Below are 40703 nucleotides of genomic sequence, written 5' to 3' on the forward strand. Positions count from 1 at the left end.
ACAAGAATACATATGATGATGAATACAACACCGATGGCATTACCATATCCATACCGGAATGACTTAAATGCCTGCTGATACAGATAGTTAGCTGCAAACTGCGTAGAATCGCCAGGTCCGCCGTTTGTCAATAGATAAACCGTCTCCATCTGTTTTAATGCGGAAATGATCGCCATTGTCACATTGATCTGGATGACCGGTTTCATGAGCGGCAGTGTGATCTTGAAAAATGTTGTTTTCCAGTCTGCACCATCGATGGATGCTGCCTCGTAGAGCACCGGATCGATATTTTTAATTCCAGTGTAATAAATGAGCATGCCCCATCCAAATCCATGCCAGATCAGTACGATCAGCACTGACCATATCGCGTTTTCCTGAGAAAACCAATTGACTTTTCCCTGATAGCCAAAAATTTTTAAAATATTGTTGAGCAGTCCGAAATCCGGATTGTATATAAATTTCCAAAGATAGGCAATGACTGCCACGGAAATAACGTTCGGTATAAAATATACGCAGCGGAAAAATCCTTCTGCTTTTCCCTGCAGTTTATCAAGTACTGCTGCTACCACGATTGCGATCGGGTGCTGGATGCAGATAAATCCGATTGCAAGCAGCAATGAGTTAAGTAATGACCTGCCAAATGATTTGTCGTGCATCAGGTCTATGTAATTTTTCATCCCAATGAATTTTGCTGTCCCCATACCGGAATAATCCGTAAAACCATAATAAACACTTAAACAGATCGGTGCTAAAATTGCGAATAAAAATACAAGGATACCCGGCAGGATCAGACTGAAAATCACCATTTTATTACTGTACAAATTTTTCATATTGGCTCCTTTTTATAAAAAGGCTGCTGCAGTTACCACTTTCAGCTCACATTGCAGCAGCCCCTTTTTCATTGATTATTCACAAGCTTTTTCCAATGTTGCAAGAAAATCGCTGACGCTTTGTGTTCCGTTTGACAGGCTCTGGATATCTGTCTCGATCATTGTCTTAAATGTGGAGGAACCACAGTCGTTGATCGGTGTTCCGGAAATATTGGTTGCGTTCTTTAACAGATCCATGATCTGAAGCTGAAGTTCTGTCTCGCTGCCTGTTAAATAAGCACTCTGATCCTGTGCTGAAAGTCCGACACCATCTTCCCAGCCGTATTTGGATAATTTATCCGGCTGATACATATAATTTAAGAATTTAACAGCCTCTTCTTTCTGCTCTGATTCAGAAGAAATTGCATATCCACCGCCGTTCCATGCTGCTAAGTCTGTCTGTGTTCCTTTTCCACCGTCTACGGATGGCATTACAAATGCTCTGATATTTTCACGGACATCCTCTGGAATATCCTCATTTAATGCCATAGATGTTTCCCAGCTTCCCATGTAAAACATTGCTGCCTGACCGTTTGTAAACAGGTTCTGTGCCGTACCATAATCCTGGGAATCAAATCCTGTCTGGAATAATCCGGAAGCTGCAGTATCCTGCAATAACTGTGCTGCATTGGTGAACAGTTCATCCTGGAAGTTTGCATTTGCGATCGCATCGGAAACTTTTGCTGCCGGTGTCTGCTCTAAACGTACCATCAGATCCTGCATGTAACATGCAAGTACCCAGCCGTCACCACCATCCATTGCTACCGGAACGATTCCTGCTGCATTGATCTTATTACCAAGGTCAAGCAGTTCATCATAAGTGGTCGGTACTTCCCAGCCATTGTCCTCAAACATTTTCTGGTTGTAATAGAAAACCATGATGTCTGTATTTCTTGGAAGTCCGTATAATTTTCCGTCCTTCTTAAATCCATCCAGTGAACCGGATACAAATCCATAATCAGAATAGTCACTCTCATTTAACTCAGCAAGAACACCGGAATCAAGGACTTCATCTAAGAAAGATGGCTGTCCCCAGATGCTTACAACGTCCGGCATGCCGTTCATCGCATATGCTTTAAATTTTGTCTTGTAAGACTCTTCATCAAGTGCCTCAACCTCAATCGTTACATTTGGATTTTCAGCCATGTACTCATCAATGATCGTCTGCTCTACAAGTCCCTGTCCGTTCTTTCGATCCGGCAGATTGGAGAATAATCTTAAAGTAACTGCTTCTCCGGAATCGGCTGTATCTGCTGCATCTGATTTGTTTTCCGTTCCCGCTGCCTGACTCTCTGTCTTTGTTCCTGCGGAATTATCTGTACCTGTACTGGTGTCTGCTGTGTTGTTTCCACATCCGGCTGCCATGGAAACTAACATTGCTGCTGCAAGAATTGATGTAACAATTTTTTTCTTCATGATTAAAACCCTCCCATTTGGTTCGTTTCTTAAGATGCTTTTATGTTACCATCCGCATAGGGTATAAAACAGATACCTGATTTTTAAAATGGTGCACTATTTTTAGCATTTACAAAAAAATACCCCTTATGGATCTTTGATACGTATCCAGGCTTCCGGATACCTGCCAATTCCAAGGGGTATTTCTGACCTCACAATATTCTGTCAGGACTGTTATATCTGTCTGCTACTGATTCTGTTGCTGCTGTTCCTGTGGCCGCTGTTCCTGTGACTGCTGATTTGGTTGCTCCTGCTGTTGTTGTTGCTGCTGTTGATTCTGCGGTTGCTGTTCCTGTGACTGCTGGTCTTGTTGTTGCTGTTGTTCCTGTTGCTGCTCCTGTTGCTGCTGGTCTTGTTGTTGCTGCTGTTCCTGTTGCTGCTGTTGATCCTGTGGTTGCTGCTCCTGTGGCTGTTGGTCTTGTGGCTGCTGGTCATCCGCCTGCTGCTCCTGCCCGGCATTTTCATCCACGTTCTGATCCGGATTTTCTTCCGTATCTTCCTGACGGAATACATGAACCTCATCCGACACCTGCGCATATGGCAGAAACTCCATCGGAGAAAGCCCTTCATGCGCCTTTAACATAAACTTCTGCCAGATCGTACCCGGATAAGTTGATCCCATGAGTTTGTCAAGTTTTTTGGGCATATCATACCCCACCCACACGCTGGTTGTATAATATCTCGTATAGCCTACGAACCATCCATCTTTCTGATCGTTGGATGTACCTGTTTTTCCAGCTGATGGCATACTGCCAAGTCCGAGTCCATGTGCCGTTCCGCTTGTGATAACACCTTTTAAAACATCTGTCATCATGCGCGCTGCGTTCTGTTTATACACAGCCTCCTCCGTCTGTTCAGATGCATAAACTTCATTGCCATCCGCGTCTAATATCTTAACGATACAGGTCGGTGTCCGGTAATTTCCATCATTTTCAATCGCTGCGTAACCGGATGCCATCTCTAGCGCAGACACACCATTTGTAAAACCGCCAAGCGCCGTTGCCGGTCTGTAATCATTGGCATCAAGTTTTGCAAAATTCATGTTTTCAAGATAAGAAAGACCTACTTCCGGTGTCAGCTCCTCATATAATTTCCATGCGATCGTATTGACAGACTTTTCCACTGCAGTCCGTACTGTGATCTGTCCTAAATAAGATCCGTTTGCATTTCTTGGACCGTCCTCGATCGGCTCATCTTTAACTACCGAATCCGGCGTATAACCGCGTTCAAAAGAAGGTGTATAGACCGTGAGCGGCTTAATGGCACTCCCCGGCTGTCTGTAACTCTGAAATGCACGATTTAACGTATACCCGGAAAAATCCTGGCTTCTTCCACCCACGATCGCCCTGACATAACCATTGTCATTGTCAATGCAGACCGCTGCAGACTGCAACGCATATACACCCTCATCATTGACCTCCGTAAAACCAGCAAGCGCATCATTTACAGAATCCTGCAGTTCCTGCTGTAAATTCAGGTCAAATGATGTGTAGATCCGGTATCCGGCAGTATACAATTTTTTCTGGCATTCATTATAAAGCGTCTCATATACTTCATCATATTTTGCTTTTTCATCTTCCGAAGAAAACTGATATTGAAAATGGAAATCTTCATTTTCCATTAGTGCTCTTGCTGCACAGTAATAAGTGTAAGTCTCTACATAATCATTTTTTGCCAGTGCCTCCGGGCGGTCTAATGCGATTACCTGACCTAACGCCTTATCATATGAAGTCTGGGATATTTTTCCATCATCAAGCATATTTTTTAAAATACGGTTTCTTCTTTTGTAGGTGTTTGTGATATTCGTAACAGGATCATAAAGCGTCGGATTATTGGGAATAGCACATAAAAATACCTGCTCTGACAGATCAAGATCCTGCACATCCCGGTTAAAATACCCGCGGCTTGCTGACTGAATCCCATAATATCCGTTTCCAAAGTAAATATTATTAAGATAAAATTCGAGAATTTCGTCCTTTGTATATTTCTTTTCAAGTTCTCTTGCAATATACATTTCCTCAACTTTTCTCTGCCATGTTTTTTCCTGGCTTAAGAAAATATTTCTTGCAAGCTGCATTGTGATCGTACTGCCGCCCTGCGTCGCCTCTCCATTTTCGATCATCGCCTTTACCGCACGTACAAGCGCCCGGTAATCAATTCCATTATGCCGGAAAAATTTTTTATCCTCTATGCTGACAATTGCACATATCACATTACTTGGAATATCTGTGATCGAAAGATAATAAGAATCTTTTCCACCTTTTAGTGTAGAGATCACGCTTTCATCGGAAGCATAAACAATACTGGTCTGGTTAGCTTTAAATGTTTCTTTATTGGAATAACGCACCAATTCCACCGCCTGCGTCTTTAAGTCCTTTACTTCTTCTGCGTAACCGCCAAAATAATACCAGCATGCTCCCGCGATCACTGCAAAAAGCAGAACAAGCTGCATCTTTGCCAAAAACCAGAACATACGGTATTTCTTCTTTTTCCTTTTTCTGGCTGTCATAACTGCATCACCTCTATTTCAAAACAATTTTATGATATGTAATCCCTGCCCGTTCCATTAATTCCATCTCACGTTTCTGACAGGTAAAAATCAAAATCTGTCTCCCCTGCTCTCTCCTGACAATCCCATCAAGTGCACAAAGTGTCTGCATCAGACGTTTCTCGTCATACATTCCAAATGCTTCATCAAAAATGACAGGCATAGGCTCCTCTTTTGTCACGATTTCTCCGACAGCAAGACGAAATGCCAGATAAATCTGTTCTAACGTTCCATGGCTTAACGCCTCCGGCATGACTTCTTTTCCATCTGCTAAAATAAAAAGTTTTCCATCTTCTTTTACAATGGCATGATCATATTTTCCCGCTGTAAGCTGTGACATCCATTTTGAGACGGCACTGCCAAGTTCATCGAGGCTTTCCTCATAGTATTCGCTTGAAAGGCGGTCAATTTCTGCCGCTGCAAGTTCTAATGCGCGGATATCTTCTAACAACTCCCGTTCCTGCTCTCCCGGCTGCTTCGTCTCTTCCATATCCTGCATGATATTATAACGTCTTGTCTCTTTTTCAGACAAAGACTCTTTGAGACTGAGGAGCATACGCTCTGCCTGCCTTAGCCCGGCATCTGCATATGTTTCCTGCGTCACACCCTCTATATCGCTCTTTTGTGCTGACATATATGCCTCTTTTTTTGCCTGTTCCACCGCATAACGGATTCCCACATAAAGTCCGCAAAGAATCATACCTGCAAAAAAGACTGCCTGCAAAATAAAAAAAAGACGAGACGGATATGAAGTAACATAATGTACTGCTATATTGACAAGCAGTGCCGAAGCACAGATTCCGATCCCTGCCATACGGTCCGGATGCTCTTTTTCCGGTTGCATTGCCCCATCAATTTCTCTTTTGTGCGGTGCATTTTCCTGTCTCTCTCTGCGGTCTGCCTGCTGCCTTTTCTGCTCAGATAATCTCTTTCGCTTTTCACCAATTTCTTCTACGCGCACACGTTTCAACTGATTGATCTCTCTCTCTGCATCCGCAATATTGGCATGTAATCCACGTGCATCCCGTTCTAAAAGATCTTTTTCCACAATGAGCTGCCTGATATCCTCATTTTTCTGTTCATGAATTATTCTTACTTTCTGCGCCAGTTCTTTTTTCCGCGCTGTAAGTGCTGCTTTAGCCTTCTGAACCTGAATATTGGCACCACCGCCCTCAGCAGCATTCGATAGATACTCAGACAAAATATCTGCCAGTTCCTTTCCTGTCACTGCACCTGTCTGCGGTATATCATAAGTGTTTCCAAACGTTTCCTTATCTATTCCACCAAGCAGCATTGACAGATCCCCGTAAACTACCGACAGTTCTTCTCCATCTGCCTCATTTTTCAAAATATCTTTTTTATCCTTATAATAAAAATTACGCTCTAAATAAAATGGTTTTTCATCCACAAGAAATCGCAGGGCACCACTATAGTACGAAGGGGCATGCCAGGGTTCGTGCTTTTTATAAATGCTGTTTAATGTATTTCTTCCACGCCCTTTTTCCATTCCAAAAAACATTGCAAGCAAAAAATCATGCAGTGTCGTTTTTCCCGCCTCATTTTCTCCATAGATCACATTGATCCCTGGTTCAAATGAGATCTGCCTGTTCTGCAATTTTCCAAACTGACCAATGATCGCTTCTTTTATCTGCATATCTTATATCCCAATAATGCATTGACTCCATATTCCAACGCTTTTTTTGTGACCACATCCTGTGGTCTTTTTTCCATTTCTTTTATGTAATTCCCCAAAAGGGTACCTTTATAGTTTTCTTTTAATTTATCATAATCATAATCCGGCAAAAGCTGCTCTGTCACATCAACAACCCGGTCAAACGTTTCAAGTTTTTCTGTATCAAATTCTATATCCGGCAAAATTTTTCCCCGCAGAAATAAACGAAAATACTGATATCCGGGTCTTTCCTCCAGCAGGTTTCTCACCCAATCCCCAAGTTCAAGATCCGTTGTTTTTGCCGTAACCGGATAAATTTCATGACAGTATTCACACTTTTTCACCGGATGAAAATGAATATCCGTATGCTCTTTGTCGATCGTCCCCAGCCAGTATCCATGCGGCCCGACATCATTTTTATCCGTCGGCTCCAGACTTCCCGCCATCACTGCCCTCCCCGGAATCTGCTGTTCTCCCTTATGGATATGCCCGGCAGCAATATAATCAAACCCATTTTCCAAGATAAGTTTGGGATTGTATGGGATATGCTGTTTGTCTCCGCCATGTACTAAAAGGAGATTGATCCTTGATCTATCCTCCGGGATGACCGAATCATAAATAGCATCCCCAATCTCTCTATGCCAGTAACTTAATCCATAAATGCTGACATTTTCCTCATCAAAATCAAAATGACCGGGTTCTTCCTGACGGAAAAAATAAACATTTTCCTCCCATTCCATTGTCAGATAATAGGATTTCGTTCGAAGATAATCGTGATTGCCCGCCATCAGAATGATTTTCGTCTGTGGTATCCTGCTAAAAAGATAATTAACTTCCCTAAGCTCTCTTTTCAAAGGCTGCGCATGGAATAAATCCCCTGATATCAGCAAAAAATCCGGCTTTAGCTCCACTGCTGCATCGATCACTTCTGCAAACGAATCCCAGATATCCTGCGCTCTTTTTTCACTCCACGGTTTTCCCACATCCGGTTTTATCCCAAGATGTACATCCGAAACATGTATGAATTTCATAAGCTGCTCCATTTCTGTCTCATTTACAGTGTCTATTGTATATGATTTTTTCTGTTTTTCCAATAGTGAAAAGAAGCAGCGGAATTTTCTTATTAGAAACCCCGCCGCCTCTTCTTATCTTTGATCTTCTTTTTTACTGTTCCATCTGTCTTCCCAAAAATGATGCTGCCGCAGCAGCCAGTTTTCCTTCGGTATCACTCATTTTCTTTTTTTCATCCTTATTACAGATGACCACTGCACCGATCGCATCTCCCTCACAGATGATCGTGCTTAATGCCTGCTCCGTATATTCCCCGGCATCATCCAGCGTCACTTTCATAAATCCTGCATCCCCTGCGGATGCCTGATAGTTCTTTCTCTCACTGATGGCTTCCTCTAGCTGTTTACTGATCGGTTTTCCTTCAAATTCCTTTTTGCCGCTTCCCGATACTGCGATCACATGGTCGCAGTCTGTCACAAGGACAAGATATCCCGTCGTCTGTGCCAGACTCTCTGCATATTCCCCGGCAAATTGTCCAAGTTCACCGATCGGCGAATATTTTTTCAGGATGATCTCTCCCTCGCGGTCTGTAAATATCTCCAGCGGATCTCCCTCACGGATTCTTAATGTCCTTCTGATCTCTTTTGGTACCACAATGCGTCCTAAGTCATCTATACGGCGAACAATTCCTGTTGCTTTCACGTTGTTATCCTCCAATGCTATATTTTGATAAAGCAGCTCTTTCTTATATATCAGCTTTGGAGTTAGTATGTGGAAAATATTGAGATTTATTCTTGTATCCTCTCATTTGCTTATGATTCCGGCAGCAGACAATATGCTATATCATAAATTTCCCGTGAAAAGTCCTGATGATTAATCAGTTATCACCTGATAGAATTTATACTTTTTTATCATTTTCTGCGCATCCAGTCTGCATACCAGAACACGATCTCTGCAATATGATGCAGATCGCCTTCTTTGCTGGTGGCTCTCCAGTTTTCTTTATAAGCCATAAACCAGCATTCTAACTTTTCTGCCAGTTCCAGACCTTTCTGCATATCAAAACTTCCCGTTTTTTCCCTGCTTTCTGTCAGGAGTCCTACGGCATTCCAAATACCGATCCCCTGCAATGTCACGGATAAAAGCTGCATCTGTTTTTTCGTTTCCGGCATCGCCCGCGTGCTCTCCAAAAGTTTTTTATATAAATCACGCAGGGCATCTGCTGCAGCATCTACGCCCGCCTGATCCACACCGCGGAACAGATCTTCGCCCTCTTCGAGTTCATGCTTTAAACACCGGTTCTCATAATACATAACAGCTTCTCTCCACTGAAATACCGACTGCCCGCAGATTTCTGCCAGATGGGAAACATAATTTCCGGTGATATCCCCGTACTCGATCCGGGAGATCATACGGTTTAACTCTGCAAATGGTATCTTCTCCCCATTCCAGGAAAATACAGCACCGTAGATCATCCCCGGAACAGAAAATGCCGGATCATTAACGTGTCCAAAATCTCCCCAGTCTGTGTTCAACACACCGATGCCATGATATTTTGCCGCATAACCGCACATTCTTGTAATATTTTTATAAGAATTTTCTATTAAGTTTGCCCACTGGTTCCAGCCGCATACACCCGGACACAGATACTGCACTGCACCCGTCTGTGCGATCGCCCTCGTCTCATCTTCCCTCTGTTCCGGTGCGTATCCCCAGTTCAGGCAGATCATGCTCTCCGGCAGTTCCTTCATCAGTTCCGGCGAATTCCAGATGATATCGCCCCAGAACATTGGGATTTTTCCATTTTCCACCAGAAATTGTGCAAGCTCTTTGACATAGTCAATATAAAGCCGATGGACGCCACGCTCTTCGGTAAGTTTTTTCGATTTATATTTGCCAAGGCAGAATGTCTCATCCGCACAGATATTAAATTTGTTGGAAGAAAACAACTGCATATATTCTGCGATCATCTTTTTGATCAGAGGAAGGGAACGCTCATCGGAGACATTGATCGTATGATACCGCATCCGGTTCCAGAAGGAAAACGGCTCCTTCCAGGAATCCTCCATCTCGCAGAGATCCCCATATGTTTTTGTGGAGAGCAGTGTGCACAGATGTCCAAAACTTGCCAGCGACGGAACCAGTTCAATATGACGTTCCCGGCAATAACTGTCAAGTTCGCGGATCTCCTCTGCCGTAAGCGGAGTCTGATCCCTCCACATTTCCGAAAAGTCACGGAACAGATAGGTATGTTCCACATAAAGCTGAAGCTGGTTTAATTTATAGCGGCACATCCTGTCTGCAATTTTTTTGAGTTCTTCCAGTTTTAACACACGTCCCCTTGTCTGGTCAAAATAATAACCACGGTTTGGCATATCCGGGGCATCCTGAATCTGTACACAGGGCAGTATCCCGCCACACTGCTGTACGATCTGGCAGAAGGTCTCCACACCATAAAGCACGCCAGCCCCGTCGCCGCCTGAAATCTGTCCGCCTTTTTCGTCGATCGTGATCTCATATGTCTGCTCTGGTAATGTTTTTGCGATCCCAAGAGAGAGATCCCCCTCCCTTACTTCCCCTACGGAAAACGGCAGGATAAGCCCCGTTTCCTGCCTGATCGCCTCCTGCAGTCTTTTTGCTGCATGCATCTCTGTCTCTGCCACCTCTTTTGTCATCACAATATGTGTGCTGTGGCAAAGCAGCATCTGTCCGTCCTGTTCTTTGATTGTTTTTGGCTTTGGTAATAAATACATAATTTTCTCCTCCTGCTGTCAGAATTTCTTCCTATTCTTCAAAAATTATTTTTCCACTATCCATTAAAAGTATTTTACTCTTATAAATCTTTGCACCACTCTCATTAAAATACCGGAATTTATCCGCATCCATAACGATTTCAAATGCCTTCTGACTTCCTTTTTCCACTTTTATTCTGGAAAATGCAACCAGTTCCCGCTCTCTTGGCACAAGCTCACCGGACAACACTTTCCGGTAGCATTGCAGCACTGCCGTATCATCTATATTTCCTTTATTCTTTACAATTCCTGAAATAATCCACACATCCTGCTGCTTTTTAAGACAGATATCCACATACTCCATGTGGGAATATCCCATTCCTTCCCCAAATGTATACAAAACTCCCTGTTCCATATCACAATAGTGCATTGCCGGATAGGACACCGTATGGTTATAGTACACCGGAAGCTGTCCGCAGTTTCGCGGAAGGGACACCGGCAGTCTGCCGGACGGTGCATATTTTCCAGACAACAACTCCGCGATTGCTTTTCCTCCCATCGGTCCCGGATAAAAAGCATATAACAGTGCATCTGAATCCTGCGCAATTTCAGGGATTGCATAAGGCCGCCCGGCAATGACTACGGAGATCACCGGTTTTTTCAGCGCACAGACAGCCGTAAACAGTTCGTTCTGGTTCCCGGGGAGCTGTAATCTGGCGGTATCCATGCCCTCCCCACAGTCCATCTCAAGTACTCCCTGTACTTTTGCCGCACCGTTTTCATCGAACAGCGCCCCTTTAAAACGACTCGATGATCCGCCTAATGCCAGCACGATAATATCCGCATTTTCCGCAAGAGAAACAGCCGTCCCGACCTCATGTCCATTATAACAGCGAACCCGGTCTGCACCAAATTCTTTTTCCATGCCGCTCTTTAACGTCTCATATCCTGCCCTGTCCATTGGAGGTGAATAATCACCGATCTGCCGGTAAATATCATCCGCATTTGGACCGATCAGAGCTATTTTTTCTGCTCTCCCAATCGGCAGTACATTTTCATTCTTCAACAACACTACCGACTCGCGCGCCAGTTTTTCCGACTCCTGATATGCCTCTGTCGGAAATGAAACAGCACCATTTTCGCTGTAAGAGGCGGTACGGTTCCCGTTTTCATCAATATAAGGTTTATCCATCAGTCCCTGCTCAAATTTCAAAGTGAGCACTCGAAGGACCGCCTGATCGAGTTCCTTTTCCGTGATAAATCCCTGTTTTAACGCCTCCTCTAACTTTGTATAACCTTCATCCCACAGACTGATATCCACACCTGCTTTCAGTGCAAGTGCTGCCGACCTGATATTATCCCCCGTCATAATGTCTAACTGGTCGATGGCGATGCCATCCGCCATCACGACCCCGTCAAACCCCAATTGTTCCCGCAGAATATCCTGCAGCAGATGTCTGTTGGCATGGCAGAATTTTCCATCGATCTCGTTGTATGCAGCCATAATGCCTTTTACGCCCGCCTCACAACATGCCTTCGCCGCCTGTAAATGGATCTCCCACAGTTCCCTCTCTCCGATCCTCGCTGCGCTGGCATTGACCCCTCCGGTCGTCTCCCCCTGTGCACAAAAGTGTTTTGCAACCACTGCAACGCCCTCTTTCTGGATTCCTGTTACGATCGCCCGCGCGAGCTCTGCCGATAAATATGGATCCTCCCCATAACACTCCTCACTGCGCCCCCATCTTGGGTCTCTTAAAATATCCAGTGCCGAAACCAGTGCAAAATCCACGCCCATCTGCTTTAACTGCCTGCCGCACACCTGCCCTGCCCGCTCATACAATGCCGGGTCAAACGATGCACCTACTGCCAGATTGACCGGGAGCAGATATCCGTCTAACGCCTGATGTCCATGTGGACATTCACTGCTCAGTAAAAATGGAATTCCAAGGCGGCTGTGTTCGATCACATATTTCTGTAACTGATTATATGCCTGCATGGAAAGTCCCCCGGCAAGCCCTGTCTCATAATTTTTTTCCGACCATGGATCTGCACGGTAAAGACCATAGATCGTGCCGATCCCGCCCCACTTTTTTACTTCATCCTTTAATTCCTGCGTAAAAATAATTTTTCCATCTTCTACATGGTAGATCCGAAAACCATATAAATGCTGGTTTAACTGTCCCACTTTTTCTGTTGCGGTCATCTGCGCAAGCAGCGCCTCTGCCCGCTTTCTGCTATCTCTCTCCATATCTGTCCTGTCATTTCTCCTTTATTTTTCGGCTGTATAATGCACTTGCAATAATTCCGAATGCAGACAAAATAAACACCATCTGTATGTTATCTACCGGAATGTTTAAAATCCTGATATCCTTTGCTAATGCCACAAATGTCGATCCGAGCATGGATGAAAAAAATCCTACAAACCCAACCATTGTTGAGCAGAAGCTGACATAGCTGACACGGTGTTCTAACGGTGCAAAGGCAAACTGCATCCGAAAAGTCGCAATATTGATGCCGCCCCAGGCAACCCCGCTCACAGCCTGTACGACCGGAAGCCAGTAGATACAGTTTTCTTTCGTCAGCAGTCCCCAGCCGATATATGCAACTCCCAGCATAAAAATGGACCCCAGCGTGACAAGCCTCCACGAATAACTGTCTGCTGCCTTCCCCCACAGATTTGCAGCCGCGATCCGCGCCACCGATGCAACCATATTCATGACGGTGATATAAAAATAGGACAGCCCCAGATTCTCTAACATATAAATAGAAAAAAACGGACTGGCAAAATTAGACGCCACACTCCACAGCAGGAAGAAAATCAATATATTGCGGTAATTCTGGTCTGTGAGCGGCATCTGTATTGCTTTCCTTATGTTCAGTGGCTCCACATGTTTCACATTTTCCGGTTCCCGGATCAGCGTGAGACAGGTAATGTCGACCACGCAGATACCGATACATAAAATGCCGATGATCCGGAATCCCAGAATCTCCTGATCCGCGAAACGGTAGGCATCTAAAATTTTACTTAAGATCAGGGAACCGCCTGTGGACGCAACTAAAGTCATTGAATCCTTCAGTCCGAGATATCTTCCCAACCGTTCTTTTTTCACCAGGCTGATCAGCCAGTTATTTGCCCCGGTGTTGATAAATGCCCCACAGAAATGTGCACAGGAATACAGCACCGCGATCACTGCCACCGAGATTCTCGCTCCTAACATCAATGTCGGAACAAACAGCATCATGAGCAGGCATAAGCGCTGGATGAGTGCAAACTCTACCGTGATCCGTTTGCTGCCTGCGCGGTTCTCATAGACGACAGAGGAAAAAATCTGGATGGTATTCATCAGCGTCGGCAGTGCAGCTATGATCCCGGTCAGTGCCGTCCCCGCACCCACAAGATAGGCAAGTCCCGATAAAAATGCGCCGGAAGTAACCGTAAAAATCTGTGTGGAAGCGCATCCATCGAGGATAAAAAGTGCCCTGCTGGTCCGATACTGTTTTTCCGTAATATGATCGGAACACTCAAAAATATGGCTTAATTTATTGGTCATAACGTAAATCTCCCTATAAAAAGAGAGGCATCCCACCGAACTCTCTTCGGAATCTGAATGCCTCTATATGATTTTAAACGAGTTTTACAGTAACAACTTCATACGGTTTCAGTTGTACACAAACCACTCCGTCTTTCAACTCTAATTCTGCTTCTTCCTCCTCGAGCAGATTGCAGACAAACGCTTTGTTGTAGTTCCCCTCAACTACAAGATTTGTCTTTGTGAGTGCATTTTCGCTCTCATACATACGGATAATGATGCCATGACCGGACTCTGCACACTTGATCGTCTCTAATACAACGTTGGACCTGTCCACAGATGCTTTTGACAACAGGCTTCCCGGCTTTCCTCCTGCCACTGCAATAGCCGGCTGGTTCAGGTCATATGCCTGCTCCACGGTCTTTGCTTCCTGCCATTTTTCCGCATGCGGATAGATTGCATAGGTAAAATAGTGCTCTTCCTGATCTGCCACCGGATTCGGTTCGATGCCGGATTTAATCAGTGTCAGTGCCATATCAGAATCCTTCACGGAATGTCCATATTTGCAGTCATTTAACATGCTGACTCCGTAGTGACCTTCCGAGAGATCGATCCATTTCTGTCCGCAGCTCTCAAAACGTGCTTTATCCCAGCTCGTATTGGTATGCACTTTGCGTGTCAGATTACCAAACTGTACATCAAATGTTGCTTCATCGGTATGTACATTGACCGGGAAATGTACCTTTAACAATGTCTGATGCTCTTTCCAGTCCACATAAGTCTCAAATTCGATCCTTCTGCTGTCTGCATAGAAATGGATCTTCTGGTGGATCACAGAATTGCTTTCTTTCCGCTCCATCTCTAACGTTGCACGCACCGGACCGCACTCTGTCCATTCCATAGAAATCACATCATTGACATCCCAGTACTTTTCGGTATAGTAAATATCCACATCCCAGTTATCAAAGCACATCGGCTTATCCTCGTACATGCGGAACTGATTGCCTTTTTTGCCATCCTGCAGTACTTCCCTGTCGTTTTCCTTATCGTAGATGCGGTCAAAACGTCCCTCCGCATCCAGATGGATCGTATAAAACGGTGTCTCAAGCGTATGGTCATCCACAAGGACAAACGGTGTTTTCTGCTCAATTTCACTGGATACAGCCGCAAATGTCTTATATCCTTTTGACGGCAGATGCTCTACATAGACCACTGCACCTTCTGCAGTCTTCTGTACCGGATAGATCACGCCCTCTGCATCCTTTAACGCTTCCGCATGGATCTCCCCAAGTTCTACGATATCACTGCGGTCGTGTCCGGTTGTATTGAAAATAGTGATGCCTTCGCCATCTCCCACGAGTGCATGGAGACGTTCCTCTTCCAGTGCTTTGATCTCTTTCTGAAGTGCAGCGTATTCTTCCTTTGTCACCTCATATACTTCATGGATCGCAGATCCAGGCAGAATATCATGGAACTGGTTGATCAGGACTTTTTTCCACATGCGGTCGAGTTCTTCTGCCGGATACGCAACCTGTGCCTGTGCTAAAACGGACAACAGTTCCAGATCCATCAGACCAAGTTCCGCCTTACGGTTGCTGCGTTTATTTCTCGCCATGGAGGTATAGGTTCCGCGATGGTACTCAAAGTAAAATTCACCTTCCCATACCGGCAGGCGTCTGTCGCCCTTCACACGCTCCTCAAGTTCTTCAAAATAGGTGCGTGAAAATTCCTGGCGTACTTTCGGAATCCCTTTGATTCCCTTTTCCATACGGATCGAGGTCTCGAGCATCTCTCTGGTCGGGCCGCCGCCGCCATCGCCGTAACCGTAGGAGACTAAGATATCGTTATTGATATCTTTATTCTGGTAACGCATCCATCCTCCCATGATCGCATCCGGGTGCAGCATGCCATTATAGGTCGTAAAGTAATCTTTGATCGGCTGGCTCACGCCAAGGGTCGTGATCAGGTGTGTCAGCACCTCTGTCCCGTCGATTCCACGCCACATCATCGTATCGTAAGGCACTTTATTGAACTGGTTCCATGCAAGCTTCGTCGTCATAAAATAATCAATTCCGCACTTTTTCATGATCTGCGGCAATGCCCCGGAGTAACCGAACACATCCGGCAGCCAGAGGATACGGTTGTCCACGCCAAATTCCTCTTTGAAAAAGCGTTTGCCATGCATAAACTGACGGACGAGGGATTCTCCCGATGTCAGGTTGCAGTCTGCCTCGACCCACATACCGCCTTCCGGCTCCCAGCGTTTCTCTTTGATGCGCTGTTTTGCTTTCTCGTACAATTCCGGATAACGCTCCTTTAAAAATGCATATAACTGCGGCTGGCTGGACATGAACTTATAATTTGGATATTCATCCATCAGCTTTAACACAGTTGCAAAGCTGCGTCCGACTTTTTCTCTTGTCTGTGCCACAGTCCACCACCACGCAACATCGATATGCGTATGTCCGATACAGGTTGCGATCACATCCTCATACCCTGCCATATCCTCATAAAGTGCTTTCTGGATATAAGCAGACGCTTCTCTCACACTCCGGTAAAAGTCTTCGGAATACGGGGTCCTTAAATCCAGCAGATTGATCGTCTCATTGAGCACATACTCAATATCCTTGCGGTTTTTATCATCTGCCTCCATGCGGGAAAACGCTGCAAGCGGAACCCACAGGTCATAATAGAGTTTTTCGATCTCTGCATCGATCTCCTCGATCTGTGTGCGGAGCGCAAATTCCTCATGCATGATCCCGGTATATGCCTGCAGATCGATGGTCAGTGTCTCTCCTGCCTTTCCGCTTCTTGTGATCAGGCACTCCCTGTGGTTCATATCGATACCCTGATAAACCTCCCCGTTCACAAACACGATAAACTGCGGATTTCTTCCGTCATCCCACTCGTCGATCTGTGAGGAAACGCGGATCCATATGCTTTTGCCATCCAGCTCCTCCGGAACGGTATAGGTCGTGCGGAACCAGTAATGACGGTCCTTTCCATACCAGTGCATGGTCTTGCAGTCAAAGTTTTCCCAGGCTGCCTCGTCTTTTAATGCATCCTCCGGGTGAATAAAGTTTCCTTCCTTGTACTCCCACTGTGTCAGTGGAAATACCTGTTTTACTTTTAATTTCTTAAGTTCGTTGCAAATTACACCGACTCTTTTGTCTAAGAAATCCATTCCGGCACCTCTCGCTCCTGTCTACTTTCTGATATAATCCAAAATTTCATCAACTGTTGTAAACGCCATTCCTGTCACCGTATCCGCGCATCCATAATAAATCGTGATTCTTCCCGTATCAGCATCTGCAAGTGCTGCACAAGGGAAAACAACATTCGGGACATCCCCGACACACTCATAATATTCATGCGGTGCTAAAATATATTCTTTTGAGCGCGCCAGCACTTTCCATGGCTGTTCTAAATCTAAAAGTGCTGCACCCATACGGTATACAAAACCATTGCAGGTTGTAATTACACCATGATAGATCAGAAGCCATCCCTCATCTGTCTTGATCGGAATCGGACCCGGTCCAACTTTGGTACACTGCCATGCAGATTCATCTCCTGGGATCGGGCTCATCACATGTCTGTGTCTGCCCCAGAACTCCATATCTTTACTGAAACTTACAAAAATATCGCCAAACGGTGTATGTCCGTTATCGCTTGGTCTGTTTAACATTGCATACATGCCATTTATTTTTTCCGGGAACAGAACACCGTTCCGGTTACACGGCACATAGGCATTTTCTAACTGCACAAACTTTTTAAAATCAAATGTATAGGCAACACCGATGGTTGGACCGTGGTATCCGTTGCACCATGTGATGTAATATCTGTCCTCGATAAAGCAGACTCTTGGATCGTAGCGGTACTCTCTTTTTAAGATCTCCTCATCCTCTCCCTCAAACTGGATTGGTGTATCCTCGATATCCCAATGGATACCATCTTTACTTCTTCCAACAAAAATATCCATGCTGATCGACCTGCTGTCACAGCGGAATACGCCTGCAAATCCGTCCTCAAACGGAACAACTGCACTATTAAACACACTGTTCGAAACTTTATTTCCATTTCTTCCAATGATTGGGTTTTCTGTGTAACGCCATACTGGCATCGTATACCCTTCCGGTTTTTCCTGCCATGGAATATTTGGCAATGACTTTCCAATTATTTTACTCATACCTGCTCCTTTGTAAAAGGGCTGATACATAAATTTCAATTCTTTTATTTTTATGTATCAGCCCTCTATCATCTCATTTTGGTTTTTTATTTCCTGCTGTATCTCTTTGCAAGATGTTAGTTTGCCGCGTCGATCTGAGCCTGTACTTTCTCAACGATATCATCAAATCCTGCTGCACGCATCTCACTCATCATTTCCGGGACAGCCGTTTCCGGATCAACTGCACCTGTGTTGATCTCACTCTTATATCTGTTGTAGATCTCTGTACAGTTTGCAAGTTCATCTTCAAACTCTGTTGTGTCAATAGAAACTGCGATAACCGGTGAAGCCTCTGCTTTTTCGTTCAACTCTTTTACTTCATCCCACTGATTCGTCTCCTGGTCAGCTAACAGACTTACATTGAAGAATGTTCCCTGGCTATAACCTGCCATCAGCCACTGCTTATCTGTTTTTTCAACTTTCTTGTCATCTGTATAGTTGAAGTTGTCGCCCTCAAGTCCATAATATAATGCATCTCTTACATAAGTATCAGAATTTACAAGGTTTAAGAATTTTAATGCTTCCTCTGGATGTTTGCTGTTTGCAGAGATACAGTTAATTGATCCCTGTACAGATCCTCTGGATACTACTGTCTTTCTCCACTGAACGGCTGTCGCATTGACACCCATGTTCGGTCCCCATGTAGTCTGTGCTGCCTGGCTCCATCCCTGTGCAATGTTAAATGCCTGATAAGTTGGAAGTTCACCTAACGTTGCAGCATCCTGATTAATGTAGCCTTTCTGGAACCATTCATGATATAACTTCAGGTCATTCATTACATCTTCCTGCTCATAGGTAGCTACAACCTTTTTGGATGAATCATCATATGCAACGCCGAGTGCCGGAAGTCCAAGTGCAAGATTATCATAAACGGTAGTAACAAACTGGCATGGCGCATCAGATGCACGGTAAGTTACCGGCTGATTGGTTTCTTTATAAATCGTATCAAATGCATCAGTCAACTGGTCGAGTTCTGTCAGATTGCTCACATCAAGTCCTAACTGGTCACACAGATCCTGATCCCATACAAAATACTGTGTTGTCGAACTGTCTTTATAAGTCGGGATACCATAAATCTTTCCATCTACACTCACTGCCTCCCAGTAGTCCTCCGGGATCAGGCTCTTGACATCCGGACAGTCTTTTTCAATCAGATCTGTGATATCATAATAAGCGCCCAGTCTCACATCACTCTCATATACCACATCATTTGAGAAAATGATATCGTAGTCCTCTCCCGTATTGATAATGGTACTTCTTCTCTTTTCCCAGTCGCCCCAGGAGATAATCTCCACATCGATATTTACACCGATCTTGTCTGCAAGATACTCATTAATGTGTTCCTGCCATGCATCATAGTTATCCGGCTGGCCTCCGCCGATCTGAATCCATTTTAATGTCACGATATCGTCAGAACTTTTTTCGTCTTTCGCGGTGCTGGAATCGGATGCACCAGATGAACTCGACGTATTGGATGTACCTGAATTTCCACATCCTGCTGCTGTTCCCACCAACATGCATCCAACAAGACCTGTTGCCATCATTCTTAAAACTCTTTTCTTCATACTTTACCCTCCATGTTTGAAATAAAATTATTTGTTCTGTTTCTTTATCTTCAGATGCTATCGCATCCGTTTCACCTGATCATCCTTTGACAGCTCCTACCGTAAGACCGGAAATAAAATATCTCTGGAAAAACGGATATACACATGCGATCGGAATAACTACAAGCACCGCGATCGCCATACGGATGGACTCTGTCGGCATTGAATTTTTATACTGCTGCAATGACAGTCCCGCACTCGGGTTATTTGCAATGTACTGGATATTCTGGATCATATTGTTCAGTAATGCCTGTAATGACGTCAGTTTCTTCTCGCTGACGTATAAGGAGGACTGGAACCAGTCATTCCAATATCCAAAACTTAAGAACAGTCCAATGGTTGCAAATACCGGTTTTGAAATTGGCACAATAATCTTCAAAAAGATCGTAAACTCGGAAGCCCCGTCAATCTTTGCTGATTCCACGATGGAATCCGGGATCGTCGATTTAAAAAACGTCTTGGCTATAATGATATTAAACGAGGACACAGCCAGCGGTAATATCAGGCACCAGACCGTATTCCTGAGGTTTAAAATATTGGCAACTACCACATAGTTTGCAACCATACCACCGTTAAAGATCATCGGTATAAATACGACCCAGGTAAAAAATCCTTTCAGTTTATACTCATTTCTCGATAAGACATATCCCATCATCGTAGTCAGTGCAAGTCCGATCAGTGTTCCTAATACCGTGACAAGAACCGATATCAGAAGGGCATTTCCAATACTTGCACGCTCATTCCACAGATAGGAATATGCGCTCAGTGAAAATGCTTTCGGGAAAAAGGAATATCCATGTGTCACAAGCTCGCTCTCTTTTGTAATGGAAATAATGAATACCAGGATCACCGGAGTGATACATGCAAGTCCAAGGATCAGGAATATCAGGTTAAAAATAATATTGGTTGCCGGTTTGATCCGGTTTAATTTGCTAACTTCTTCTTTTTGTTTTGTCATATCAACACCTCTTAAATGATCGCGCTGTCGCTGTCAATCTTTGAGACAATATAGTTTGCAAGTAAAATCGTAATGCAGCATGCGATCGACTGGAAGAATCCGGCTGCTGCTGTCTTTCCAATCGCAACATTTGTCTGCAGTGCATTGTAAATATAAGTATCAAATGTGGAAGCAACTTTATAAAGCGAGTTCGGGATGCCCTGTGTCACCTGATAGAACAAACCAAAATCGGAGTAGAAGATTTTTCCAACATTTAAAATAAACATCATGATCACGATCGGCTTAATAGACGGGATCGTAATATATCTTGCCTGCTGGAATTTTGTCGCTCCATCAATCACAGCCGCCTCGTACAGACTTCCATCAATTCCTGTAATACTTGCCAGATAAACGACCATGCTGTATCCGACTGTTTTCCAGAGATTCATGACAACTAAGATCAATGGCCAGTATTTTGGATTGGAATACCACTGGATGCTCTGCCCTCCAAAATGTGTAATGATCTGGTTTAAAATTCCTTTGTCTGGAGATAAAAATGCAAATACAAAATAACTTGCAACTACCCATGACATGAAATGTGGGAAAAACATAAGTGTCTGGTAAACTTTTGATTTAAACTTGCTGTAGATCTGGCTGATTATAATCGCAAGTGTAACCGGGATTACCAGTCCTAAAATAATAAATACGATATTATATAGAATGGTGTTCCGAAGCAGCATCGTAAATGCATTGGACTGTATAAAGAATTTGAAGTTATCAAACCCGCACCATTCACTGTGAAACAGGCTGTAAATAAATCCGTGTCCCGCTGACAGTTTGTAATTCTTAAATGCTATAATGATTCCAAACATTGGCAGGTAACTGAAGATGAGAAACCACACCGCTGTCGGCAGCGCAAGGATCGTCAGTTCTGTATCATCTTTCGTCCACCTTTTTTTCTTTATATTGGTCTTTTTCTTGCCAGCCATTTTATCATCTCCCTCGTTGTTATTGTGTTATCATTTGTTGCATTTATAAGTTATCATTTTTCACATGTATTGTCAATATAATATCCTGCTTTCTTGTTGCTTTTTCCGTTGTGCATAACATTTTATAGCTTTTTTTAGTTATTTTTTACAATATAATTGACTTTTTTGTTATCTTTTGTTAACATATTATTGTAATTATTTAGACGTTAATAATGTAAATTAAAGTTTACATTATTAGTTAACATTTTTAATATCTTTTGTTCATGCACGATATTTGTGATATGATAAGAACGATACCAGAAAAGAAAGGAATTTCTTATGTCGAAAGTAACGATGCAGGATATTGCAGACGCCCTTGGGACCTCCCGTGTTACCGTCTGGAAAACATTTAACCACCGTCCGGGTGTTTCTGATGAAATGAAGGAAAAAATCATAGCAAAAGCACACGAACTTGGATACGACAAACTTCCCTCTGAACCACATTTCACAGAGGTTCCAAAGGCAAAAACTGTTTCTTTGGTTGTTTCGCGCCCGGATTCCTCTATTTTTTGGACAAACATCATTCACCGTATGGCACAGGAACTTTCTTTATCCAACATCAATCTCATGTACACTTATGTTCCAACCTCATGCACTTCTGAATACGAACTGCCAGATGTGCTGAAAGATGATACCGTACAGGGAATCATTGTTTTAAACGTATATGATAAGCATCTTTTAACATTAATCAATGAACTTGAAATACCAAAAGTATTTTTAGATACCGTACCGGAGATCGAACTGAAAACGCTGACCGGAGATCTTTTATTAATTGAAGGGAAATACACAGAACAACAGATCGTAGATCATTTATTTGAAAAAGGCTGCAAACGTATCTCTTTCATCGGGGATATCAATTATGCGCAAACGAACACCGACCGGTATCTGGGCTTTTTGGAAAGTCTCAAAAAACATAACTTTCCGCTGATAGAAGATCTTTGTTTTACCGATTCGATCGGAATCGGGCATTATGGAGACTGTATTTTCAACTTTTTAGACAGTCTCGATCCAGATGTCGATGCGATTGTGTGTGTCAGTGATTATGTGGCACATTATGTGGAAATGTATTTAGAGGAAAACCCACATCATTTCCATAACGATATCCTGCTGACCGGCTTTGACTGCAGCAAAGAGTATACGAATGTGATCAACAGAGTTACCACCGTAAATGTAAAGAATAACCTTCTTGGGAAACGCCTTGCGATGCAGATCGAATTTCGCATGAATTACCCGGATGCCCCGCCGGAGACTTCCTATATCCGGTATGAGATCATCTATTCGGATATGTTGCTTCCATCTGGGCGCATGAATTGACAATAGATATCCGCCAGAAAAAACGTGGAGGTCGTAAAAGTGTAAAAATCGCCTTTGGTGATTCTTCATTGTGGCTATACTAAAAGCATAGCCACTTTTAATATTAGGAGATATATAAAGCAGAAACGACGGAAAATATAAGCCATCTGGATTAAATTCCAAATGGCTATTTTTTTACCCAGTTTCAGGGTAATGGATGTAGAAAAAAGGTAGCAGTCGAAGCCAACTATCCTCTCCATCCGATCGTACGTATCTCATGTTTTCCTAACACGATTTCATTCTCTTCTTTCTGTAACCGGTCTTTTTCTAACAGATCATAGGTAAAAATCTCAGGCTGTGAGACAGTCACCGTCGTCTCTTCATCTGAAAGGTTGCAGAAACGCAGAATGACATCCCCGGTAAGCATACTGTGTTTCAGTGCGGTCGGAACTGCCTGTAAATGTTTCTTTTCTACAAACCGGTATGTTTGTGGCAGGGTTCCCGTCTGTCTTTCCATTCCCGCGGTCTGCCAGTCTGTCTGGAACTGGTATGCCTCCTCGTAGGAATGATAAAGTTCCTCTCCCATGCCATGTGGGATGATCTCATATTCCGTGGTCTTTTCGCCCAGGCACTGTGCTTCCGGTGTTAAAAATACACCCCAGTCTCCCAGTTCACGTACACCACGGTGAAGTGTTACCGCAATCGTATTTTTTCCGTCACGCAAAATCTCATACTCTGCAAGACCTTTATTGGCGATAGTAAGTCCATATGCATCCTCATGCACATTGACAAAACACTGCTGATGCTGGGCATTGCACGGATTTTCCCATGTGTCTGCCGGTACGTTCGGGCGCTTTGCCACCTCAAACACAGAATCTGCGTAATGGAAATCTGTCTTTAATCCCGTCTCAAAAAGGACGCGCAGACGATGATCTTTGATCTGGTTATTGAAAGTGGTCTTTACTTTCAGTCCTTTTCCGTTCCTCTCTAAGGTATACTCTGCCACGATCTCAAATGGAACCAAATGACTGCCACGGGATGCCTTGCGATATTTAAACTCTACAAGATCCTCAATCTCTCCTGCCAGCGTTTTATCGGCTGCATCCGGGAGCATCATCGTATGTTTTACACGGATCACGGCCTGGCATGCATTATCTTCTGCCACCGTAATCTCTGCTTTCGTCCCTTTTGTAGTCACCGGTATGTCATTTACCGGGGCAAAGAAAATATATTCGTTTCCGATATCCCCGCAGTCCTCAAAGATACCAAGATCCTTGTATACATGACCTGTCTTTTTATCGGTCAGTTCCACAGAACCGTCCGGTTCAAAGTGTGCCTTTAAAAACTCATTTTCCATTGTATTCTCTGTAGTGATCAGTGAATTAGCCGTATTGATATCTTCTGCCTCTGCCAGCACATAAGTGTCCCATCCAAATGCCGGCACACCGGCTGCCTCCATGGTAATCTTTACGCGCTTTGCAATATATGGCTGGCGGAATTTATCTTTTGGCAGATCATAGTTAAAATGATTTGCAATTTCAGTGACAACCGCCGGGATCTCTCTCCCGTCTTTGTCAAGTACGCGGTATTCCGGGAGTTTCTTTTCATGCATGCGTGCTATCACTTCGGCTAACGGTGCCTCACTGAAATACATGCGATCGGTTTCTAACTCCATCTCCACAACACCTGTGCGGTCCCAGCCGGTCGTATTGACCACGACAAATGGAATGTTTCCTTCCTTCACTGCACTGGTATTGATCTTTCCTTTCAGATAGTCCATACACATGGAAATAATGTGCAGTGCCACCTGTTCTGTCTTTTCAAAACGGGTTATCATCTCACGATGTACATCATCCACGCTGCATCCGCAGATACTGTCGTGCGGATGATTCTGCATCAGAAGTTTCCATCCATAAGTAAACAGATCCTGCGGATATTCCATCCCCTCTTTTGCCGCAATCGCAGCGAGCGGTTCTGCCACTTTCTCAAACAGCATCTCACAGCGGACATTCCACTGTTTGATATAAATGCGGGAGGATGCTGTGTTCGCTAACGTATACCATCCATCCGTCTTCTGGCTGCGCAGTTCGCCCGTGATCATGTTCAGATCGTCCGGCAGTTCCTTTTTTATCTGCTCCACATAACCGGCGAAATCAGAATGTACGAAATCCACATCCGGGTACAGCGCATTTGCCGTGCGGATGGCAGCTGACAGATCCGTCTGTACCGGCTGATGATCACAGCCATTCATGAATAAAAGCTGGTCCGTACTGGCATAACGCACAGCATCTGCAAGTTTTTTATCCCAGTACACTTTTGACTTTTCTTCTTCCACCGGCACTTCTGCGCCGTTGTTGTACCAGTTTGCAAATAAAATGCCAAGCACCGCAGAACCGTCTGCTGACTGCCAGTTCATCTCAGAATAGGCAGACTCATAGGCGTCGGCCGTCTGATTATTAAATCCGGTCGGTTTTACACCTCTTCCGAATACTGCCGTGTCAATGCCCGCCTTCTTTAAAAGCTGCGGCGCCTGTCCCATATTTCCAAAGGAATCCGGGAAGTATCCGATCTTTGTCCACTTTCCGCCAAATTCCTGTGCAAGTTTATAACCCATCTGTAAGTTTCTGACATTCGACTCGCTGCTTGTCAGAAATTCATCCTGCAATACATACCATGGACCGATTGCAATCCTGCCATCCTCGATCAGCTTCTGCAGACGTGCACGGTTTTCGGGCCGTACCTGAAGATAATCTTCCAGCATGATGGTCTGTCCATCCAGATGAAAATATTTATATTCTTGATCTTTCTCCATAGTATCGATCAGTGTATCCATCATTTCAATATAAAGCATATGATGTTTTTCATATGGAAGATACCATTCTCTGTCCCAGTGTGTATGAGAAATAATATGCGCCTTTTTCATAGTGCTCTCCATTCCTGCCCATTTAGGACATTATAAAAATCTCTGCTTCTGCCTGTTTCCATTGATATCCCATATTTATGCACAGGCACAGATATCTTTTTAAATCAAAGGGTTACTTTCTGTCCGCAATAGTCCAGTACCAGTTCACAGAATACGGAATTTGCCCATGAAAACCACGGACGTGTAAATTCTTCCGGGTGATCCACATGAAATGACTCATGTACCAGATTGGTCTCCGCATCACAGTCTGCGATCATCTCAAGCATTTTTAATTTTTCCTCCTTGGAATCAGAGGTAAGTCCCTGCATTGCCAGTGCCATTGGCCAGATGAAACGCGTGTATGTGTGTGGGCTTCCGATTCCCTCCGCGCACTCTCCGCTGAAATAATATGGGTTCTGGTCACTTAAGATCACTTTTCTGGTGTTCTGGTATCTCTCATTTTTATTGTCGCAATAGCCATAGTATGGCATCGCAAGAAGGCTTGGCAGATTTGCATCATCCATTACAAGATACTGGCCGAAACCATCTACCTCATATGCGTAGTATTCCGTTTTCTGTGCCGGAAGGATAGCAAGTGTCTCGATCGCACTTCTCACTTCCTTTGAAAAAGCATCTGCCTCTTCTGCCAGTTTCTCATCATGGTAGATTTCACGGGCAATCTCTGCTATATTTCCAAGGATGACGGAAGCTAACATATTTGACGGGATCAGATATCCATATACACAGGCATCATCACTCGGACGGAACCCCGACCAGATCAGTCCGACGTTGCTTTTTACCAGAGCACCTTTTCCGTCCCTTGAGAGAGTATCGGTAAAACTGCAGTTTTCTCTTTCAAATGTATATGGGGAAGCATTTTCATGATCCTGTTCCGTTCGGAATACGCGGATCACGGCTTTTGCGGCTTCTAACCATTCTCCGGTAAACTGCTCCGTACATCCTGTATTCTTCCAGAGCAGATAGGAAAGCTGTACCGGATAGCATAAGGAATCGATCTCATATTTCCGTTCCCACAGCTCCGGTTTCATATCCGTCTTGTCATGATCCCAGCACTGTCCGTCGCCATTTTCATTAAATGCATTGGCATATGGATCTAAAAGAATGCACTGCATTTGTTTTTTGATCAGCCCGCATACCAGTTCCACAAGTTCCGGTTCTTCCTTTGCAAACAATAAAAACGGGCGGAGCTGACATGCCGAATCACGCAGCCACATAGCAGGAATATCCCCCGTGATCACAAATACTGTATCATTTTCTTTTATTTTAATCGTTGTCTGAAGCGTATTCGAAATGCACTTTTCAAACATGACCGCGATCTTGCTGTCTGCACCAAATTTTTCTTTTACAAGAGCAACCGTACGCTCGATCGCTGCATAATTCTCTTTTATTTTCATCTTAATCTCCCTTCTTGTACTGTCTTTTTCACACGAATCTCCTGCTTTATAGAATCCCCGATATCTGATAGGGAATTATAATATCCTCGTTCTGTTTCTTTCCGGTTGTAATTTCCTCCAAAAGTGTGACTGCCTGCTGTCCCATCGCAAATTCATTCTGCCGCACATGGATAAAATCATCCTGCTCATAGATCTCATCAATGCCATCAAATACAGCAATCTTTTTTGAAATCCCATGCTCTTTTAAATATTTCGAAAAAAGCACCCCGATCCGGTATTCAGCGGCAATATATGCCGTACATTCCCTGTTTTTTTCCAGGATCTCTGCAATCTGCGCATAATCAAATTCCCGGCATTCTTTTTCAATATCCTCTGGAATGTGGTTATATTTTTCAAGTTTTGCAAATGTCCCATTGGCGTCTTCATATTTGAGCATACAATGGGCAAATCCTTCGTAGCGCTCATGGATCGTTGTCGTCGTAACGGACGCATGCGTCAGAAAACAGATTTTTTTATGCCCCATTGCGATAAGTATTTTGGTAACTTCGTTCGCCGCTTCATAATTATCTGTTCTGACACACGGGATTGAAATGCCCTGCATCCTCCGGTCCATAAGCACCAGCGGATACCCGTTCAGTGCCAGTTCTAACACCTTACTGTTATAATTATCCCCCTGTGCGCAAAGAAGCAGAATACCTTTTACTCCCGCACGGATTGCTGCGTCGATCGCCTGTTTTTCCTTTTCGATACTTCCATAAGTACACTTAAACAAAAGATCTGACTGTCTCCTGTCACATTCGCTCTCAATCCCCTGCAAAAGCCGTGTGCCAAAATCGCTTCCAAACCCATCGAATATTACACCGATCCGCTGATTGGCAGTCCCCCGGCTCTCCTTTTTCATCTCCACAGCAGCAGCCGGACTGCACACAAAAGAACCTCTTCCCGGCTCTCTGCTGATCTTTTTTTCCTTTGCCAGCATATCCATCGCCTTTTTCGCTGTAATACGGCTTACCCCATAAAGCTCTGCTGACTCTTTCTCCGATGGCAGCCGGTCTCCCGGCTGGTAATCTCCATTCTGTATTTTTGCAAGCAGATCCGCATAGATCCGCTCATACATAATTGTTTTTCCCATTGCCGCCTCCGTTAATCTTTCTGTGACACTGCGCACCGCAATTTTAGTTACTGTTCACTCGTACCCCGTTCCAGTAACGGATTTTGCCGATGCTTCGCATTCCAAATCGGCAAAATCTGCTGCCACCACTGTATCATACAGCATTTTCAGTTCAGAAAATGCCTGCCTGTGAACAATAACCAATTTTACACTACCAGATTTGCTGCTCCAATGATCCCGGCATCATTTCCAAGTGCAGAGGTCACGATGTCGGCAATATATCCATGACTGCCACCGAAACACATATCTTTCACCAGATCCTTAAGCGGTGCGGTCAGATTTTCTTTCTGCGCAGCAACTCCTCCGCCAAGGATCACCTTTTCCGGCCGGAACGTATTTATCACATTTGCAATTCCGCATGCGAGGTAACCCTCATATTCTTTTATAACTTCCATGCCAGCTTCATCTCCGGCTTTTGCGGCGTCAAACGGAATCTTACCATTCATCTGTTCCAGGTCATTTTTACACATCTCATTCATGACAGATTCCGGGTGCTCTGCTGCCTTTTCCCGTGCGATCCGAAGAAGTGCAGACGCAGAGGCATATGCTTCCAGGCAGCCTTTTCTTCCACAGGTACAGCGAACGCCATCATGGCGTATAGACAAATGTCCTAACTCACAGCCTCCCGGCATCCCACCGCGAAAAATCTTTTTATCCAGGATCACTCCACTGCCCACACCCGTTCCAAGTGTCAGAAGAACTGCATTTTCTGCACCTTCTGCCGCACCGGCATATACTTCTCCCAGTGCCGCAGCGTCCGCATCATTGGCAATTTCAATTCCCACATCCAGATGTTTTTTCAGTTCTTCTACGATTGGTACATTTTCCCAGCCAAAATTATTAGAATACAGGATTACTCCCCGCTTTGCGTCGATCGTTCCCGGACTTCCAATTCCGATCCCCTCACACTGTTCCAATGTCATGCCTGCATTTTCAAGCATCTGTTGTACGGCATCTGCCATGCGTTCCACCAGCATCTGATACGGCACCGTCAGATCGGTTGGAATTGTGATTCTCCCAATAATCTCATTTTCCTCATTTACCAGCCCCATTTTGATGGACATACCGCCCATATCGATCCCCAGTTTCATTTTTTCCTCCTTTTTATATGTCATTTATATATCATTTGCATATTATTTATATTTATTAATATATCATATTCAAATCGAATATATCATTTTGTTGTGTATTTGTAAAGACAAGACTTACACGCAACGGAAAATTACTGCTCACCATGTTCCCAACGAAAAAAAAACATCTGCTTTCTCCGTTTGATGCGGAAAAAGCAGATGTTTTTCTGTCAGAAGCAGGTACTATTTCCCTGCCTCTTCCAATATCTGTTTCTGTACTTTTTTGCTGAAACCGTGCAGCACGGTATCATACGCAAAATCTATCATATTATAAAGTTCCTTCTCCGGGAAATCATCCAGATAGATCGTGTTCCAGTAAGGTTTCTGAACCTTCGAACAATGATATCCTTCCATGATCTTATCCGGGTAGACCATCCGGTAAAACTGTGCGGCATCCGCTGTGCATTTTAATGTAATTTTATAGTTTCCCTCATCCGGATATAACTGCGCAAATATTTTATCATTCAGTTTGTAGCAGACCGGCACTTTCCCAAACGGGTATGCTTCACATGCCTTATGCTTACTGAGACAATATGCTTTGATATCTTCTGCCGTCATGATTTTCGCCTCTTACTTCTGTTTTTCTCTTATCTTTCATTACTTGAGATATTCGATCAATTCCTCACAGCGTGTCATGGTAAGTTCTGCTGACTTATCATAATAAGCTGCTGTTCCAGCACTTCCATCCCCATACTCATCCGAAGCAGCCTTTGCTTTTGCTTCTTTATCTGCGATCCAGGTCCGCTGTTCTTCAAGTATTTTCTGATACGCGTTCTCATCCGTATCATTCTTTATGAGATTCCAGATATAATTCAGACACTCATCCATGACCTCATATCTTTTTTGGGAATCATCGTTTATCTCACTCTGTGACTCCGCTTTATCGATCTCATCCGTCCAGTATTCATAACTTGACGTATAACTCTCAAAAGTTGTCTGTGCATCCTCTAATGGGGACAGTTTCTTATAAGAATAGATTCCCTCTTCCTGTCCCTCATTTACAAGTGCCACCATCGTAAGCTCTGTATCACTTTTGTTTGCCATGGAAAGCCAGGAATATGCCTCTTCCGAAATTTCGCTGACCGGTGTTCCCTCCATATAGACCAGAAAAGTATCTGTACCAGTCAGTCCATATGCATCTGAATAAACATACTTTGTTCCATCTTTGATCTCTTCCCTGCCAAATTCATTTTCCTGATAGGAAATATCCGCAAGTGTCATCCGGTAACAATGGTCGTTTACCTGTGTCAGATCTTTAAAATGTCCATTGAATACGCTTGTATACATAGTTCCGTTTTCATAATCGTCCCCGGTAACTCCCATATCGGAATCATGATATTCACCACTGAAATGACCGTCGGAATCAATGGTAAAATCCGTAGCCCATCCACCCGCGCCACTGCAAAACTCGAACTGATATTCTGCAAGATCCGCAAATGTAAGCCCCTCGGTGTTTTCTGTTCCTGTGCCGTTTTGGGCACTCTCCTCTGTGTCTGTATTACTGTCTGCATTATTCTCTGTGGATGCATCTTCCGTATCTGCATTTTCCTCTGTAGCTGATGTTTTCCGGGTACTGTTTTCCGCAGCGTCAGACTGCTGTAATGCACTGTTTTCATTCGATGCCGCTGCACCTGAACTGTTTATATTTCCATTTCCACATGCTGCCACACCGATCAGGAATGCTGCAGTTATAATAGATAATGCCGCTTTTCTCTTCAACTGAATTGCCCCTTTATCTACTTTTCTTTTCTAATTCCCATTGTAATTCCTGCTTACATATTCTTTGATCGGCTCGCTATCCTCCGGCATTCTGCACCCAACGATGAATTCACCTTCATTGTTGGAGCTTCGGATCACGCAGCCGGTCAGCGGCTTATTTCCAATTACTGCAAAATCTTTCACATCCAGCTGGACATTTCTGCCTTTCTGGCTTGCAAAAACATTGTCACGCACAGAAAATGCAAAACCGTTTGCACTGATATTTACCATTTTTCCGGAATATGTTTTATCTGTTCCCTCTAAGCGGATGGTACATGCATTAGAGATCGGCATACGAGGATATTTTCTTCGGTTATATACCTTCGGATTGGATTCAATATGCAGTTTATACTGACCTTTTTCACCCTGTCTGACCGGATGGATCTCAATGTCATCCCAGTAATACAAGACATTGTCAACTACAATATGCAGTTTACATAACTCATGTTTATTCTTCTTGTCAACAAAGTCTTTCACTCCACTTTCTGCGGTTACAAAGAGATCTTTGCCACTGCAGTCCGCAACTTCGCCTGCATACTCTTTTTTACTGCTGTCATCATTTAATGCAATCGTGATCTTCATGCCAGGTTTTACATCCTGTACCCCCATGAATCCGCCGACGCCCAGCTCCTCCATAAGTTTGCCGACAACACTCTCAATATCCAGTGCACTCTTGGCACTTGCCTCGTATTTGCTCAGCATCGTCCTGGTTGTCAGTTCCGCACCATTGATGCTCTGTGTCATGACTTCCATGACTTCGCCGACCTGCTGCATATTGTCCGTCAGTGTCTGGTTGGATGTCTCCACTTCTTTGACTGCGCTGTCTACGACCTTGATGTTTTCGCCAAGGCTTGTCGCATCGTTTGTAATATTTGTCACACTCTGGTTGACATTCGATACTTTTTCAATATTGACCTGGATCAGTTCCACGGTCTCTGAGATGGACTTCATCATCTTCTCGGAAATTGCTTCGAGTCTTGACAATGCTTCCATAATACTGTTGGAGGAAGCCTGTGTTCCACTGCTCAGCTCGCGAATCTCATTGGCAACTACCGCAAATCCCTTGCCGGCTTCTCCGGCTCTCGCTGCCTCGATGGATGCATTTAAAGCAAGTAAATTTGTCTTTGAAGTGATTCCTTCAATCGTGCTGGTCTCTTCTTTTACATTCTTAAACTCAGCCTTAAAGTCTTCAAGCACCTGCTCTACCTCTTTGGAAAGTGCCGCCATCTTATTGGTGATCTCCACTACCTCAACCAGCTCTCCCGCGCTGATGTTGGCATGATCCACAGATGCGCCGATAAGCTGCACCACCTGCTCCATGAGTCCTGCAACATTTTTTACCTGCGTATCGATCACATTGGTCATCTCGACGGAGGAAAGTGTCTTATCATTAAGCACTTCGTTATTGTCTGCAAGATTTTTCATATCTTTCATTACATCATTGGCACCGGTACGGTTCTCGTCTGCAAGCTCTCTCACAACCGTTACACCGTCCACGATCTCATTGCTCGCCTCTTTGACCTGCTCCACAGTCTGTACGACGCGCGCCAGATTAGATTTGATAGAAGCCGTCAATGCACCATCCGATTGTACCAGATGGGCGATTGCCATATTGGTACAGGCATAACAGCAGATAACAATGGCAAACTGCAGGACACATTCCTCGCTTGCGACGAAATCCATCATTCCTTTTGCCAGACCTTTATACAGATTACTCGAAATCAGTACAAATAACGTGATACCCATCATTGTCCGGATAAACTTCGGATCTTTATAAAGGATCAGAATGCATACCAGTGGTAAAATAAATACATAGGAAACTTCATCTAAAGATGTCCACGCAATTACCGCATAAAATATCAGGTAGCCAAGTCCTACCACCCATTTGTAACGCAGACTGTCAGCATGCTTAAATCTCAGTAAGATCCTGCCGCCAAGATACGACAGCCAGCCTGCAACAAAAAATTCTGTAAAATACGCTTCCTTTAACTGTCCCCTGCCGACTTTTATTCCGTAAAACACGGACGCTATCAGCAAAAGTACAAACCACGTGATACTCGCCCTCTTGTTTGCTTTCGCAATAAAAAAACTCTCATCATAATCCTGCATAGCTTTTTATCCTCTCTGTAAAAAATTCACGATACGCTTTTGTTCCAGTGTATCACAAATAAATGGGAATATCTAGAAATTATGCCAGAAATCTGTCCGAACCTGATTTTAACGTGTTACTGTTCACTCGTACCTCGTTCCAGTAACGGATTTTGCCGATGCTTCGCATTCCAAATCGGCAAAATCTGCTGCCACCACTGTATCATATTAAGCGCTCCTAAATAAAAAGCACGCCTGCCACAGAATATTCATCCTGAAACAAACATGCTTTTTATTCATAATCATCAGTCCGAAATCCGGTTCAGTGTGAAATCATCCACTGTTCCCCAGCTGCCCACGTTACACTGGAACCGTACCCCGATCTTAACCGTTCCATCCGTAACCTTAATCTCCTTAATCGTCGGATTCTGCCAGTCATTGTAGGTGGTCAGCATAAACGGAGCCGTCTGCCCGCCATCTGCAGTCACTGCATACAGTTCCATGGACGCATCCGATGACATATCACCGCCCTGTGAAAATACAGACAACTGATACGTTCCATTCTCCAGACCGGTCACTTCCTGCTCAATGGAAAATTCCATATCTGAATCCCCGGACCAAAAGTGAAATGCGGTCTCACCGGAATGTGCATCATCCGCTTTTACCTGATAATCAGTCGGATCGGCTTCCCCTTCATAAGAGACTTTCCACATTGAACGGTTTTTATCTTCAAAACCTGGATTGACCGCATAATTTACCATTTCCACTTCCACATGTGCGGTAACAGTGGTTCCATCTTCCAATGCCCCTTCGATCTCATAACTGCCGGCTTTCGTGGTATCGATTGCCTTCATCTGTGTCTCATTCCAGCTTACAGATTGTTTTTTATTCTGTGAACGGTCATTGTATACAACATCAATACTCTCCGGCAGAACCAGATCTTCGCCTACATTGCAGGAGACGTAAACATCCGGGATATAGTCAACTGCAAGCGGCGCTGTTGCGCCATATTTTAAATACTTAAATACATTCAAAGAAGCCAGTGGGTGTCCGGTAAAATCAAACATTGCCTGATTGTCCCAGGAACAGCCTCCATAGTATAACCCTGCATCATCCGGGTCATACTCAGCCGAATAACTGCTTGCCCAACCGCTTCCGTATTTCTCCCACAGAGCGGAATTATCCGCATCGGCTGATCCGACAGGGATCCATGTGCCTTCCCAGTAAAAGACACCTTCCACTCCGGCCTCATTTGCGGCTGCACAGATATCACGGATCACTGTTGCCTGACTCTGTACCGTTGCACCGTAACCGTCTGTCAGGTCATCGGTTCCTTTCAGGCTGTTGCTAAAACCGTCTCCATCCTCAGATGTATAACAGTAAGAAGTCTCTGCAATATATACTTCTTTTCCGTACTTATCCTCGATCAGTTTTGCTACGTTCTGCATATTTTCATTGGTTCCGTCCCAGAACGGATAGAAGGAAAGACCAAACATATCATAGTCCACACCGGCATCTTTTAAATTTGCTGCCATCGTATCGATCTGGTCATTATCCTCAATGTTCGTATAATGTACGGCAACTTTAATGTCTTTTCCATAAGACTCTGCCACTTCTCTCACTGCCTTACTTCCGGAATTTAAAAGCTGCATCACGGCATCCACATCTGTTTCCCCGGACATACCGTTATTGATCTCATTTCCGATCTGCACCATCCCGACATCCACACCGGCATCTAACAGCTTTCCAAGGCTCTCTGTCGTATAATCATAGAGTGCATCACTCTTTTCATCGACTGTCATACCTTTCCATGCCTTCGGTGCATGCTGTCTTTTCGGATCTGCCCAGAAATCTGAATAGTGAAAATCAATGCAGACCTTCATTCCGTATCTGGTTGCACGCACACCAAGTTTCATGGCAGTCGTCAGATCATTGTTTCCGCCGCCATAGCCATTACCGTTCTCGTCATACGGATCATTCCATACACGCAGGCGGATATAATTGACTCCGGACTGTGCAAGTGTCTCAAACACATCCTGCTCTTTTCCATCGTAGCCATAATACACAGCCCCGCTGTTTTCCACAGAAAGAACTGCGGATGCATCCATTCCTCGGATAAAGTCATCCGCAATATCCGCAATCGGTTGCACAAAAATATCAGACATCTCCGGTCCGTCCGGCAGCGTGAATGTTGTAACTTCTCCCACCGGCTCAACCACATCTTCCGATGTATTGTTCTCCTGTACTTCTGTCTGTGTTTCTGATTCCTGCTGTGCCTCTGATACATCCGCTGTCCGGGCTTCATTCTGTGCTTCTGTTGTTAAAGAAACGTCTTCTGTCTTTGTCCCTGTCGTTCCGACAGAATCCCCACATCCTGCCAGAAGAACAGTTCCAAGACTTACGCTGACACATGCCGCCAGTAGTTTTCTGTAAACCTGTTTTTTCATAATGTTCACCTTTTCTGTGTGTGAAAAAATTTTTTCACACTCCCCTCCATAAGTTTGCTCTTTTTTCCACGATTTCTCTATATTTTTAAGGTACCTGCGGCTGACTGCTTCAGCAACATTCTTCCTCTACAATATAGCGCAATCGGTTGCGCTTTTTTATTTTATAACTTTGCTGTCTTAACGTCAACCTGAGCATGCATTTTTGTGACATTTTTACGACATTCATACTGTCATTTTGGTCAACATTAACATGTGCGATCCCGTGACATTTTTCCCATATTATGGTATAATTTTTGTTCGGCTAAATTACTTTTAATCTGATTACAGGGGAATGAAATTATGAATCTGCAACCCAAAATATTATCCAACGCTTTTTTGATCAACGGGTACACTCCCGCTGTAGATATGATTCTCGTGATCTTATGTATATTACTTTTACTGCTTCTCCGGGAGACATTTATCCGCCGCAGCAGACTTTTTCTGCTTTTTCGCACCTGCATCGCGCTTTTGCTGATTGCAGCCTTCAGCAATTCCTGCTTTTACTATACTGTACTGTATTTCGACAGTGATACCACTTTATGTATTCTGCGTGCAATATATCATTCAAGCCTGCTGCTCATTTTTTGTCTGTATGCGGCTTATTTAAAGATTTTGATTGGTATTCCGGGAAAAACAGGACATATCATGAATATTTTCCTATATTCCTTATATATCATTTTTGCCGTTGTGGATGCACTGTCACCTGTATTGGGTTACAGTTTCTACCGGGACAGCTCAGGTGCATGGCATGATAACCTTTATTTAAAACCGTTTACGATTGCTTACGGGATTTATATGGCGTTTATTTTTTTCCTGTTACTTTATTATCATAAACGCATTCCAACAAGTTTATTCCATATGCTCGTGATCGTACAGTTCATCTGTGTTTTTCTCGTCTGTGCAGAAAACCATTTTGGCAGCAATACCTTCCTTGCCATCACCTTTCTCCTGCCGATCATGGTAATCCTTTATATGGTACATGGAAGTTCTTACAGTATCAAGACAGGGGCCCTGAATGCTGATTCCCTAAACGAATATTTAAACCAGCAGGCGTCAATTCAAATTTCTACTTATTATATGTGTCTCCGTTTCGACACTGATTCCGAATATGTGATGCCGGATGAGCTTGGCAAACTTTTTTTCAACTTCTGGAACGGCTACTTTAAAAACGGACTCCTCTTCCACCCATCTACAGATTTTTTTGTTCTTGCAATTGATGTCAGTGACATCCGGAATGCAGATAAAATCGCACAGGATATGATCCAGAATGACTTTAAACGCCATTTTGAAACTTATAAACTGCCTTATAAGATCGTTATGTTCAATCATTTGGATTTCTGTGAAAACTTAGAGCAGTTTTACGAACTTTTTAACTTCTTTGCAGAACCGATGGAACTAAATAATTTCCGCTCCTGCGACACCGCCGATTATAAAAGTTTTCATGATATGAAATATCTCTCGGCGCAGTTAAAAGATATTGCAGAAAACGGTTCCCTTGATGACGAAAGAGTTCTTGTATACTGCCAGCCGGTCCGCAACGTAAATGCCGGCAATTATGACACCGCAGAAGCACTGATGCGTCTGAAACTAAAGGACACCGGCATGGTATATCCAAACCGGTTTATTCCGCTCGCTGAAAAGAATGGCTATATCCACAAATTAAGCATGATCATTTTAAATAAGACCTGCCGTGCGATCCGGGAATTTCAGGATGAAGGTTACCCGCTCTCCCGTGTTTCCGTAAATCTTTCCATTTCAGAGCTCTCCAATAAGAATTTTATGAAAGAGTTCTGCGAAATCGTAGAGAGAAACGGTGTTGATTTTCATACGATCGCAGTAGAACTCACCGAGAGCCGCAACGATACCGAATACGAACTCGTTCTTGACCGTGTAATGCAGTTTAAATCCCTCGGTGTATGTACTTACCTCGACGATTTTGGAACCGGATATTCTAATTTTGACCGGATTCTTAGCTTAAAACTGGATGTTGTAAAATTTGACCGCAGCCTTCTTCTGATGGCAAATAAGGATGAAAATTCCCAGTTTATCCTGAACTACTTTTCCACTGCTTTTGAAAAACTCGGATATAAAGTACTCTATGAGGGCGTGGAAACAGACGAACAGGAAGAAATTTGTGTAAACAGTCATGCAGACTATCTGCAGGGATTCAAATTTTCAAAACCGATCCCGATTGAAGAACTGAAAAACTTTCTTTCTCCGATACAGGAATAACTTCATTTCTCCTGTATAGCATGGTTGTTACCGTATTTTTTTACAAACAAAAATGTTTTCTTTGCAAATCACTTGACATCATTATCTGATAAAAGTATAATCTGTTCTAAATCATATCAGAATAGTATGAATTAAGAAGAAGATGGAGATTATGAAAAAAAGAAAGGGACAAGTTTTATGAAGGAAAAAGTGATTTCAATTTTACTGACAGCCGTTTTAGCCACAGGAATGGCAGCATGCGGTTCTGACAACAGCGCAGCAGATACTTCCGCAGATAATACAACTGGCAATGCAGAAAGTACAACAGAAGCATCTGATGATTCTGCCACAAAACCTGTACTGACCGTCGGCATGGAAGGAACTTATGCTCCATATACATACCATGATGAAAACGGTACTTTAACCGGTTTTGAAGTTGATATGGCAAATGCGATCGGTGAAAAAATGGGATATGATGTTGAATTTGTTGAAACAGAGTGGGATTCCATCACTGCTGCACTTGATGCCGGTAATTTTGATGCAGTTATGAATCAGGTAACCATTACCGACGAGCGTAAAGAAAAATATGACTTTTCTACACCGTATATTTATACAAGACCGGTTCTCATTGTTGCTGCTGACAACACCGATATCACTTCTTTTGAAGATGTGAACGGCAAAAAAGCCGCAGAAGGACTTACCTCAAACTTCAATGAAATTGCCAAAAGCTATGGTGCTGAAATCGTCGGGCAGGATAAATTCGCACTTGCCATGGAATGTGTTTTAAGTGGCGAAGCTGATTGTGCTATCAATGATGAGCTGACCTATGCTTACTGGAAACAGCAGAAGGGCGGCGACGAATCCACAAAGATTGTTGCTGAATCAGATGACGTAAATGCAAGTGCCGTAATGTTGAAAAAAGGCAATGATGAATTAGTTGAGAAAATTAACACCGCCATTGACGCATTAATCGCAGATGGAACAGTCAAAGAAATTTCTGAGAAATACTTTGGCTTAGACGTATCTCAGCCTTAATATATAGAATTTAAACATGGCAATAGAATGTACTATATCGTTCTATTGTCATGAATTACTATCGTTACAGGAGAAAACTCATGGGATCATATGCATACCTGACAGCGGGTATTATTACAGCAAGACAAGCGGAACTGATGAAAAATGCATTCTGGCCAATGCTAAGACAGGGCCTGCTTTACACGATTCCACTGACACTGGTATCCTTTGCGATCGGTGTCATCATTGCCGTGCTGTGTGCACTTTTTATTATCAACAAAATACCGGTATTAAAACAGATCGCCGGAATCTATATCTGGGTATTCCGCGGAACCCCTCTGCTGGTACAGTTATTTATCATGTACTGGGGTATCTGTAATCCCCTTGGCATCAACAAGTGGGTTGCCTGTATCTCGGCACTCTCCTTAAATGTAGGTGCCTACTCCGCAGAGACGATCCGTGCGGCAATCCTTTCCATCAATAAAGGTCAGTGGGAGGCAGGCTATTCCCTCGGAATGAGTTATCAGCAGACATTCCGCCGTATCATCATTCCGCAGGCTGCTACCGTATCCATACCACCGCTTTTTAACACCTTTATCGGTCTTGTCAAGGATACTTCCCTTGCATCTACGATCATGATCGGTGAGATGTTCCGTAAAGCACAGGAAGCCGCAGCAAGCTCACTCGAATACCTTTGGATCTATATCGAAGTTGCACTTATTTACCTTCTTTTCTGTACGCTGTTGACCGGACTGCAGAAATGGATCGAGAAAAAACTGCGTGTCGGAAAGTAGAGGTAGCATATGTATTCTTTGGATAACATTTATAAATCATTTGACAATAACCAGATCTTAAAAGGTGTCTCCTTAGAGATCCCCAAAAATAAAACCACCGTTCTGATCGGGCCATCCGGTTCCGGTAAGACAACACTGTTACGCTGTATCAATCTGCTTGAAATCCCGGACAGCGGCACCGTGAATGTAAACGGTTCCTCTATGACCTTTCATGAAGGACAGAAAGTAAAGTACAGCAGTAACGAGATTCGAAATATCCGTATGAAAACCGGTATGGTATTTCAGAATTTCCAGCTTTTTCCTCACAAAACGGTGCTGGAAAATATTATGGAAGGTCCCATCACGGTCTTAAAAAAAGACCGTGCAGAATGTGAAAAAGAGGCACTTTCCCTTTTAGAGAAAGTCGGACTCTCCGATAAGCGCGATGCTTATCCGGGGCAGCTCTCCGGCGGTCAGCAGCAGCGTATTGCCATTGCAAGGGCACTCGCGATGAAACCGGAACTTCTGCTTTTTGATGAACCTACCAGTGCGTTAGACCCGGAACTTGAAGTGGAAGTCTTAAATATCATCCGCAGATTAGTCGACGAAAAACAGACCATCGTGATCATTACACACAAGATGTCTTTCGCCAGAGAAGTCGCAGATAAAGTCGTCTTTTTTGATGAGGGAAAAATCTTAAAAGAAGGAACTTACACCGAACTTGAGCAGAGTAATATTCCAAGAATTACACAGTTTTTAAATATGTTAAACTAAACCATCCGTTAATGCTTTGTAAGTACGTAATCATCTGTACCTTGCCTTTAAAAAAAACATGCCGCCCATCAGGGCGG

Annotated in this window: 27 protein-coding genes (1 of these 27 only partly in view); 5 read left to right on the plus strand and 22 right to left on the minus strand. The window is 43.8% G+C overall.

Going from position 1 to position 40703, the window contains the following annotated elements:
* From DW650_RS12685 to DW650_RS12750, 14 genes are all read right to left on the minus strand, one after another.
* On the minus strand, positions 1-830 hold the 5' portion of the coding sequence (locus DW650_RS12685) for a carbohydrate ABC transporter permease (protein WP_117921190.1). The gene continues 46 nt to the left of window position 1, outside the view; the window shows 830 of its 876 coding nt (coding positions 1-830); the start codon lies at positions 828-830; its stop codon lies beyond the left edge, outside the window.
* A gap of 75 nt (positions 831-905) precedes the next feature.
* Positions 906-2285, minus strand: coding sequence for an ABC transporter substrate-binding protein (locus DW650_RS12690; protein ID WP_117921189.1), 1380 nt, complete (start codon positions 2283-2285; stop codon positions 906-908).
* Between the two features lie 226 nt (positions 2286-2511).
* Positions 2512-4833, minus strand: a complete 2322-nt coding sequence (locus tag DW650_RS12695; protein WP_118210117.1) for a transglycosylase domain-containing protein — start codon at positions 4831-4833, stop codon at positions 2512-2514.
* Between the two features lie 13 nt (positions 4834-4846).
* Positions 4847-6526: an ATP-binding protein gene (locus tag DW650_RS12700; RefSeq protein WP_118210118.1), complete on the minus strand. Its 1680-nt coding sequence runs from the start codon at positions 6524-6526 to the stop codon at positions 4847-4849.
* Positions 6517-7575: a metallophosphoesterase family protein gene (locus DW650_RS12705; protein WP_148399334.1), complete on the minus strand. Its 1059-nt coding sequence runs from the start codon at positions 7573-7575 to the stop codon at positions 6517-6519. The genes DW650_RS12700 and DW650_RS12705 overlap by 10 nt, the downstream gene beginning before the upstream one ends.
* Before the next feature lie 133 nt (positions 7576-7708).
* The gene (gene spoVT, locus DW650_RS12710) at positions 7709-8257 is read right to left on the minus strand and encodes a stage V sporulation protein T (RefSeq protein ID WP_118210119.1); all 549 of its coding nucleotides are present in this window, start codon (positions 8255-8257) and stop codon (positions 7709-7711) included.
* A 209-nt stretch (positions 8258-8466) separates the two neighbouring features.
* On the minus strand, positions 8467-10308 hold the full coding sequence (locus tag DW650_RS12715) for a glycoside hydrolase family 20 zincin-like fold domain-containing protein (RefSeq protein WP_118210120.1): 1842 nt from the start codon (positions 10306-10308) through the stop codon (positions 8467-8469).
* Between the two features lie 31 nt (positions 10309-10339).
* Positions 10340-12535, minus strand: coding sequence for a glycoside hydrolase family 3 protein (locus DW650_RS12720; protein WP_117921183.1), 2196 nt, complete (start codon positions 12533-12535; stop codon positions 10340-10342).
* A gap of 10 nt (positions 12536-12545) precedes the next feature.
* Complete coding sequence (locus DW650_RS12725; protein ID WP_006856876.1) at positions 12546-13838, minus strand: MFS transporter; 1293 nt, start codon at positions 13836-13838, stop codon at positions 12546-12548.
* Between the two features lie 73 nt (positions 13839-13911).
* Positions 13912-17001, minus strand: a complete 3090-nt coding sequence (locus tag DW650_RS12730; protein WP_118210121.1) for an alpha-mannosidase — start codon at positions 16999-17001, stop codon at positions 13912-13914.
* Between the two features lie 21 nt (positions 17002-17022).
* A complete protein-coding gene (locus tag DW650_RS12735; RefSeq protein ID WP_117921180.1) occupies positions 17023-18003 on the minus strand; it encodes a glycoside hydrolase family 130 protein in 981 nt (326 codons plus the stop codon).
* A 116-nt stretch (positions 18004-18119) separates the two neighbouring features.
* Complete coding sequence (locus tag DW650_RS12740; RefSeq protein ID WP_118210122.1) at positions 18120-19607, minus strand: ABC transporter substrate-binding protein; 1488 nt, start codon at positions 19605-19607, stop codon at positions 18120-18122.
* Between the two features lie 79 nt (positions 19608-19686).
* Positions 19687-20604, minus strand: coding sequence for a carbohydrate ABC transporter permease (locus DW650_RS12745; RefSeq protein WP_117921178.1), 918 nt, complete (start codon positions 20602-20604; stop codon positions 19687-19689).
* Between the two features lie 11 nt (positions 20605-20615).
* The gene (locus DW650_RS12750) at positions 20616-21572 is read right to left on the minus strand and encodes an ABC transporter permease (protein WP_117921177.1); all 957 of its coding nucleotides are present in this window, start codon (positions 21570-21572) and stop codon (positions 20616-20618) included.
* 318 nt (positions 21573-21890) lie between these two features.
* Here DW650_RS12750 and DW650_RS12755 point away from each other — a divergent pair, with 318 nt between their 5' ends.
* Positions 21891-22925: a LacI family DNA-binding transcriptional regulator gene (locus tag DW650_RS12755; protein WP_117921176.1), complete on the plus strand. Its 1035-nt coding sequence runs from the start codon at positions 21891-21893 to the stop codon at positions 22923-22925.
* A 226-nt stretch (positions 22926-23151) separates the two neighbouring features.
* Here DW650_RS12755 and DW650_RS12760 read toward each other — a convergent pair whose 3' ends face one another.
* From DW650_RS12760 to DW650_RS12795, 8 genes are all read right to left on the minus strand, one after another.
* On the minus strand, positions 23152-25827 hold the full coding sequence (locus tag DW650_RS12760) for an alpha-mannosidase (RefSeq protein WP_118210123.1): 2676 nt from the start codon (positions 25825-25827) through the stop codon (positions 23152-23154).
* Between the two features lie 104 nt (positions 25828-25931).
* On the minus strand, positions 25932-27221 hold the full coding sequence (locus tag DW650_RS12765; protein ID WP_022112290.1) for a glycoside hydrolase family 125 protein: 1290 nt from the start codon (positions 27219-27221) through the stop codon (positions 25932-25934).
* A gap of 46 nt (positions 27222-27267) precedes the next feature.
* Positions 27268-28353, minus strand: coding sequence for a GntR family transcriptional regulator (locus tag DW650_RS12770; RefSeq protein WP_044998942.1), 1086 nt, complete (start codon positions 28351-28353; stop codon positions 27268-27270).
* Between the two features lie 185 nt (positions 28354-28538).
* Entirely contained in the window at positions 28539-29483 is a 945-nt protein-coding gene (locus DW650_RS12775; RefSeq protein ID WP_015559383.1) for an ROK family protein, read from the minus strand.
* Between the two features lie 222 nt (positions 29484-29705).
* On the minus strand, positions 29706-30080 hold the full coding sequence (locus tag DW650_RS12780; protein ID WP_006856791.1) for an MmcQ/YjbR family DNA-binding protein: 375 nt from the start codon (positions 30078-30080) through the stop codon (positions 29706-29708).
* 39 nt (positions 30081-30119) lie between these two features.
* Positions 30120-31241 (minus strand): lysozyme inhibitor LprI family protein, encoded by a 1122-nt coding sequence (locus DW650_RS12785; RefSeq protein WP_118210124.1) that lies wholly within the window; start codon positions 31239-31241, stop codon positions 30120-30122.
* A gap of 30 nt (positions 31242-31271) precedes the next feature.
* Positions 31272-33389, minus strand: a complete 2118-nt coding sequence (locus tag DW650_RS12790) for a methyl-accepting chemotaxis protein (RefSeq protein ID WP_118210125.1) — start codon at positions 33387-33389, stop codon at positions 31272-31274.
* 284 nt (positions 33390-33673) lie between these two features.
* Positions 33674-35815: a glycosyl hydrolase 53 family protein gene (locus DW650_RS12795; RefSeq protein ID WP_118210126.1), complete on the minus strand. Its 2142-nt coding sequence runs from the start codon at positions 35813-35815 to the stop codon at positions 33674-33676.
* A 339-nt stretch (positions 35816-36154) separates the two neighbouring features.
* Between DW650_RS12795 and DW650_RS12800 the strand changes: the two genes are divergently transcribed.
* The 4 genes from DW650_RS12800 to DW650_RS12815 all read left to right on the plus strand — a co-directional run bounded on the left by DW650_RS12800 (position 36155) and on the right by DW650_RS12815 (position 40626).
* Positions 36155-38086 carry an EAL domain-containing protein gene (locus tag DW650_RS12800; RefSeq protein ID WP_243102955.1) on the plus strand — a complete coding sequence of 644 codons (1932 nt, stop codon included), beginning with the start codon at positions 36155-36157 and terminating at the stop codon, positions 38084-38086.
* A gap of 177 nt (positions 38087-38263) precedes the next feature.
* Positions 38264-39100, plus strand: a complete 837-nt coding sequence (locus DW650_RS12805) for an amino acid ABC transporter substrate-binding protein (protein ID WP_118210127.1) — start codon at positions 38264-38266, stop codon at positions 39098-39100.
* A gap of 80 nt (positions 39101-39180) precedes the next feature.
* Complete coding sequence (locus DW650_RS12810; protein ID WP_015559376.1) at positions 39181-39873, plus strand: amino acid ABC transporter permease; 693 nt, start codon at positions 39181-39183, stop codon at positions 39871-39873.
* Between the two features lie 9 nt (positions 39874-39882).
* Positions 39883-40626 (plus strand): amino acid ABC transporter ATP-binding protein, encoded by a 744-nt coding sequence (locus tag DW650_RS12815; protein WP_118210128.1) that lies wholly within the window; start codon positions 39883-39885, stop codon positions 40624-40626.
* Positions 40627-40703: the final 77 nt, after the last annotated feature.

This window comes from Roseburia sp. AM23-20 (assembly GCF_003470905.1).
Lineage (GTDB): Bacteria > Bacillota > Clostridia > Lachnospirales > Lachnospiraceae > Roseburia > Roseburia rectibacter.

Coding starts and splice junctions, on each gene's coding strand:
- DW650_RS12690 (WP_117921189.1), bottom strand. CDS start 2,285: ATGAAGAAAAAAATTGTTACATCAATTCTTGCAGCAGCAATGTTAGTT.
- DW650_RS12695 (WP_118210117.1), bottom strand. CDS start 4,833: ATGACAGCCAGAAAAAGGAAAAAGAAGAAATACCGTATGTTCTGGTTT.
- DW650_RS12700 (WP_118210118.1), bottom strand. CDS start 6,526: ATGCAGATAAAAGAAGCGATCATTGGTCAGTTTGGAAAATTGCAGAAC.
- DW650_RS12705 (WP_148399334.1), bottom strand. CDS start 7,575: ATGAAATTCATACATGTTTCGGATGTACATCTTGGGATAAAACCGGAT.
- DW650_RS12715 (WP_118210120.1), bottom strand. CDS start 10,308: ATGTATTTATTACCAAAGCCAAAAACAATCAAAGAACAGGACGGACAG.
- DW650_RS12720 (WP_117921183.1), bottom strand. CDS start 12,535: ATGGAGAGAGATAGCAGAAAGCGGGCAGAGGCGCTGCTTGCGCAGATG.
- DW650_RS12725 (WP_006856876.1), bottom strand. CDS start 13,838: ATGACCAATAAATTAAGCCATATTTTTGAGTGTTCCGATCATATTACG.
- DW650_RS12730 (WP_118210121.1), bottom strand. CDS start 17,001: ATGGATTTCTTAGACAAAAGAGTCGGTGTAATTTGCAACGAACTTAAG.
- DW650_RS12735 (WP_117921180.1), bottom strand. CDS start 18,003: ATGAGTAAAATAATTGGAAAGTCATTGCCAAATATTCCATGGCAGGAA.
- DW650_RS12740 (WP_118210122.1), bottom strand. CDS start 19,607: ATGAAGAAAAGAGTTTTAAGAATGATGGCAACAGGTCTTGTTGGATGC.
- DW650_RS12745 (WP_117921178.1), bottom strand. CDS start 20,604: ATGACAAAACAAAAAGAAGAAGTTAGCAAATTAAACCGGATCAAACCG.
- DW650_RS12750 (WP_117921177.1), bottom strand. CDS start 21,572: ATGGCTGGCAAGAAAAAGACCAATATAAAGAAAAAAAGGTGGACGAAA.
- DW650_RS12755 (WP_117921176.1), top strand. CDS start 21,891: ATGTCGAAAGTAACGATGCAGGATATTGCAGACGCCCTTGGGACCTCC.
- DW650_RS12760 (WP_118210123.1), bottom strand. CDS start 25,827: ATGAAAAAGGCGCATATTATTTCTCATACACACTGGGACAGAGAATGG.
- DW650_RS12765 (WP_022112290.1), bottom strand. CDS start 27,221: ATGAAAATAAAAGAGAATTATGCAGCGATCGAGCGTACGGTTGCTCTT.
- DW650_RS12770 (WP_044998942.1), bottom strand. CDS start 28,353: ATGGGAAAAACAATTATGTATGAGCGGATCTATGCGGATCTGCTTGCA.
- DW650_RS12775 (WP_015559383.1), bottom strand. CDS start 29,483: ATGAAACTGGGGATCGATATGGGCGGTATGTCCATCAAAATGGGGCTG.
- DW650_RS12780 (WP_006856791.1), bottom strand. CDS start 30,080: ATGACGGCAGAAGATATCAAAGCATATTGTCTCAGTAAGCATAAGGCA.
- DW650_RS12790 (WP_118210125.1), bottom strand. CDS start 33,389: ATGCAGGATTATGATGAGAGTTTTTTTATTGCGAAAGCAAACAAGAGG.
- DW650_RS12795 (WP_118210126.1), bottom strand. CDS start 35,815: ATGAAAAAACAGGTTTACAGAAAACTACTGGCGGCATGTGTCAGCGTA.
- DW650_RS12800 (WP_243102955.1), top strand. CDS start 36,155: ATGAATCTGCAACCCAAAATATTATCCAACGCTTTTTTGATCAACGGG.
- DW650_RS12805 (WP_118210127.1), top strand. CDS start 38,264: ATGAAGGAAAAAGTGATTTCAATTTTACTGACAGCCGTTTTAGCCACA.
- DW650_RS12810 (WP_015559376.1), top strand. CDS start 39,181: ATGGGATCATATGCATACCTGACAGCGGGTATTATTACAGCAAGACAA.
- DW650_RS12815 (WP_118210128.1), top strand. CDS start 39,883: ATGTATTCTTTGGATAACATTTATAAATCATTTGACAATAACCAGATC.